The sequence below is a fragment of the Halalkalicoccus subterraneus genome, from assembly GCF_003697815.1.
Classification (GTDB): domain Archaea; phylum Halobacteriota; class Halobacteria; order Halobacteriales; family Halalkalicoccaceae; genus Halalkalicoccus; species Halalkalicoccus subterraneus.
Genome location: NZ_RDQG01000009.1, coordinates 1 through 56140, shown reverse-complemented (window position 1 = coordinate 56140; position 56140 = coordinate 1). Strand labels below are relative to the sequence as shown.

Annotated in this window: 54 protein-coding genes, 2 tRNA genes and 1 pseudogene (1 of these 57 cut by a window edge); 17 read left to right on the top strand and 40 right to left on the bottom strand. The window is 64.1% G+C overall.

All coding sequences use genetic code 11. The features are described from left to right. Positions 1-1039, top strand: the 3' portion of a protein-coding gene (locus tag EAO80_RS02810; protein WP_122088418.1) for a hypothetical protein. 107 nt of this gene lie to the left of the window's left edge; 1039 of the gene's 1146 nt are visible here — the last part of the coding sequence; its start codon lies beyond the left edge, outside the window; the stop codon is at positions 1037-1039. A gap of 328 nt (positions 1040-1367) precedes the next feature. On the opposite strand, the gene EAO80_RS02805 is transcribed toward EAO80_RS02810, so the two are convergent. The 5 genes from EAO80_RS02805 to EAO80_RS02785 form a co-directional block, all read right to left on the bottom strand. Beyond that, the gene (locus tag EAO80_RS02805) at positions 1368-1853 is read right to left on the bottom strand and encodes a DUF2062 domain-containing protein (RefSeq protein WP_122088417.1); all 486 of its coding nucleotides are present in this window, start codon (positions 1851-1853) and stop codon (positions 1368-1370) included. Positions 1854-1925: 72 nt separating this feature from the next. Further along, on the bottom strand, positions 1926-2135 hold the full coding sequence (locus EAO80_RS02800; RefSeq protein ID WP_122088416.1) for a hypothetical protein: 210 nt from the start codon (positions 2133-2135) through the stop codon (positions 1926-1928). Positions 2136-2295: 160 nt separating this feature from the next. Then, positions 2296-2497 (bottom strand) — tRNA-Trp (locus EAO80_RS19380). Positions 2498-2537: 40 nt separating this feature from the next. Then, positions 2538-2765, bottom strand: a complete 228-nt coding sequence (locus EAO80_RS02790; protein ID WP_122088415.1) for a DUF5795 family protein — start codon at positions 2763-2765, stop codon at positions 2538-2540. 36 nt (positions 2766-2801) lie between these two features. Further along, a complete protein-coding gene (locus EAO80_RS02785; RefSeq protein WP_122088414.1) occupies positions 2802-3641 on the bottom strand; it encodes a DUF5794 domain-containing protein in 840 nt (279 codons plus the stop codon). Between the two features lie 402 nt (positions 3642-4043). Here EAO80_RS02785 and guaB point away from each other — a divergent pair, with 402 nt between their 5' ends. Then, a complete protein-coding gene (gene guaB, locus EAO80_RS02780; protein ID WP_122088413.1) occupies positions 4044-5525 on the top strand; it encodes an IMP dehydrogenase in 1482 nt (493 codons plus the stop codon). A gap of 64 nt (positions 5526-5589) precedes the next feature. Beyond that, positions 5590-5796 (top strand): DUF7534 family protein, encoded by a 207-nt coding sequence (locus tag EAO80_RS02775; RefSeq protein ID WP_122088412.1) that lies wholly within the window; start codon positions 5590-5592, stop codon positions 5794-5796. A 129-nt stretch (positions 5797-5925) separates the two neighbouring features. Here EAO80_RS02775 and EAO80_RS02770 read toward each other — a convergent pair whose 3' ends face one another. Continuing rightward, complete coding sequence (locus tag EAO80_RS02770; RefSeq protein ID WP_245998413.1) at positions 5926-7077, bottom strand: hypothetical protein; 1152 nt, start codon at positions 7075-7077, stop codon at positions 5926-5928. Positions 7078-7218: 141 nt separating this feature from the next. Beyond that, positions 7219-7292, bottom strand: a tRNA-Lys gene (locus EAO80_RS02765). Positions 7293-7539: 247 nt separating this feature from the next. On the opposite strand from EAO80_RS02765, the gene EAO80_RS02760 reads away from it, so the two are divergent. Then, a complete protein-coding gene (locus EAO80_RS02760; RefSeq protein ID WP_122088411.1) occupies positions 7540-9015 on the top strand; it encodes a DHH family phosphoesterase in 1476 nt (491 codons plus the stop codon). 12 nt (positions 9016-9027) lie between these two features. Here the strand turns inward: EAO80_RS02760 and EAO80_RS02755 are convergent, their stop codons facing one another. From EAO80_RS02755 to EAO80_RS02725, 7 genes are all read right to left on the bottom strand, one after another. Continuing rightward, the gene (locus EAO80_RS02755; RefSeq protein ID WP_122088410.1) at positions 9028-9327 is read right to left on the bottom strand and encodes a PRC-barrel domain-containing protein; all 300 of its coding nucleotides are present in this window, start codon (positions 9325-9327) and stop codon (positions 9028-9030) included. A 321-nt stretch (positions 9328-9648) separates the two neighbouring features. Beyond that, a complete protein-coding gene (locus EAO80_RS02750; RefSeq protein ID WP_122088409.1) occupies positions 9649-10584 on the bottom strand; it encodes a DUF7544 domain-containing protein in 936 nt (311 codons plus the stop codon). Between the two features lie 53 nt (positions 10585-10637). Continuing rightward, entirely contained in the window at positions 10638-11612 is a 975-nt protein-coding gene (locus EAO80_RS02745; protein WP_122088408.1) for a metal ABC transporter permease, read from the bottom strand. Beyond that, positions 11612-12364, bottom strand: a complete 753-nt coding sequence (locus EAO80_RS02740) for a metal ABC transporter ATP-binding protein (protein WP_122088407.1) — start codon at positions 12362-12364, stop codon at positions 11612-11614. The genes EAO80_RS02745 and EAO80_RS02740 overlap by 1 nt, the downstream gene beginning before the upstream one ends. Continuing rightward, complete coding sequence (locus EAO80_RS02735; RefSeq protein WP_122088406.1) at positions 12365-13405, bottom strand: metal ABC transporter substrate-binding protein; 1041 nt, start codon at positions 13403-13405, stop codon at positions 12365-12367. Between the two features lie 86 nt (positions 13406-13491). Then, the gene (locus EAO80_RS02730) at positions 13492-13962 is read right to left on the bottom strand and encodes a YbaK/EbsC family protein (protein ID WP_122088405.1); all 471 of its coding nucleotides are present in this window, start codon (positions 13960-13962) and stop codon (positions 13492-13494) included. Positions 13963-13996: 34 nt separating this feature from the next. Then, positions 13997-14962 (bottom strand): carbohydrate kinase family protein, encoded by a 966-nt coding sequence (locus tag EAO80_RS02725; protein ID WP_122088404.1) that lies wholly within the window; start codon positions 14960-14962, stop codon positions 13997-13999. 198 nt (positions 14963-15160) lie between these two features. On the opposite strand from EAO80_RS02725, the gene dpsA reads away from it, so the two are divergent. Continuing rightward, positions 15161-15709: a DNA starvation/stationary phase protection protein DpsA gene (dpsA, locus tag EAO80_RS02720; protein ID WP_122088403.1), complete on the top strand. Its 549-nt coding sequence runs from the start codon at positions 15161-15163 to the stop codon at positions 15707-15709. A gap of 79 nt (positions 15710-15788) precedes the next feature. Here dpsA and EAO80_RS19375 read toward each other — a convergent pair whose 3' ends face one another. Both EAO80_RS19375 and EAO80_RS02715 read right to left on the bottom strand, forming a co-directional pair. After that, positions 15789-15962, bottom strand: a complete 174-nt coding sequence (locus tag EAO80_RS19375) for a hypothetical protein (protein WP_162993841.1) — start codon at positions 15960-15962, stop codon at positions 15789-15791. 54 nt (positions 15963-16016) lie between these two features. Further along, positions 16017-16847 carry a Nif3-like dinuclear metal center hexameric protein gene (locus tag EAO80_RS02715; RefSeq protein WP_122088402.1) on the bottom strand — a complete coding sequence of 277 codons (831 nt, stop codon included), beginning with the start codon at positions 16845-16847 and terminating at the stop codon, positions 16017-16019. Between the two features lie 113 nt (positions 16848-16960). Here EAO80_RS02715 and EAO80_RS02710 point away from each other — a divergent pair, with 113 nt between their 5' ends. Continuing rightward, positions 16961-18049, top strand: coding sequence for an NADH:flavin oxidoreductase/NADH oxidase (locus EAO80_RS02710; protein WP_122088401.1), 1089 nt, complete (start codon positions 16961-16963; stop codon positions 18047-18049). Between the two features lie 37 nt (positions 18050-18086). After that, complete coding sequence (locus EAO80_RS02705) at positions 18087-18713, top strand: DUF7547 family protein (protein WP_122088400.1); 627 nt, start codon at positions 18087-18089, stop codon at positions 18711-18713. 52 nt (positions 18714-18765) lie between these two features. Here EAO80_RS02705 and EAO80_RS02700 read toward each other — a convergent pair whose 3' ends face one another. From EAO80_RS02700 to EAO80_RS02650, 11 genes and pseudogenes are all read right to left on the bottom strand, one after another. Beyond that, positions 18766-19128 (bottom strand): PhlB family protein, encoded by a 363-nt coding sequence (locus EAO80_RS02700; protein ID WP_122088399.1) that lies wholly within the window; start codon positions 19126-19128, stop codon positions 18766-18768. Further along, a complete protein-coding gene (locus EAO80_RS02695; RefSeq protein WP_122088398.1) occupies positions 19125-20279 on the bottom strand; it encodes a thiolase family protein in 1155 nt (384 codons plus the stop codon). Before EAO80_RS02695 ends, EAO80_RS02700 begins: the two co-directional genes overlap by 4 nt. Positions 20280-20361: 82 nt before the next feature. Further along, positions 20362-20931, bottom strand: coding sequence for a DoxX family membrane protein (locus tag EAO80_RS02690; RefSeq protein ID WP_245998411.1), 570 nt, complete (start codon positions 20929-20931; stop codon positions 20362-20364). 111 nt (positions 20932-21042) lie between these two features. After that, positions 21043-21786 (bottom strand): beta-ketoacyl-ACP reductase, encoded by a 744-nt coding sequence (locus EAO80_RS02685; protein ID WP_122088397.1) that lies wholly within the window; start codon positions 21784-21786, stop codon positions 21043-21045. A 106-nt stretch (positions 21787-21892) separates the two neighbouring features. Then, positions 21893-23326 (bottom strand): class III poly(R)-hydroxyalkanoic acid synthase subunit PhaC, encoded by a 1434-nt coding sequence (gene phaC, locus EAO80_RS02680; RefSeq protein WP_122088396.1) that lies wholly within the window; start codon positions 23324-23326, stop codon positions 21893-21895. Next, positions 23323-23877: a poly(R)-hydroxyalkanoic acid synthase subunit PhaE gene (locus tag EAO80_RS02675; protein WP_122088395.1), complete on the bottom strand. Its 555-nt coding sequence runs from the start codon at positions 23875-23877 to the stop codon at positions 23323-23325. The genes phaC and EAO80_RS02675 overlap by 4 nt, the downstream gene beginning before the upstream one ends. 57 nt (positions 23878-23934) lie before the next feature. Then, a complete protein-coding gene (locus EAO80_RS02670; protein WP_122088394.1) occupies positions 23935-24399 on the bottom strand; it encodes a hypothetical protein in 465 nt (154 codons plus the stop codon). Continuing rightward, positions 24392-24721: an AbrB/MazE/SpoVT family DNA-binding domain-containing protein gene (locus tag EAO80_RS02665; protein ID WP_122088393.1), complete on the bottom strand. Its 330-nt coding sequence runs from the start codon at positions 24719-24721 to the stop codon at positions 24392-24394. Before EAO80_RS02665 ends, EAO80_RS02670 begins: the two co-directional genes overlap by 8 nt. 180 nt (positions 24722-24901) lie before the next feature. Next, positions 24902-25174 (bottom strand): hypothetical protein, encoded by a 273-nt coding sequence (locus tag EAO80_RS02660; protein ID WP_122088392.1) that lies wholly within the window; start codon positions 25172-25174, stop codon positions 24902-24904. Positions 25175-25200: 26 nt separating this feature from the next. Beyond that, positions 25201-25308, bottom strand: a pseudogene (locus EAO80_RS20720) (2Fe-2S iron-sulfur cluster-binding protein); the annotation flags it as partial. 54 nt (positions 25309-25362) lie between these two features. Further along, positions 25363-26406, bottom strand: coding sequence for an ABC transporter ATP-binding protein (locus EAO80_RS02650; RefSeq protein WP_122088391.1), 1044 nt, complete (start codon positions 26404-26406; stop codon positions 25363-25365). A 139-nt stretch (positions 26407-26545) separates the two neighbouring features. Here EAO80_RS02650 and EAO80_RS02645 point away from each other — a divergent pair, with 139 nt between their 5' ends. Both EAO80_RS02645 and EAO80_RS02640 read left to right on the top strand, forming a co-directional pair. Next, entirely contained in the window at positions 26546-27598 is a 1053-nt protein-coding gene (locus EAO80_RS02645) for a zinc-dependent alcohol dehydrogenase family protein (RefSeq protein ID WP_122088390.1), read from the top strand. 118 nt (positions 27599-27716) lie between these two features. Then, complete coding sequence (locus tag EAO80_RS02640) at positions 27717-28130, top strand: helix-turn-helix domain-containing protein (RefSeq protein WP_122088430.1); 414 nt, start codon at positions 27717-27719, stop codon at positions 28128-28130. A gap of 15 nt (positions 28131-28145) precedes the next feature. Here EAO80_RS02640 and EAO80_RS02635 read toward each other — a convergent pair whose 3' ends face one another. The 6 genes from EAO80_RS02635 to EAO80_RS02610 all read right to left on the bottom strand — a co-directional run bounded on the left by EAO80_RS02635 (position 28146) and on the right by EAO80_RS02610 (position 34506). Next, a complete protein-coding gene (locus EAO80_RS02635) occupies positions 28146-30020 on the bottom strand; it encodes an archaea-specific SMC-related protein (protein WP_122088389.1) in 1875 nt (624 codons plus the stop codon). A gap of 75 nt (positions 30021-30095) precedes the next feature. Then, entirely contained in the window at positions 30096-30713 is a 618-nt protein-coding gene (gene rdfA, locus EAO80_RS02630) for a rod-determining factor RdfA (RefSeq protein ID WP_122088429.1), read from the bottom strand. A gap of 75 nt (positions 30714-30788) precedes the next feature. After that, positions 30789-31943, bottom strand: a complete 1155-nt coding sequence (gene dgoD / locus EAO80_RS02625) for a galactonate dehydratase (RefSeq protein WP_122088388.1) — start codon at positions 31941-31943, stop codon at positions 30789-30791. A 125-nt stretch (positions 31944-32068) separates the two neighbouring features. Further along, on the bottom strand, positions 32069-32485 hold the full coding sequence (locus EAO80_RS02620) for a VOC family protein (RefSeq protein ID WP_122088387.1): 417 nt from the start codon (positions 32483-32485) through the stop codon (positions 32069-32071). A 356-nt stretch (positions 32486-32841) separates the two neighbouring features. Beyond that, entirely contained in the window at positions 32842-33972 is a 1131-nt protein-coding gene (gene solA, locus EAO80_RS02615; RefSeq protein WP_122088386.1) for an N-methyl-L-tryptophan oxidase, read from the bottom strand. 87 nt (positions 33973-34059) lie between these two features. Then, the gene (locus EAO80_RS02610) at positions 34060-34506 is read right to left on the bottom strand and encodes a universal stress protein (RefSeq protein ID WP_122088385.1); all 447 of its coding nucleotides are present in this window, start codon (positions 34504-34506) and stop codon (positions 34060-34062) included. A 388-nt stretch (positions 34507-34894) separates the two neighbouring features. Here EAO80_RS02610 and EAO80_RS02605 point away from each other — a divergent pair, with 388 nt between their 5' ends. Beyond that, complete coding sequence (locus tag EAO80_RS02605; RefSeq protein ID WP_245998409.1) at positions 34895-36589, top strand: BCCT family transporter; 1695 nt, start codon at positions 34895-34897, stop codon at positions 36587-36589. Between the two features lie 125 nt (positions 36590-36714). Here EAO80_RS02605 and ilvA read toward each other — a convergent pair whose 3' ends face one another. Genes ilvA through EAO80_RS02590 form a run of 3 tightly spaced genes read right to left on the bottom strand, consistent with a single transcriptional unit; the run spans position 36715 to position 41307 of the window. Further along, entirely contained in the window at positions 36715-37941 is a 1227-nt protein-coding gene (gene ilvA / locus EAO80_RS02600) for a threonine ammonia-lyase (RefSeq protein ID WP_122088384.1), read from the bottom strand. After that, entirely contained in the window at positions 37941-40442 is a 2502-nt protein-coding gene (locus EAO80_RS02595) for a GcvT family protein (protein WP_122088383.1), read from the bottom strand. The genes ilvA and EAO80_RS02595 overlap by 1 nt, the downstream gene beginning before the upstream one ends. Before the next feature lie 49 nt (positions 40443-40491). Then, entirely contained in the window at positions 40492-41307 is an 816-nt protein-coding gene (locus EAO80_RS02590; RefSeq protein WP_122088382.1) for an IclR family transcriptional regulator, read from the bottom strand. A 392-nt stretch (positions 41308-41699) separates the two neighbouring features. On the opposite strand from EAO80_RS02590, the gene EAO80_RS02585 reads away from it, so the two are divergent. The 4 genes from EAO80_RS02585 to EAO80_RS02570 all read left to right on the top strand — a co-directional run bounded on the left by EAO80_RS02585 (position 41700) and on the right by EAO80_RS02570 (position 45580). After that, a complete protein-coding gene (locus EAO80_RS02585) occupies positions 41700-42836 on the top strand; it encodes an aromatic ring-hydroxylating oxygenase subunit alpha (RefSeq protein WP_122088381.1) in 1137 nt (378 codons plus the stop codon). Between the two features lie 13 nt (positions 42837-42849). Further along, positions 42850-43206: a DUF7542 family protein gene (locus EAO80_RS02580; protein WP_122088380.1), complete on the top strand. Its 357-nt coding sequence runs from the start codon at positions 42850-42852 to the stop codon at positions 43204-43206. A 956-nt stretch (positions 43207-44162) separates the two neighbouring features. After that, on the top strand, positions 44163-44549 hold the full coding sequence (locus EAO80_RS02575) for a DUF5805 domain-containing protein (RefSeq protein WP_122088379.1): 387 nt from the start codon (positions 44163-44165) through the stop codon (positions 44547-44549). Continuing rightward, positions 44546-45580 (top strand): tyrosine-type recombinase/integrase, encoded by a 1035-nt coding sequence (locus EAO80_RS02570; protein WP_122088378.1) that lies wholly within the window; start codon positions 44546-44548, stop codon positions 45578-45580. The genes EAO80_RS02575 and EAO80_RS02570 overlap by 4 nt, the downstream gene beginning before the upstream one ends. A gap of 98 nt (positions 45581-45678) precedes the next feature. Here EAO80_RS02570 and EAO80_RS02565 read toward each other — a convergent pair whose 3' ends face one another. Further along, complete coding sequence (locus EAO80_RS02565; protein WP_122088377.1) at positions 45679-46440, bottom strand: IclR family transcriptional regulator; 762 nt, start codon at positions 46438-46440, stop codon at positions 45679-45681. Between the two features lie 435 nt (positions 46441-46875). Between EAO80_RS02565 and EAO80_RS02560 the strand changes: the two genes are divergently transcribed. Then, complete coding sequence (locus EAO80_RS02560) at positions 46876-47787, top strand: HpcH/HpaI aldolase/citrate lyase family protein (RefSeq protein ID WP_122088376.1); 912 nt, start codon at positions 46876-46878, stop codon at positions 47785-47787. A gap of 36 nt (positions 47788-47823) precedes the next feature. Here EAO80_RS02560 and EAO80_RS02555 read toward each other — a convergent pair whose 3' ends face one another. Next, positions 47824-48192 carry a VOC family protein gene (locus tag EAO80_RS02555; protein WP_122088375.1) on the bottom strand — a complete coding sequence of 123 codons (369 nt, stop codon included), beginning with the start codon at positions 48190-48192 and terminating at the stop codon, positions 47824-47826. A 105-nt stretch (positions 48193-48297) separates the two neighbouring features. On the opposite strand from EAO80_RS02555, the gene EAO80_RS02550 reads away from it, so the two are divergent. Together EAO80_RS02550 and EAO80_RS02545 are read left to right on the top strand one after the other, a co-directional pair. Then, positions 48298-51309 carry an FAD-binding and (Fe-S)-binding domain-containing protein gene (locus EAO80_RS02550; RefSeq protein ID WP_122088374.1) on the top strand — a complete coding sequence of 1004 codons (3012 nt, stop codon included), beginning with the start codon at positions 48298-48300 and terminating at the stop codon, positions 51307-51309. 138 nt (positions 51310-51447) lie between these two features. Beyond that, entirely contained in the window at positions 51448-53181 is a 1734-nt protein-coding gene (locus EAO80_RS02545; RefSeq protein ID WP_122088373.1) for an L-lactate permease, read from the top strand. Positions 53182-53203: 22 nt separating this feature from the next. On the opposite strand, the gene EAO80_RS02540 is transcribed toward EAO80_RS02545, so the two are convergent. Together EAO80_RS02540 and EAO80_RS02535 are read right to left on the bottom strand one after the other, a co-directional pair. After that, on the bottom strand, positions 53204-55405 hold the full coding sequence (locus tag EAO80_RS02540; RefSeq protein ID WP_122088372.1) for an LUD domain-containing protein: 2202 nt from the start codon (positions 55403-55405) through the stop codon (positions 53204-53206). Continuing rightward, a complete protein-coding gene (locus tag EAO80_RS02535) occupies positions 55402-55902 on the bottom strand; it encodes an LUD domain-containing protein (RefSeq protein WP_122088371.1) in 501 nt (166 codons plus the stop codon). Before EAO80_RS02535 ends, EAO80_RS02540 begins: the two co-directional genes overlap by 4 nt. Positions 55903-56140 lie beyond the last annotated feature (238 nt).

Below are 56140 nucleotides of genomic sequence, written 5' to 3'. Positions count from 1 at the left end.
CGGCTCGGGCGAGTGGAGCGCTCGGATCTGGATGCGTTCGCGTCCCGGGATCGCCTGTGCGAGCGTCGCGCCCGACTGGCGCGAGGCGCTTCGCTCCTCGGCACGGAAGGCGAAACGGATCGAACGCGAACGTGAGACCGAGTACGGACTGTTCGTCTTCGTCACCAACCAGGACGTGACCGGCCTCCAGGAGTTCGACATGGAGGACGAGATCGCCCGCGAGTACGGCTGGCGGCTCCGGCTCTATCACCGTCAGGACCTCATCGGCGAGCTCTACAACACCGCGCCGGGGCTGGCGAAACACCACCTGGACATCAACCTCGGGTTCGACACGGACCACCTCGTGGTTCTCGAAGAGTTGCGCGACGAGCGTCTCGACGCGATCGCAAACAGGCGAGAGGAGGCCGCAGACCTCCCCGAAGGACCGATCGTCGCGCTCCACGTCGTTCCGAACGGGATCTTCGCGACCGAGCGCCGTCGGGCTTCGAGCGACCTCCCTGATCCGGTCACCCTTTCGGGGGGCGGGGCCACCGCGGTCGACGCGCGGACCGACCTGAAGATCGCCTACGAGCGCCGAATGGAGGACGAGTACACCGGTTACGGGCTGTTGCGTACCGACGGGCTCTACGAGGCGGTCACGACCGCGCTGTTCGAGCGTATCGGGGAAACGCTGACCATGCGGGCCGTCGGGAACGGGGACGAACCTGGTTCCGACGCCGCCGTCGTCGCCGCGACCCGCGAGGCGCTGGCGCACGTCTCGACGATGGGGTTTTCGGCGACCGCGTCGGTCTGGGTGTCGCTGCTCGACGCCGCTGACGCCCGGCTGGATGCCGGTGACGGGATCGAGGACGCCCCGGCGCTCGGGTTTGATCGGTATTCGACACGGGTCGGGACGCTCTCGATCACCGACCGCGAGCGCTCGGCAGTGCTCGACGGGATCGAACCGGTGCTCTCGGAACTGTGGCGGGCGTTCGGCCACCCGGATGGAACGCCCCGAATCGAGGACGACGACTGGGTCGGTGAGAGTCCCCCTCCGTAATCGTCCCCGTATGACACTTGGCCTCTCGCCACCCCAGAGTGGAACCGTCCCGCAGAAGACTTATTACAAGCCATGTCATAGCATAGCATGCGCACCAGCCCCGACCGGGATATGGCGGGGTCGACCCTGTGGCATCGACCGACGAACGCATCGCTGCCAGCACACGATATCGAACACGGACTCGAAACAGGCCGACCCATCGCATCGCTCGCCAACCACGTACCGGCACGAAACCACTGCACACTCGCGATCAGTCCTCCTACGACCCGACGTCGGCGGCCCGCTCCGCCGGCATCGGCAACTCCGTCGGCTTCGTTCCCCTCCCGAGTCACTCCGAGAGTTCCTCAGGGAGGAGTTCGGCCGCCTCGATATCGCGTCGTCGGCACGCACGGACGAACCGGAGCGCGAGAAGGTAGCCGACGACCGTGAACACCACCGCGAGGATCGCGTTGCCGAGCAACAGCCGGGTCGCGATCTCCGGGCCGGCCGAAAACGACACGTCCGAGCGGCGAGCCCCCGGAGCCGGACCGAGCAGGAGGGTCCCGAGCCAGAAACTCGCGGCGTAGACGCCCCACTTCGCGACCGGGTTGAGCACGAGTACGGACGCGAAGAGTGCGAGTTTGCTCACCCGCTCGAAGACGGCGGCGATGAGGACGAAAAGCAGCAGGCCAGCCCCGAGCGTCGGCAGCGCCGTGATGAACACGCCGACGGCGAAGCTCGCGGCGATGTCGTGGGGCGGGTGCCCCTCCGCCGATATCGCCTCGAACTCGGCTTCGATCCCGGCGCGGTACGACGAGAGCCTCTCACGGAGCACTACCCGGTCTAACGGCGGTAGACGGGATCAAGGCTTCGCAGTCGCGTCGTCGCGAGGTTCATTGGATCGCCGTCACAAGCCACTCCCCTCGATGGCCTCGGCGAGTCGGTAGGCCGCTTCGGTCGCACTCCGAACGGCGTCGATTCCTTCGGGGAGATAGAGTGCGAGAACGACGACGAGCGCGCCGATGGCGATGGCGACTCCCGCAAGCGCGATGGCGATGGCGATCGCACCGCGGTTCGTGTCGGTCGTGGCGTTTCTCGGTCGTGGACTGTTCACCATCCGAGTAGCACCCCTGCGGTGATGACGTCACCGAGCGTCGACCCTATCGGCGTTCGGCTGTAGCTGTCGTGAAGACTGATTCCGGGAACCATAGGTCGCTGACGGGTATTCATTCTCATCTGTATCGATAGTTAATACTGGGTAACAGTTACTATGTGAATGGGGTCGGAGGGATTTGAACCCCCGATCGACTGATATCTCCGGTCGCGTCTCGGTACTCCAGAGGGTCGTCAACGCGGCGCGATGATCAGTCGGCCGCTCTGTATATCAGTCTGGAGTCTCGTCACCGAACGCGTACACCACGGCGTACCGCAGTGTATACCTCTGGAGTCAGTCGCCATTCCGGGCTTGGCCACGACCCCGCGTCCCACGCTATGTCGAACCGCCCTAAAGGGGTTTCGATTACTCGCGGTCCGTTTCGCTCCACGAGCACTCTTGGCATTTGTAGCCCGTAACGAACTCGCTGACGCTCGGCATGTATCCCACCTGAATGACGTCCCCGCCACAGTCGGGGCATTCGCGGTCGGCGTCCTCGATCTCGGTGGCCTCCATCGGGCGCTCGCCCTCGATAAGCTCCGCGAGGCGGTCGGCGTTGACCATGCGGCCCTCGACGACGCGGTTCTGGCTCATGGATCGAGAACGACCGCGCGACACAAAAACGCCGCGTTACAGCCAGGGTTCGCGCTCCCGGTCGGGCGCGTAGGGCCGCTCGCGGGAGTTCGCTTCGGCGGTCTCGTTGTCGCCCTCTTCCTCCGAGTGGATCTCCGCACCGGGATCGAACGCGAGCACGCCCGCGACGACCAGTACCGCGAGCGGGGCCTGCTCGAAGACGACCCCGAGCAACGCCAGCGGAAGCACCCCGAGGGCGACCGCGCTCCCGAACCGGAACGAGTCGATATCGAGGTTCCGACGCAGCCACGGGCTTCCGAGGGCGATCGAGAGCGCGAAGGCGACGCCGACGCCGGCAGCCGCGACCGCCCTGAGGATCAGCCCCGGATCCGGAAGCAGGACGATTTCGAAGCCGGCCGGGTTGACGCTCGCGACGAACCCCAATCCGACGATGACGCCGGGCGAGGGGAGGTACTCGCCGATCCGGGCGCTCGCGGTCTTGGCGGCGATGGCGGCGATGACCAGTGCGGCGAAGCGCTCGAAGATCGCGAGATCGATCACGCTCGCGATGGTCGGCGCGAGGGCGGCCTCCAAGGCCGCAAGCGGCAACAACCCCGCGGCGACGAGCAGGACGATCTTCGCCTGTTCTGTCGGGGAGCCGTCCATCTCCGCGAGGATGACCGCGAGCACCGCGCTGCCACCGAAGACGAGCAGGCCGACCTGCAGGATGCCCGCAATCGAGTCGATCCCGCCTGCCAGGATCAGTGCGGGGAAGATCCCGTCGATCAGCGGGAGGAACATCACGATCGCGAGCAGCTTCGTCGGCCCGGAGACGGCCCCCCGAAGCCCGAGCGCCCGTTCGAGCCGGAGTGCGACGGGGTGCTGGGAGCTACTCATGACGATCGCGTAACGAACCGCCAGATCTCCGGCTCACGCGCCCCGACTGCGAGCAGGATCGTTTGGACTCCATCAGAGTGGTGAACCCGGTGAACGTGCTGTCGAACTCGCTTCGCTGTCGACTCACGTTCCACCGGGTTGCGCTGATAGCGTCCATACTAAGTACAACAATGATGTATATTCATAAGCGTTGTGTGGGTGGTGTCGCCACTCTGCAGTACGCACGTCCGGTCATCGGTGTACATTCCCGTGCGAACGTCCACGAGTTTCTCCGTTGGTGTGGTATCCCGTGGTTCGAAACCGGCCGTGACGGTGGCGGTCGGGACGGTTTTCGGGTGGGCCCATCACCCAAACGGTCGCTTGTCTCGCAACCCTTTTGGGCCGGCGTTGCAGACGGTTTATATGGCGAGTAACGCTTTCCTCGACAAACTCGACGTACCGGAAGCGCTGACGTTCGACGACGTGCTGCTCAGACCCAAAGAGAGCCGCGTCGAACCCGACGACGCGAACCTTTCCACACGTGTCTCGACGAACGTCGAGCTCAACGTCCCCGTCCTCTCGGCGGCGATGGACACCGTCACCGAGAGCGATCTGGCGATCGAAATGGCCCGGCAGGGTGGGCTGGGCGTCCTTCATCGGAACATGGACGTGCCCGCGATGGTCGAAGCGATCGAGCGCGTCAAACGTGCCGATGAACTCATCATTCGGGACGTGGTCACCGCGAACCCCGAGCAAACAGTACGGGACGTCGACGCGATGATGGAACACGAGGGGGTCTCGGGGGCCCCCGTCATCAACGACGAGGGGGAGGTCCTCGGGATCATCTCGGGGACCGACATCCGGCCGTACCTCGAGGTCGGCGAGCGCGACGCCGTGCGCGAGGCGATGACCGACGAGGTCATCACCGCCCCCGAGGACGTCTCGGCGCGCGAGGCGCTCGAACTCATGTACGAGCACAAGATCGAGCGCGTCCCCATCGTCGACGGCGACAACCGCCTGCAGGGGCTCGTCACCATGCAGGGGATCCTCCAGCGCCGCGAGTACGGCGACGCGATCCACGACGAAAACGACCGGCTGCGGGTCGGCGTCGCGGTCGGTCCCTTCGACGACGAACGCGCGGTCGCCGCCGACGAGGCCGGCGCGGACGTCCTCTTCATCGACTGTGCGCACGCCCACAACCTGAACGTCATCGACAGCGCGCGCGCGATCACCGAGAACGTTGAGGCCGACGTCGTCGTCGGCAACGTCGGGACCCGCGAGGCCGCGGAAGCGATCGTCGGGTTCGCAGACGGCCTCAAGGTCGGGATCGGCCCCGGCTCGATCTGTACGACCCGAATCGTCTCGGGCTCGGGAATGCCCCAGATCACCGCCGTCGCGCAGGTCGCGGACGTCGCCGCCGACCGTGGCGTGCCCGTGATCGCCGACGGCGGTATCCGCTACTCGGGCGACGCGATCAAGTCGATCGCCGCCGGCGCCGACGCCGTGATGCTCGGCTCCTACTTCGCCGGCACCGACGAAGCTCCGGGCCGGGTCATCACGATGAACGGCAAGCGCTACAAACAGTACAGGGGCATGGGCTCGGTGGGCGCCATGCGCTCGGGCGGCGGCGACCGCTACCTGAAGGACGACCCCGAGGAGGAAGAGGAGTACGTCCCCGAAGGGGTCGAGGCCGCAACGCCCTACAAGGGCAGTCTCGAAAGCGAGCTTCACCAACTGACCGGCGGGATGAAAAGCGGGATGGGCTACGTCGGCGCGGGGACCGTCCCCGAGTTCAAGGAGCGCGCGGAGTTCGTACGCGTCTCCTCTGCGGGCCAGGCCGAGGGTCATGCCCATGACGTCGTCATCACCGACGAGGCTCCGAACTACAGCCCGACACAGGAGTAGGCTCGCCTCGCCTCCCGTCGGGCTCGGCCGGATGGTTTATTTACATTTGTATTATTTGTAATATATGAACCAAGCCCACTGGACTCGATTTCTCGTGACGAACGTCGTGTTAGTCAGTATTGGGTTCGCTATTGGTACGCTGCTACTCCCTCCCGATCCGTTGACTCAGCTCCCAGTCACCGTCGCGGTGGTGATCCTCGCGATTCCGCTCTCGTACTGGCTCATCTATGCGGACGGGCTGGCGCGTCTCCGAGTCCGAGTCGGGAACTGATCTCGAACACGGTCTATCGTCGCCGATTTCGTGCGGACCGCGAGCGTCGTTGGCGCTCGCGGCTTTTTGGAGGAGATCTTTCGAGGAGTGGTTCGCGCGAAGCGCGAACCCAACGATGAAAAAGATCCGTTAGAAGGTATATCCGTACTCCTCTTGAAGGCGATATGCACCCGTCCCCCAGATGTAGTCCTCACCGGGCCACCACGTCCGGGCGTTGTTCAGCCCGCAGACGAGCACCTGCTCGTCGGGGTTCTCGGGGTCCGGGGCGAAGGAGACCGACCCGCTGTCGCCGTCCGTGAAATCCGCTTCGTGGCCCCACTTCAGCTGACCACGCTTGCAGGGGTCACCGTAGACGCAGGTCACGCCGTCGATCGCCTGGATCTCGCCCGTGGTGTGCCCGCTCATCGCGCCGATCTTGTGGATCTCGGCATCGCGGGCCGCGAGATCCGCGAGCCCCAGACGGGTGAACTGACCCACGACTCGGTTTGGTGCGCCGCCGGCGAGCGCGTTATCGGGTGCGAACTCGCCCATGGGAGCGATCAACGCGAGGTCCTCGTCTCGATACCGGTGGGCCATCCGGCCGATACCGACGCGCTTGCCGGCCGAGACGAGCGTCAATTCGGTGCTGTCGGTGTCGGCGTAGAGGTGTCCCGCGGTCGCGAAGAACCGCTGACCGTCGGCGGAGTCATAGATCGCCGGCGCGAGCGTCGCGAGTCCCTCCGTTTCCCCACAGGCGACCCCGCCGGGAACCGAAACGCCGCTGTCGAGGTCGAACTCCCTGACTGGTTCGAGGTCGACACCCCCCTCGTTCGCCGTCACCTCGGCGACCGACCCGTCGACCGGAACCCCGTCGAGCAGGGCGCGTAGTCGGTCGCCGACTTCCTCGTCCGTCACGCCGACGGCGACCGAACTTCCTTCGTCACCGTCGCCGGGGACGAGAGCCGCCTCGAGCACGCCGCTGATCTCGGATAAGTCGATCGCGTCGTAGTTCGACAGCGCCGCCTGTAGCTCGTTGTACCACTCGGCGTCGACGGTCTTGGTCCGCGGGGCCAACGACATCGGGTCCTCGGGATCGGTCCGGGCGTACGCGTAGACGATCTCGACCGACCCGCCGCTCGCTACCTCGAACTCCCGCCCCGAGAGCCGACTGGCGCTCGCGAGTCCGAGTCCCGATACGCCGAGTGCCTTGACGAACCGCCGACGGCCGATACTCGATCCTGACCTGTCGGTCGATTCCGCCGGTGGCCTCCCCTCTCCTACCGACCGCGACTCCCCATCCACTGTGAGTCCATACACCGTCCTGATACTTCAGTCATCCCCATTGCGAGACGATATCACGCACGATATAGTTGTTCGGGACTCATCGATTACGAATCGTTCGGGTTCGTCACCCATCGCTTGCGGATACGTATACAAGACCAACGGGCCGGGCGCGATTCGAACACGCGACCGTCTGGTTAAAAGCCAGACGCTCTGCCGGACTGAGCTACCGGCCCTCACCCGTAGTTCCACAGAGCGGATAAAGAGGCTTTCCCTTCTCGCGGCGACCGCATCCCCGTTGGAGCTGGTCCGTCACCGCCGATGACCGGGATCGCTTGACGGACGGGCAGGATGGGATACCGGTCACGAAGCCCTTTCTGAGGAGTGGATAGATCGACGTACGGGGGATGTTTCCGGGATTCGGCGCGTCCCGTGTGTCGAAAAGCAGGGGATTAAGTACGGTCCGCAGCTAGGAAGTGGACGATGAGTACCGGCGTCACGATCTCCTCGATGTCTCGATATGCGATTCTCGGCTGTGGTAGCGTCGGCCACGCGGTCGCCGACGAACTGCTCGATCAGGGCAAGGAGGTGCTGATCGTCGACCGCGACGAGGACCGCGTCGAGACCCTGCGGGATCGGGACATGAACGCACAGGCGGGAGATATCCGCGAGCAAGCGGTCGCAGAAAGCGTCGCCGACCGAGACGTAGTCCTGATCCTCTCCTCGGACGTCGAGGCGAACAAGGCCGCCGTCTCGAACGTCCGCGGACTCGGGGACGACCAGTTCATCATCGCTCGCGCGAGCGATCCCGTCTCGGGCGACGAGCTCGCCGACCTCGGTGCCAACAGCGTCATCAACCCCTCGGCGGTCATCGCCGAGTCCGCTCTCCGGCTGCTCGAATCGGGCGAGCTCGAACACCGCGCCCAGCACCTCTCGGAGATCATCACCGCCACCGAACAGAAACTCGCGATCGTTACCCACGAGAACCCCGACCCGGACGCGATCGCGAGCGCGGTCGCGCTGCGGGCGATCGCAGAGTACCTCGACGTCGAGGCGGAGATCTTCTACTTTGGGGACATGGGTCATCAGGAGAACCGCGCGTTCGTCAACTTACTCGACGTCGAGATGACGTCGCTTGCGCGCGAGGACGTCGACGCGTTCGACGGGTTCGATACGGTCGCGCTGGTCGATCACGCGATGCTGACCGATGCGAACGTCGAGTTCGACGAGCCGGTCGACGTCCTCATCGACCACCACGACATCGATATCGATCGAGACCTGCCCGACGGCCTCCCCTTCATCGACATCCGCCCGCAGATGAACTCCACGTCGACGATCCTCACGAAGTACATCCAGGAGTTCGACCTCAGCCTGGGCGAGTCGGTCGCGACCGCGCTGCTCTACGGGATCCGCGCCGAGACGCTCGACTTCAAGCGCGATACGACCCCGGCGGATCTGACGGCGGCAGCCTACCTCTACCCGTTCGCGAACCACGACACCTTAGAGCAGGTCGAATCACCCTCGATGAGCCCCGAGACGCTCGACGTGCTCGCCGAGGCCATCACGAACCGCGAGGTCCAGGGGAGTCACCTCGTCTCGAATGCGGGATTCATCCGGGACCGCGAGGCGCTCGAACAGGCCGCCCAGCACCTCCTCAATCTGGAAGGGATCACCACGACCGCCGTCTTCGGGATCGCGGACAACACCATCTACCTCGCAGCGCGCTCGAAGGACATCCGGCTCAACATCGGGCGCGTGCTGCTCGACGCCTTCGAGGAGATCGGCGAGACGATGGGCCACTCCACGCAGGCACGCGTCGAGATCCCGCTTGGCATCTTCACGGGCATCGAGACCAACGAGGACAACCGCGAGACGCTGTTGCACCTCACCGAGGAGGCGGTTCGGAAGAAACTGTTCGCCGCGATGGGCGTCGAAAGCGAGGGCTCGAACGGGTCGTAGCTCGTAGGCTGCTCAGGCGACGACTTCTTCGCCTTCCTCTTCGGGCGTAACGAGGCGTTCGACCACGTCGTTCACCAGAACGACGTCCCCGACCGCCCGCACCCAGCGATACGGAACGAGGACGCCGCGCGTCCCGCGGATCTGTGCGCCGAACAGTTCCTCGTTGGGTTCGCGCAGCGCGAGCCCGGTGACGATCTCCGTTCCAAGATCGAGCTTGATGTCCTCGATTTCGCCGACGAACACGCCGTTGCTCGAGTAGACCTCTCGACCAACGAGCGACGTGATCTCCTGGGAGGGACGCTCCTGATCCATACCCGCACGTCGAACGGTAGGGTTATTATACCCTCGGATACGGCGGCTCGTCCTGCGGTTCGTCTACTGCCCACGGTGCGCTCCGAGCCGGACGGATCGCTGCCGCCCGCGCTCGCATATATAAAACAGAGAAATCCATATATGGGAGGAGACACGGCCGGATCGTTACTCCAGTCGATGGGATAAAGACGGTCGATCGGATAACAAAGATCGCCGGGTACCTCTGACAGACCGGCACGAGCGGCCGTCCATGCCCGGGACCGGCCGCCACCCTTTTCGGGTGTACTCGCCATACAGTAGTGCCGACGGGACCTCTTGCAGTCATTGCCCGGGTCGTCCGGTCCCCGTTCCGCGTCGAATCGACGCCCGAAGCCGCGGGATCGGGTCGTGGCGCTCGTCGACGTCGCCGAGGACGAACAGTGCGACGTACCGCAGGTACGTGACGAGCGGGACGTGAACGAGCGAGACCGCCGCCAGGAGCGCGAGAACGTAGGGGATCGAGAGGGTTGTGAGGACCGTTCGACCCACGAGCGCCCCCGAAAGTCCCTGCGCCGAGAGCGCGGCGTCGATCGTTACCCCGAGGATTCCAAAGGGAACGAGCAGCGCGACCGCCACCAGCCCGCCGAGCAAGCCGCCGACGAGGGCGATCGCGACCCAGAGGGTCGCCGCGACCAGTAGATACGCCGCGTATTCGTGCCAAGCCGCACGGAGCGTTCGCGCGAACGCCCGCCACGCCTCGCGGAGCGAACAGGCCTCGACCAATGCGATTGGAACGACGAACGCGACCGTCAACCGATCGAGGGCGAGCGCGCTGATCACGACCGCGAGCGGGAGGAGTAAGGCGAGCCATCCCTCGATTACGATCGGTGCGACCAGCGCGAGTCCGACGGGGACGGCCAGCGCGACCCGAAGCGCGAACAGTTCTAGACCCGACCGGAGGTGGCGCCGGCTTTCCGAGCGGAGTCGTATCTGCCGGCCACGAAGCGCATCGAGGAAGACGAACTCGAAGACGGCCCCCACGAAGAGCGCGAGCGCCGCAACGAGCGCCGCCGTGAGAAGTCCCGGCGCCGTGGCGCTTGCGACGAGCGCCACCGGGGACGGCCCCCGATTAAAATCGGTGAGAAAGGGCGTCACGAGCGTGCCGACGAACGGCACGAGAACTGCGAGGCGGCCCCACGCCGCGAGCGAGGCGCTCGCGAGCAGGACCCGCGTCGCCCGCACGGACTCGCCGGCCGCCCGCAGCGCGTACCACGCCATACGCCCGCTACCGGCGTCGAGCACTTAGGGGTGCGGATCGTGGTGCTCCCCGGTCAGCCGGCGTTCGTGCGGTTCGTTCGGTCGGCGAGCGCGATCGAGAGCAGGTAGATCCCGATGGCGACGACGACGATCGTCGCGCCCGGCGCCAGCGAGTAGCGCCACGAAAGCAGCAGGCCCGACACGGCCGAGAGTTCGCCGACGACCACCGAGGCGTACAGCGAGTCCCGGAAACTATTGGTGACCTGCGAGCCGGCGGCGACCGGGACGACCAGCATCGCCGCCACGAGGATGACCCCGAGGATCTGCATCGAGCCGACGACGACCATCGCAGTCAGGACGATCAGCAGCGTGTTGTACGCCGAGACGTTGAACCGCGCGACCCGGGCGGCCTCCTCGTCGAACGTGATGTACAACAGCGGTTTGTACGTCAGCGCGACAGTCCCGACGACGGCGATGCTCAGGACCGCCATCAACAGGACGTTCTCGCCGTCGACGGTCGCGATCGACCCGAAGAGGATGCTGTTGATGTCGACGGTCGCGAACCCGCCCCCGAGACTGATTACGAGGGTGCCGACCGCGAAGCTCCCCGTGAGCATGATCGCGATCGGGACGTCGCCGTACGAGCCGGTCCGCTCGGCGAGGAACTGGACCGCGAGCGCCCCGACGATCCCCGCGACGAGCGCCGAGAGCAGTAGTGGAGTTCCCCAGCCCGAGCCCGCAAAGAGCAGGGTACCGATGGCGACGCCCGCGAAGGCGGCGTGGGCGAGCGTCTCGCCGATCAGTGCCATCTCGCGGTGGACCAGATAGGTGCCGATGACGGGCCCGACGATCCCGATGAACACCGCCGTCGTGAGCGCGTTCCAGATGAAGCCGTAACAGGCGATCGAGGTTCCGAACGATCGGCCGAGGCTACAGGAGGACTCGAAAAAGACCCGCGGCATGAGCCCGAAGGCGATCGGGACGAACAGCCCGAGGACCGCGAGCCCGAAGGCGACGAGGACGAACCGCTGGAGCGTGTTCGACCCCATCAGTGGCCGTGTTCGATCATTCGGCTGCTGGTCCCGTAGGCCCGTGCGAGCGCGTCACTTTCGACGAAGGTCTCGGTGTCGCCGTGGTGGTAGAGCTCCCGGTTGATGCAGGCGATCCGGTCGGCGTGGTCGGTGACGACGCCGATGTCGTGTTCGATCAGGATGACCGTGATCCCCTGGCCGTTGAGTTCGTCGAGCAGGTCGTAAAACCGATCCCGGGAGTCGGCGTCGACCCCGACGGTCGGCTCGTCGAGCGCGAGCAGGTCCGCCTCGCCCGCGAGCGTGCGCGCGATGAACGCGCGCTGTTTCTGCCCGCCCGAGAGCTCGTTGATCCGCCGGTCGGCCAGCTCCGCGATCCCGACCCGGGAAAGCGCCTCCTCGACCATCTCGCGGTCGTGGCTCCGCAGCCACCCGAACCGGGTGTGGGGATAGCGCCCCATCGTGACGACTTCCCGCACCGTCACCGGCATCGTCCGTTCCTTGCCCGTCGAGTGCTGGGAGACGTAGCCGATGCGCTCGCCCGCGTCGAACGATTCGACGGGCCGGTCGAACAGCCTGACGCTCCCGGAGTCGGGCGAGAGCAGCCCCAGCATGAGCTTCAGAAGTGTCGTCTTGCCCGACCCGTTCGGCCCGACGAGCCCGAGGAACTCGCCGGACTCGACCGTCAGCGAGACGTCCTCGACCGCCGGCCGCCCGCCGTAGGAGTAGGTGACGTCCTCGACGGCGATGACTGGTGACTCGGTTCCGTTCACTTACGATGCCCCCAGGGCGTCTCGGAGCGACGGGAGGTTAATCCCTTCCATCTGGCCGACGTAGCCGAGCCCCTCCGACTCCCATTCCCCGGTGGTGCTCTCGGTTGGCGAGAGCATCGCGACGTCGGTCGCGGTGTCTGCCTCCTCGACGATCGTTTGGGCGAGGGTGTCGCCATCGAAGTAGTCATAGAGGATCACCTCGATCCCCTCCCGCTCGACGAGTTCGACCGTGTCGGCGATCTCGTTCGGGTTCGCCTCGTCGTCGGGCGAGACGCCCTGGGGCGTGTGGATCCCGAAGTCGTAGCGCTCGGCGAGGTACTGATACGAGTCGTGCCCGGCGACAACGACGGTGTCGTGGTCGCGGTCCGCGAGCTCCGTCTCGAAGCGTTCGTGTAGCTCCTCGAGGTCGGCGACGTACGACGCGGCGTTCTCCTCGTAGGACTCGGCGTTGCCGTCGTCGGCCTTGATCAGACCGTCACGGATGGTCTCGACGGACTGCTGGGACCGCACCGGGTCCATCCAGAAGTGGGGATCGTAGTCGCCGTTCCCGTGGTCGTGCTCGCCGGAGCCCTCGTGACTGTGGTTCTCGTCGTGGTCAGTGCCATGTCCGTCCTCGTGGCGCTGATCGCCGTACTCCGAGAGATCGACCCCTTCGGTAACGGCGATCAGTGCCACGTCGTCGTGGTTCGCCTCGATCTCGCCGGCGACGTCGTCGGCCCACCGTTGGAACCCCTCGATCCCGAGGTGGACGAACGCGTCGCCCTCGACGATCTCGACCGTTACGTCCGACTGGGGCTCCCAGCCGTGGCCGTGCTGGCCCGTCGGGACCGCGTTCTCGACCGCGAGGGCGTCGCCGCCGACGTTGCGCGCGAAATCCGCGAGCGTGAAAAACGCCGCCGTCGCCGTGGCGGCGCCCTCCCCATCCGTCTCGGTCCCGACGCTCGGTGCCCCGCCACCCAGCGAGTCGGTGCACCCGGCGAGGCTCGCCGACGCGATCGCTCCCGCTCCCCCCTTCAACAACCGGCGTCGTGTCTCGTCCATATCTATCGGTACGCTGGGAGCCGTAAAAGTGTTATTATTATCTATATCGATGTTAATAACCCGAGCCATCGATCGGGATCGCGTTACTAGACGGCGACCGCGTACTCCTCGGCGTCCGCGAGGTGTTTCAGCCGCTCGGGATCGATCGGAAAGACCGTCTGCGGGGTACCGGCCGCGGCCCAGACCGTCCCGTACTCCGTCAACGTGGTGTCGAACAGCACCGGAACGTCGGTGTCGTGACAGATGGGCGGGACGCCGCCGATCGACCAGCCGAGCGTCTCCTTGATCAGCGACGCGTCAGCCATCTCGACCGCGTCGGCGTCGAGCGCCGCCGCGACGCCCTCCTCGTCGACGCGATTCGCGCCGCTCGTGACGACCACGAGCGGCTCGCCGTCGGCGGTAAAGACCAGACTGCTCGCGATCTGGGCGACGTCACAGCCGACGGCGTCGGCGGCCTCGGCGGCGGTTTTGGTCCCCTCGGGGAACTCCTCGATCTCGACGTCTAGGTCGTATTCGTCGGCCGCGCGCTCGCGGAACTCGGCCGCGCGTGGGTGCATACGCGGCGTTACGCGGCGGTTCACAAAAGCGTGCTCACTCGTCGTCCGGCGTCCCTCCCCGAACGCGCTCGACGCGCTCGCGGTCGGGGAGCGCCGTCATCGCGCCCTCGGCGGTCGTGGTGGTCGCCGCAACGGCGTTCGCGAAGGCGAGCGCTTCCGCGAGACCATCCCCCCCGGCGAGGGCCGCGATCGCGCCGGCGGTGAAGGCATCACCCGCTCCCGTCGTGTCGACCGGCTCGACCCGGTAGCCCGAATGGGTCGCCTTGCCCTCCCAGGGCGCCTCCTCGGTTGCGACCGCGAGCGCACCCTCACCACCCAGCGTCAGCAACGTCGTGTGCGGGCCCCGCTTGCAGGCCGCGCGCGCGAGGTCGGCCCCGTCGCCGTCGATCCCCGCCTCGGCGAGGTCATCGGGGGTCGCCTTCAGGACGTCGACGTGCCCGAGGGCCTCGCCGACCAGCCGCTCGAACTCAGCTCGGTCGTCCCAGAGTTCGGGTCGGGCGTTGGGATCGAACGAAACGGTACAGTCGCGCTCGCTTGCGCGCGCCGCGAGGTCCAGCGTCGCTGCCCGCGAGGGCTCGCTCGCGAGGGTCACGCCGCCGAGATGGACCCACGAGACGCGCTCCAAGAGTGCGTCGTCGATCGTACCCGGTTCCATGCGGGTGTCGGCCGTGCCGTCGCGATAGAACGAGAACTCCCGATCGGCGTGCTCGTCGTGGGAGACGAAGGCGAGGGTCGTTTTCGTCTCCGGATCGCGCTCGACGAACTCGTCAGGAAGGCCGTGGCCCACGAGCGTCTCGACGAGGTCGTCGCCGAAGGGATCGTCTCCCACGCGCGTCCAGAACCACGGCGTCTCGGCGAGCGTGGCGAGGCCGACGGCGACGTTCGCTGGCGCGCCACCCGGCCGCCGCGTGAAGGTCTCGACCTCGCGCAACGAGCCGGGTCGATTCGGCAGGAAATCGATCAGCGTCTCGCCCGCGACGAGGATGTCCGGCTCCGACATACCCCACCTCCAAACGACACGACCAAAGGCATAGCGGATCGCCGTGACGGTTCGCGTTCGCGCCCGCAATAGGATGTGCATGTGTTTCCCAACGCCACGTCTCCCGATGACAAACAGAGAATAATATTTTAGGTAAGGCGAAAACTGTTTTTCATAAACCTAATCCTTAAGTGGGAGGCGGTTGTAGGAGGGAGTGAGATGAGCACTCAGAAATCCGTCCGTCAGCAGGCCGACCAGGTAGAGGAGAACCCGATTCGGCTGGACACGGAGAAGGCAGAACAGGTCATCGACGCGCTGAACACCGACCTCGCGAACCTCTACGTCATCTACCACCAGCTCAAGAAGCACCACTGGAACGTCGAGGGCGCGGAGTTCCGCGACCTGCACCTGTTCCTCGAGGAGGCCTACGAGCACGCAGAGGAGCGCGCGGACATCATCGCCGAGCGCGCCCAGGCCATCGGCGGCGTCCCCGTTTCGGGCCCGTCGAACCTCGAAGAGCGCGCGACCGTCGACTTCGAGGGCGAGGACGTCTACGACGTCCGCACTTCGCTGTCGAACGATCTGGAGATCTACGCCGAAACCGTCGAGCGGATGCGCGAGCACGTCCAGCTCGCGGGCGATCTGGGCGACTACGGCAGCGAGGAGATCCTCCGCGAGTCGCTCGTGATCGTCGAGGACGACGCCCACCACTTCCATCACTACCTCGAGGACGACACCCTCGTCGTCGAGGAAGCGATCCACGAGTAATACACCGGAGCTTCGATCAGTTGTTTTTTGAGTGGAGAAAGGACTACGCTAGCCGGAGGTGCGGCAGAGTCCAACCGATCTAGCGGGAGAGCTCGACGGTGTGATCGGTCGCGATCCAGCCCTCGGAGTTTCCGTCTTCGGTGAAGACGGTTCGATCAGGGGAGGTACGGAGGGCCGAGACGATGGCGGCGGGCTCTTCCTGGTCGTCGTTTTCGTCGGTCGGATCGACGTCGTGCGCGTCCGTGACAGCCATGTATCGACTTAGGTGGGCCTAAACGCATATAGGTTTTGGTCGGCCAAAAGCCATCTACCTTCGGCCGATCGAACAGCCCGAGATCGTCGTACACTCGACGCCCCGTTCCTCGAGGGCGTCGATCAGGGCGTTCAGCCCGATCGCATCGCTCGCGATGTGACCCGTCACGACGAGGGTGTTCCCTTCGAACTCCTCGCGCAGTTCGCGGGCGTCGCCCGCACCGACGTGGATGTAGAGGACCGTATCGACCCCGTTCTCGAAGTACGCCCATGCGACGTCCGCACCGCCGTTGGTACCCGCAGCGTGGTGAACGGCGACCTCGCCCAGGTCGTTTTCTTCACCGCCGACTCGAACTTCCACATCGGTTGCGGCCTCATCGAGTTCGGGGATTTTCTCCAACTCGTCGACGAACTCCCCGACGGAGCTCCCCTCATCCATCCCTTCGGCGACCTCGACGAACCGCCGGCGGCCGATCTCGTCGGGTGCGAGGTGGATGTTCACGTAGGGCTGGTCGAGCAGTTCGGCCACGCTAGGGTCGTGGCGGTAGTTCGAACTGTGCGCACCGAACTCGACGTTCTCTCGGAGGTCCGAGACGGCCGCCTCCGCTTCGCTCTCCGGAACGCCGTGGGCAGTCATGAACTCGATCTGGCGGGAGAGAACGGCCGAAAAATCGAGGCGTGCGCTCTCGCCGACGGGGTGATGGGCGAGCGCCAGGTCGTAGCCCTCGCGCTCGGCGAGTTGGATCTCGGGACTCTCGAGATCGATTCCCACGAGAGCGCTCTCGATGTCCTCGCCCGGGACGTACACCTGACTGTCGGCGGGGACCTTCTTCCACCCGACCAGGTCGAGGCTGAGCTGCATGATCTCCTCGGTACTGAGTGCCATGCCCTCCGTTTTTCGCGCTCCCTTTGGTATCCCTCGATCCCGGCAAGGTCGTCGAGGCGGCAACCCCCTCCGATGCCGCGGAGCCTTTTCCCCTCGCCACCTTAGGGTGGTCGATGACAGACCTCTTCGATTCCCTTGCGCTCCGCGAGACGGAGCTCCCGAACCGCGTGATGGTCTCGCCGATGTGTCAGTACTCCTGTGAGGATCGCGACGGACTGGCCACCGAGTGGCACCGCGTCCATCTGGGCTCACGGGCGGTCGGCGGCGCGGGCGTCGTCATGACCGAGGCGACCGCGGTCTCGCCCGAGGGCCGGATCACCCCCGAAGACCTGGGGATCTGGAGCGACGAGCACAAGGAGCGCCTTGCGCCGATCGCGGAGTTCATCAGCGATCAGGGGAGCGTTCCGGCGATTCAGCTCGCCCACGCGGGCCGCAAGGCGAGCAAGAGCCGTCCGTGGGAGGGCAACGAGCCGCTCCAGCCCGACGAGGGCGGCTGGGAGGTGCTGGCCCCGAACGAGGACCCCTGGCCGTACGAGGGCGAGACGCCCGAGCAGAATGCGATGACGCAGGCCGACATCGAGGGCGTCATCGAGGACTACCGTGCGGCCGCCGAACGCGCACTCGACGCTGGCTTCGAGATCGCGGAGGTCCACGCCGCCCACGGCTACCTGCTCCACGAGTTCCTCTCGCCGGTGACCAACGACCGCACCGACGAGTACGGGGGGAGCTTCGAGAACCGAACCCGACTGGTCCGACAGGTCACTGAGGCGGTTCGGGAGGTCTGGCCCGACGAAAAGCCCGTCTTCGTGCGGATCTCGGGAACGGACTGGCTGCCCGAGCGCGAGTCGTGGACCATCGAGGGGTCCGTCGAGCTCGCGGACGAGCTGTACGGCCTCGGCGCGGACCTGCTCGACGTCTCCAGCGGGATGCTCCACCCCGACCAGCAGCTCCCCGACGAGGGCTCCGCGAGCCAGCTCCCGCTCGCGGCGCAGGTCAGCGAGGAGCGCGACACCGACATCGCGGTCGGCGCGGTCGGCGGGATCACCGAGGTCGAGCAGGCCGACGAGCTGATCCGCGAGGGCGACGCGAATCTGACGATCATCGGCCGCGAGCACCTGCGCGATCCCTACTTCACGCTGCACGCCGCTCAAGAGTTGGGCGAAGACGTCGAGCCGCCGGTCCAGTACGATCGGGCGTTCTGAGTCGACCCTTTTTCCGCTCGCCCGTCCAAGGACGGGTATGACACGCGAGGACGACCTGGAGGAGCGCGTCGACGAACTCCAGCGCACCTTGGAGGAACTGCGCCGGGAGATCGAACCGCGACCGCCCCGCGGTCCCGGCGGACTGCCCCGTCCGCCGACGCCCGGCGAGCTGATCCGGTTTGCCGACCAGCAGGCCATTCCCACGGCCATCGCGGTGCTCGAGGCGAACGTCCGTGCGCTCGAACTCCTGCAGGGGGCACTGCGGCTCGCGGACTCGGGGCGCGCCGCCGGCGAGGAGGCCGAACGCACCCGCCGACGCGCCGCGGACGCGAGCCGCCGGAGTCTCGACCGACTCGACCGGGTTCTTGAAGACCTCCAGGAGGCGACGCGCGGGGACACCCTTCCGGAAAACGGCGACGCACGCGACGTCCTGCAGGAGGCCCGCGACCTGCGCGAGGAGATCGCAGATCGCATCGGCGAGGTCGAGCGCGACCGCCAGCGCGCTCGCGACGTCGAGCGCGAGAGCGGCCCGCAGGCGGGTTCGACTGCCGACGGCGGCGTCGAAATAGACGTCGAGGACGAACTCGACTCGATCCGTGCGGAACTCGATGAGAACAAGGACGAGGAAACGGACGACTTGGACGACGCGGACGACGAGGAGTAGCTGTTCGACCGAAATCACTTGGCCGGCTCTCCTCGTCGGTTCGAACGGGAGTTTACTGGGTCGGCTCGAACCGATAGCCGTCCCAGTCCTGGCTCTCGGGCTCGCGCATCCCCGCACCCGGCTCGCGCAGTTCCTCGACGTAGGTCGGCCGGACCTCGTCGCCGATCTCGACCTCGCCGGTCGTGAGTTGGCCGAGGACTCTGACCACCTGTCCGTCGATCTCGAACTCGACGATCGCGAGGTGGTTGGGCTGGCGCACGCCCGGCGGGGTGGCCGTCGAGGTCGTCCACGTCACGATCTGCGCTACTCGCTCCGTGAGGTCGATCTCCTCGACCGGTTCGCCGCCCTCCAACCCTCGCGGGTGGGCGGGATAGCTGATCGTGCCGTCGTCGTACTTGATCGCGTTCATGCTCATCGTGCTGCCTCCAGGATGGTGGTGATCACGCAGTTGCCGAACCCGCCGACGTTACAGGCGATGCCCGTTTCGGCGTCGACCTGACGCGGTCCCGCCTCGCCGCGGACCTGCTGGTAGAGTTCGTAGATCTGTGCGACGCCGCTGGCTCCCAGCGGATGGCCCTTCGATTTCAGCCCGCCCGACGTGTTCACTGGGAGGTCGCCGTCCTTTTCCGTGACACCCTCCTCGACGGCCTTCCAGCCCTCGCCCTTCTCGAAGAAGCCCAGATCCTCACTCTGGAGGAACTCCAAGATGGTGAACATGTCGTGGAGTTCGGCCACGTCGATGTCTTCGGGGCCCAGATCGGCCATCTCGTAGGCGATCTTCCCGCTTTCGACCACGCCGCCCATCACGGTCGGGTCCTCGCGCTCGTGAACGACGTGGGTGTCGGTCGCGCCGCCCACGCCCGCGATCACGGCGTAGTCGTCGGTGTACTCCTCGGCCTTCGACTCGGGACACAGAAGCAGTGCCCCCGACCCGTCGGTAATGGGACAGAAGTCATAGAGCCGGAGGGGGTCGGCGACGATCGGCGATTCGAGGACTTCCTCTAAACTCACCTCCTTCTGGAACTGGGCGTGGGGATTGTCGACGCCGTTCTTGTGGTTCTTCACCGCGACCTTGCCCAAACTCTCGCGGGGCGCGTCGTATTTGTCGAGGTAGTGTCGGGCGGTCAATCCCGCAAAGGAGGGGAGCGTGACCCCCTGTTTGTACTCGTAGGGATGCGTGATCGAGGCGATCACGTCGGTCGCCTCGGCCGTCGAGCGATGCGTCATCTTCTCGCCGCCGACGAGCATGGTCAGATCGCTCGCACCGCTCGCGACCGACTGCCACGCCGCGTAGGTGCCTGCCCCGCCCGAGGAACTGGTCTGGTCGACTCGCTGTGTGTACGCGGGCACTGCCCCGATGTCGTGGGCGAGCATGTTCGGGGCCCCAGTTTGGCCCTCGAACTCGCCGCTGGCCATGTTCGAGACGTACAGATGTTCGATCTCGCCCGCCTCGATTTCCCCGTCGTCGAGACAATCGAGTGCGGCCTCCACGAGGAGGTCTCGAAGCCAGCCCTCCCGCTGGCCGAACTGGGTCATCGATGCGCCGATGATCGCTACGCGGTCCATACCGATTGCTCACACGGGGGGACTATATCTGCTATGTTATGACACCGAATTCCTAGGAGGAGGCCGACCCGAACGTCCCCACTCAACCGAGCAGGTATCGCAGCCGAGGGTAGCGCTCGGCTACCGGCACCTCCTCCCGCTCGTAGCGGGCGATGATCGCGTCGAGTCCCCAGTAGCGCCCCGCGGCGAGCGCGCCGATCGCAACGAGGACCGCCAGGTAGACGAGCTCCGAGGTGACGAACCCGGTGAGGACCTCGTATGCGCCCGCGAGCTCCCAGTTGCCGAAGTAGAACGCCGCCATCTGGAGCGCCCCGAAGAACGCGGCCACCCTCACTAGTCCCCCGACCAGCAGGCCCAGCCCGATCAGGACCTGCCCCCACGGAACGGCGACGTTGATCAGGTCCATCAGCATCGGGTTCGCGGCCATCGCCCCGTAGAGCCCCGCCGTGGGGCTGGTCGGATCGACGTTCGCGAGGTAGCCCGCGGCGTCGAACGGCTCGCCGGTCAGCTTCCCGATGCCGGCCGTCAGGAAGATCCAGCCCATCAGGAGGCGGAGGCCGACGGCGACACCGGCGATCCGCGAGCGGATGCCCTCAGTCGGCACGTTTTCGAACTCCGTCGTGGTTCCGGTTGTGGTTTCCATCGTGCTCATCTCACATGTGATCGTTGGACGAGACGCCGAATACATCCCGGCGACAGTTCCCAGTTGGTGGGAACTATCCCTAGTATCCACGAGGATCGACACGAACGGAACGAGGGCGACTTACAGGTCCATGCCGCCGTTGACGTCGAGCACCTCGCCGGTGATGTAGGAGGCCTTGGGACTCGCGACGAACGCAACGGTGCAAGCGATCTCCTCGATGGTCGCGAAGCGGCCGAGCGGGATCTCCGATTTGATCTTCTCGCGTACTTGTTGTGGGATCCCCTCGATCATCTCGGTCTCGGTGAACCCGGGGGCGACACAGTTGGCCGTCGATCCGCTGTCGGCGAGTTCGAGCGCAAGCGTTCGTGTGAGCCCGAACATCCCGCTCTTGGCGGCGGCGTAGTTCGCCTGTCCGAGGTTCCCTTGTTTGCCAACGATCGAGGAGATGTTGATCAGTCGTCCCTCCTCGGCGGCGGCGATGTCGTCGAAGAACTCCTTGGTGCAGACGAATGCGCCCGTGAGGTCCACGTCGATGACGCGATCCCACTCGGCGCGCGTCATCTCCGAGAAGAGGGTGTCGACGTTGATCCCGGCGTTGTTGACGAGGATGTCCACGGGACCGAACGCGTCGGTGATCTCCTCGTGCATCGCCGCGACCTCCGCCTCCTCGGTGACGTCGGCTTGGGTCGCCATCGCCGACCCACCCGTCGTGTTGATTCCGTCGACGACCTCCTCCGCCGCGGCCGATGAGGCCCGATAGTTGATGGCGACGTTCGCGCCCTCGTTTGCGAGTTCCCCTGCGATTCCGCGACCGATACCCCGTGACGAGCCTGTGACCAGGCAGGTGCGACCTTCGAGTTCCATAGTGAATCCGGAGTCGGATGCCCCGCTCCGAAATGAGATATGCTACCGTGCCACCCTAAGTGTTGTCCCGAGAGATCGATATCGTGGGCGCGACCCTGGATGCGACTCAGTTTTCGACGCTATCGCTCGCCTCGGCCACCCAGTCCTCGACCAGGTTGGTCGAGGTGACATCGAGTTCGTCGGCGAGTTCGCCGGGATCCGACCCGGCGAGAGCCTCGACGTTCGGAACGCCGGCGTCTTCGAGACGCCCGGCGAACGTGGGACCGATGCCGGAGATCGTCTGGAGGTCGGTCCCCTCCATTGGTTCTCTCCCGGAGCTTTCCCGGTCGACAGTGGCGTCTTCCTCGGTGCCCGTCTCGTCGCCCGCGACGTCTTCCGCGAGCGCGGCGTCGGACTCTTCGGGCTCGGTGATCGGCTCGGCCTCCGCTCCCTCGTCTGGCTCGTCGTCCTCGGCCGTCGAGCGCTCGGCGTACCACTCACAGACGCTCGGCCAGAGCTCGGCGTGGGACCGCGAGGAGACGGAGAGGCCGATGTGACCCGTCGGGAACTCCATCGTGGTCGTGTCCTCGCTCGCGACCAGATCGTTGAACGGTTTGCTCGCCTCCGGCGGGATCAGATGGTCGTACTCGCCCATGATCTGAAGCAGGGGCATGTCGATCTCCGAGAGGTCGATGTGCTTCTCGCCCAGATACAGCTCGTTTTCGGCGAGCTTGTTCTCCTGGTAGATGTCGGTGAGGAACTGCTCGTAGGCAGCGCCCGCGACGTCGATACCGTCGCCGATCCACTGCTCCATGCGCGCGAAGTTCTCGACGAACTCCTCGTCCTCGATGTTGTCGTAGAGCTGGACGTACTTCGTGAGGAAGTTCTGGACGGGGTCCATGGTCGCGAAGCCGATGTCGAGGAAGTCCGCGGGGACGTTCCCGAAGGCGTCGGTGACGGCCTCGGGCGAGTAGTACTCCTCGTCGCCCCACTGTTCGAGGACGCCGCCGGTCCCCGTAAAGCAGAGGCCCGCGGCCATCAGTCCGAGGTTCCGGACCTTCTCGGGGTGGAGCGCGGCGTACATCACGCTCATCGTTCCGCCCATGCAGTACCCCAGGAGATTGATCGAGTCCTGCCCCGAGCGCTCGCGCACCACGTCGACGCAGTTGTCGGTGTAGCGCTCGACGTAGTCCTCAAGCGTGAGGGAGGCGTCCATCGTCGATGGCTCGTTCCAGTCGATCATGTAGACGTCGAACCCGTTCTCGAGCAGAGTTCGAATGACGCTGCGATCGGGCTGGAGGTCGAGGATGTACGGCTTGTTGATCAGCGCGTAGACGATGAGGATTGGGACGTCGTGCTGCTCGTCGGTCTGGGACTCGTAATGCAGCAGTTCGAGTTTGTTCTCCTCGTAGACGACCTCGCTTGGGGTCTGGCCGACGTCGACCTCGGCCATCCGTTCGAGCTGTTCGGGCGCGTCGACGCTCTTTTCGAGCGTTTCGGTCGCCTGCTCCCAGCTTTGGCGATAGAGGTCGAACCCCATGGTAAACGGGTTCGAGGTCATTCCTCGTCCTCGCCTTCGAGGTGCTCGATGACCGTATCGAGTTTGTTCTCGACGGCGTGCTGGCGGCGCTCGAGTTCGATCAGGCGCTCGCCGACCTCCTGAACGTCGTTCTTAGTGGCAAATCCGAGGTTATGCAGTGTCTCGTCGGCCATCTCGTCGACCTCCTGGCGGTAGTCGAGGGCTTCCTCGACGGTCTTACCGGTCACGGCAGCAAAAGCCGTCGTGTCGGTGATGTCCTTGAACGCCTCGTTGGCGGCGCTGAGCCAGATGTCGCGGAACTCCTCGGGGCGGACCTCTTCGCCCGATGCGAGGTCCATCGAGCGCTCGTAGGCCTGTTGGGAGGCCTCCATCCACGTCGTGTACGCGTTCGCGTATCCCTCGGCACCGTCCTCGAACTGCTTGGGGTCGGTCGCCTCCTCGACGGCGTCGACCCACGATTCGACGAACGACGCCTGGGCCTCGACGTTCTGTTCGAGCGCCTGGGCGAACTGCTGGTTCATCGTCTGCATGAATTCGTTCCACTGTTCGGGGTCGGCCATCGGTGAGGTCATCTCTGGCATGGGTTATAGTATCGGGGGTCGCTCTCAAAAAGCTGTGTTCGTGTTCGCTTACTGCTCGACCGCGTCCTCGGTGGACTCGATCGCGATCTCGCTCTGTTCTTCGGCCTGCTCGCTGGCTTCGACGGCCATCTCCGTCGAATCGTCGGCGATCGTCTCGAGTTGCTCGACGAGCTGCTCGTAGGCCGCCGCGTTCTCCTCGGAGAGCTGCTCGACGGTGTCCCACGACTGCTCGTGGAGGTCGAGGAGGACGTCGAACTGCTCGTCGACGGCCTCGTGGACCTCCTGAACGCCCGCCTCGCCGCCGGCGTCCTCGATCGCCTCAAAGTAGGCATCGACCGCGCGCTGGGTCGCCTCGACCCCGCGGCGCTGGGTCGACTCCTGGGTGTCGAAGGTGCCCCGGAACGCCTCGAAGGCGTCGTGCTGGAGCTTCAGGTTCTGTTTGAACAGCTCGTTGCTCTGGTTGATCATCGTGCGCTGTGCGTCGAACATCGGGGTCATAAGTGTGTCAGTCATCGTTGGTCTCCGTATTGGTATTGAGGGGGATGACGATCGTTTGAACGATGTCGCCCTCGTCGATTCCGAGCGCCTCTCGTTCCGCGTCGGGAATACTGATCCGGCCACCGCTCTGGACACGGGTCTTGAACGTCGCCGCCCCCATGCTCATCGCCGAGAGCTGGGACAGCCCGCCCATCCCCGACGAACCGGTCGGATTCATTCCCGACATCCACTGTGTGAACAGCTCCTGTTGCCGTTCGACAGCCTCTTCGCCGGCTTCCTGCATCTGATTCGCGAACATCGCAGGCGGCCACAACGTCTCATCGGCGTCGTTCGTCATCTACTCGGGAGAAAGGCGGCCACCGACATAAGGGTTGCCCTTGAAAACCACTCAGAACCATCAGATGGTTCCAATACCCAAATATCTAGAGAAACGACTGTTTTTTAGGAGTACCTAAAAAATCACCGCCGCCTTGTGGCCGTTTCGTTTTAGTGGCCGTCAGCCGGAAATTTCATATTTTTAGGTTAGCCTAATACAGAGACGGTACGATAGGTAGACGACGACATCGTCGGAACACCTCTCCAGAGGAGGTGGTGCGACCGGCTTTATAGGTTCGCTCCGGAGGACGACTAGACGAGAGTCGCCGGTCAGGTAATCGACCATCTGTCCCCCGGGCCGACGGTCCGGTACCTGATCGAACTCGAAAACGACGACGTCGGCGAGGCAATGCACACCCACGCCGAGCAGGTATCGCTCGATACGCCCGCTACCGTCGATTCCGCCGCCACCCACGCGCTATCGTGGTGTCCGCTTGAGGTCTACGTATCGACCTTTTGTCCCCAGAACCCGCCGTGTTTTTCCACCTCAGCGTCACCTTCGACGCGCGTCTGACAGGCGAGTCCGAGCCCCGAGTCGAAATCGTGGGGCCACTTGATCACTGGAATGAATGATAGTATCGCTCGCACGGACAAAACGGTTTCTCAGCGCGTTTCGATGGCGTGGACGTCCTCAGGATCGAATCCGACCGTCAGCGTCTCCGAGTGGGGGACGTCCGAGGTACGAACGACGAGTTCCCGTCCGAGCCAGCGACAGTGGACCCGCACCGACTCGCCGAGGAACTCCCAGCTCTCGACGGCGACGTCGAGCCGGTTTTCGCCCCCGTCCATCGAGAACGCCTCCGGGCGAACACAGCACAGTACGCTCTCAGCGGCGGTTTCGAGCGGGGGACCGGTGATAGATTCGCCCTCGATTTCGAGGCGAGTGGATTCAGCCCCGCTTTCGCGCACGCGCGCATCGAAAACGTTGTTCTCGCCGATGAAGCTGGCGACGAACGGGGTAGTCGGATTCCGGTAGATCCCCCGGGGAGTGTCGATCTGTTCGACGCGACCGTCGCGCAACACCGCGATCCGGTCGCTGATCGCGAGTGCCTCGGCCTGATCGTGGGTGACGTACACCGTCGTGACGCCGAGGTCGGACTGGATTCGCCTGATCTGCGCCCTGAGATCGGTTCGCAACCGCGCGTCGAGTGCGCTCAGTGGCTCGTCGAGCAGGAGGAGGCGCGGACCCGGAGCCAGCGCACGCGCGAGCGCGACGCGCTGCTGTTGGCCGCCCGAGAGCTGTTCGGGATCCCGCCCGCCCATCCCGCCGAGATCGACGAGGTCGAGCAGCTCTTCGACCCGCTGTTCCGAGCCGCCGCCGGGCGGATCACGAAACCGGAGTCCGTAGGCGACGTTTTCGGCCACGCTCATATGGGGGAACAGCGCGTAGTTCTGGAAGACGATCCCGATATCGCGCTCTTCGGGCGGTACGCCGTCCATCGTTTCCCGGCCGAACGAAACCGTTCCCTCGGTCGGTGCTTCGAACCCCGCGATCGTACGTAGGATCGTCGTCTTCCCACAGCCCGACGGTCCCAGCAGGGTGAAGAACTCGCCGTCCTCGATGTCGAGCGAGAGATCCGACACCGCGTCGACACCGCCGTCACCCCCGTAGCGCTTCGAGAGGCCGTCGAGCCGGATCCCGCCCACGCTATCGATCCCCCCGTTCCGTCCGTGTCGACTGGCGCTCGCGGTTCACACATCGACCTACCGCCCGTCGGGTCAAATCACCGTCGGGTTCGCCCGGGAAACCCGAGGGACCTTGTCGATCCGTCGCGTGGGTGAACCCATGCGAGCAGTCGTCCTCGAATCACACGGTGCACCGCTCGAACTCACCGAGGTCCCCGAACCCGACTGCCCCGACGACGGTGTGATCGTCGCGGTCGAGGCCTGCGGGATCTGTCGGTCGGACTGGCACGCCTGGAAGGGCCACGGCGAGTGGGTCGACGACGTTCCCCCTGAGGGCCAGATCCTCGGACACGAACCCGCCGGTCGGGTGATCGAGGCGGGCGAGCGCGTCGAAACCCTGAGCGAGGGGGATCGGGTAGCGGTCCCCTTCAGCCTCGGCGACGGCACCTGTCGGCGGTGTCGAAACGGCCACGGCAACGTTTGTGAGGACGGTATTGCCCTGGGGTTCGAACCGGCCGGCCAGGGCGCGTTCGCCGACCGGGTCGCGGTGCCCGCCGCCGACTACAACCTCACCGAACTCCCCGACGACCTCGAGGCGACCGCCGCGGCCGCACTCGGCTGTCGGTACATGACGGCCTATCACGGCCTGGCCCACCGCGCGGAGCTCACGCCCGGCGACTGGGTCGCGGTCCACGGCTGTGGCGGCGTCGGGCTCTCGGCCGTGCAGATCGCGGGCGCGCTCGGCGCACGCGTGATCGCCGTCGACATCCGGGAGGAAGCTTTGGAGAAAGCGCTCGAACTCGGCGCCCACGAAACCGTCGCGGGCGACGGGAACGTCCCCGCGAGGATCCGTGAGCGAACCGACGGTGGCGCGGCGGTCTCGGTCGACGCACTGGGGATCGCAGAAACCTGCCGGAACTCGGTGGACTGTCTCGGCGGTCTGGGCCAGCACCTCCAAATGGGACTCTCCACGGCCGCGGAACGCGGGGAGGTTTCCCTCCCCACAGACTCGATGGTCGGCCGCGAGATAGACTTCCTCGGGTCGAGGGGGATGCCGCCGACGCGCTACGACGAACTCCTCTCGTTCGTCGCGAGCGGAGCGATCGACCCCGCGCAACTCGTCACGCGAACCGTCGCTTTGGAGGCGGTACCCGAGCGTATCGAAGCGATGGACGAGTTTACGACCACCGGAATCGAGGTCTGTGAACTGTAGGCGTTCTCCGGAACTTAATATATCAGCATAGACTTTATTTAGTATGTGTTTAATCACCACATCATTTGTCCGTGAACGATCCGTCAAACATAACTAATTGTACAACCGACTCGAGCCGATGGCGAAACTCGAATCGATCACGGGGGACGAACTCCGCACCGCGCTGGCCGCGACGACGGACCACAAAGCAGTTCAACGGCTGATGATCGCGCTCGCTTACACTGATGGTCGGTCCGTCGGGCATCTGAGCCGCCTGTACGGCGTTCCGCAGTCGACGATCTACTACTGGCTCGACCGCTTCGATGAGAGGGGGCTTGAGGAAGCCCTGGAGGACGAACCGCGTTCCGGCCGGCCGCGAAAACTCGGCGACGAGGAGCGCGATGCACTCGCCGAAACGTTCGAAGCGCCGCCGGAGGAGGCCGGTTACGAGTCGTCATCGTGGTCGACCGAGCTAGTCAGGGAGCACATTCGACACGAGTACGGTGTCGAGTATTCCTTGGGGCATGTCCGTCGGCTCCTTCGGGAGCTGTAATTACAATTATTTCTACTAGATCTCGGTGATCCGCGGGTAGTCCTCGTCGAGTGCGCTCGCGTCCTCGGGCAGGAGCGCGACGACGATATACGAGGCGTACTGCTCCAAGTACTCGACGAGCGCGGCGATGCGCTCGGAGTCGAGCGCTTCGAGCGAATCGAGCAACATGAAGGGGACCTGTTCGTGGACGTCGTGGACGAGATAGCCCGCGAGCGCGACGATGAGACCCGTCACCTCGCGTTCGCTCTCGCTGAGGTGGGCAATCGAGTCCTCGTAGGTCGTACCCGAATCGGTGCTTCGGGTGACGTGTAGATCGAAGGTCGCCTCGTCGCCGGTTGCGAGGCGCTCGATCCAGATCCGTTCGAGGTTGGCGTACTCGAGGAGGTCGAGAACGGTCTCCATCTGCTCGTTGAACGCCCCGATCGCCTCGCGTTCGAGACGCTCGATCCGGGTTCGCTGGTTCTCGAGCTCCGCGTTGATCTCCTCGCGGCGCTCCTCGCGCTCCGATTTCTCCTCCAGTCGATCGTCGATTTCCTCGATGTCCTCTTCGATGGCCGCGAGTTCGCGCTCGAGGCGATCGCGTTCGAGCTCGTGTTTCGTGACGGCTTTCTGGGCGTCGAGGGTCTCGTCCTCGTCGGCTTCGATCTCGGATTCGAGCTCCTCAACCGTCTCCAGTAGCGACTCGCGTTCGGTCTCGAGTTCAGTGATCCGGTCGCGGCGCTCATCGAGTTCGGTTTCGAGATCGGAAAGCCTCCGGTCGAGTCGGTCGCGCTCCTCGCGGCGCTGCCGGTACCGGTCGCGTTCGTCTGTCAGCTCTTCGAGTTGTGAGGCGACCTCGTTACGTCGTTCGACCTTCTCGCGGCGCAGGTCACGTAGGCTCGACAGCGTCTCCTCGATGCGGTCGGTCTCGACCGTGCTGCCGCAGGTCCAGCAGGTCACCTCGCGGTCGGTGAGCAGCTGGTCGGTGAGGTCGTCCTCGCCGCCGAGCAGCTCGGGATACTCCGCATCGACCATGTCCTCGTTGAACTGGACCACCGTCTGGAGTTGGGAGACGGTCTCGTCGAGCTCGCGCTTTCGCCCCCTGAGGCGCTCGATCTCGCTTGCGAGATCGTCGGCGTCGTCCGCGTCCAGTTCGATCCCCGAGCGCTCCTCGCGAAGCTCCCCGCGCTCGTCCTCAAGCGACTCAACGCTCGCACGCTCGGTGTCGAGGTCGTAGGTCACGTCCTCGAGAGTCGATTGGGTCTCCCGAAGCCGGTCGAACTGTTCGGAGCCCGATTCCACGGGGCCCTCCTCGGAGAGCGCCTCGCGAGCCTCCGCTAACTGTTCTTCGACCGATTCGAGGTCGTGTTCGAGGCGCGCGCGCTCCTCGACGAGCTCCCCCCGTTCGCGCTCGGCCGCCGAGAGCGCCGAGAGCTCCTCGTCCATCTCGCGTTTTTCGGCCTGTAGGCGTTCGATGGTCGCCTCGATCTCGTCGACGTCGATCGGACGGAGGATGAGTTCGCGTAGATCGTCGTCGCGGACGACCGCCCGTCGGGCATCGTTCGATTCGAGCAGGAAGGCGAACAGATCCGCGATCTGGGGCCGGTCGAGATACGGCTCGCCACCGAAGGCCACCGTCCCGTTGTTCCTGACGAGGGTCCGCGTGTAGGTCCGGTCGCCGACGTACATCTCGACGCGGCCGCGTTCCGCATCCCCCTTCAACGAGGCGCGCTCGCTCCCGAGAGCTGCCATGATCGCCTGGAGAAACGAGGTCCTGTTCGTCGCGTTGCGCCCCGCGAGCGCAGTCACGCCGGGGCCGAACTCGACGCTCGTCGCGTCGATCCCGCCGATCTTCTCGGCCCGTATGGTGACCGACTCGTCCGACTGATCCGAATCGTCTGCCAAAGCCATGGTAACGTAACCCGTTCCCACCGCATAAGCCTTCAGATGTCCGCATCGAGGTCTGACAGCAGTATTCGTGTAATCTCACTCCCGGCAGGAACAGCCCCCCTCCTCCAGGAGCGTCGTCGCCGCACTCGTCCGCCCGCATTCGGCACAGGTCACCTGCACGTCGACGAAGACGTCCGATATCCCCGTCGAGAGCGCCTCGGTTGACGCGAGGCGCTTGAAGGAGTCCTCGGTAACGACGGTCGTGCGCGTGATCAGCGCCCCGATCTTATCGAGCTCGCGCTGACGGCGCTCCTCGGGCGTCGGCTCGACGCTCGAAGGGTGAGTCGCCTCGCGGTGTTGGGTCAAGTAGGTATAGATCGACTGGTGGGAGACGAAGTCCGATTCGACCTCCTCGATGGGCACCCCGGCGCGGTCGAGTTCGCGCCGGGTCTGCTCGCGCATTCCCGCGCTGACGTCGTCGTCCGTGAGCAGTCGGTACCGGTTTTCGACCTCGCCGTCCAGTGATCGCACCCCGGCCTCCGAGAGGGCGGCCTCGAGCACACGACGGTTGAACAGGTCCGCGAGCGCCCGCAGACTCGACTGCTCGCCGCGCTCGCCCGTCCAGCGCGCCTCAAGCTCCTCGCCGAATCCCTCAAGGCCGTACTCCTCGATCACCCGACCGACCTTACCCTGAGAACGTCCTTCGCTGGCCATCATGCACCGATTATCACCCCACGCCAATAAACGCACGGCTCGACCCACCAACGGCACGGATCGTCACCGGTCCGATCACCACTCCGCGACGCTGCCGTCATCGTGGCGCCAGACGGGGTTGTGCCAGTCGACGGTCGTCTCGGCTTGCTCCTCGACGTACTCCTCGTTGATGTCGATCCCCAACCCGGGCCCGGAGGGAACCTCGACGTAGCCTTGCTCGTACTCGAAGACGTCCGGATCCGCGAGGTAGTCGAGCACGTCGCCGCCCTTATTGTAGTGGATGTCGAGGCTCTGCTCCTGGATCAGCGCGTTCGGCGAGCAGGCGTCGACCTGGATACAGGAGGCCAGCGCGATCGGTCCCAGCGGGCAGTGGGGCGCGAGCGCGACGTCGTAGGCCTCGGCCATGTCCGCGATCTTCTTCACCTCGGTGATCCCGCCCGCGTGCGAGAGGTCCGGTTGGATGACGTCCACACTACCGGATTCGAAGACCTCCTTGAAATCCCAGCGCGAGAACATTCGTTCCCCTGTCGCGATCGGGATCGAGGTGTGGGCGGCAATAGCTGGAAGGGAATCGTTGTGCTCGGGGAGGACGGGCTCCTCGATGAACATCGGTTCGTAAGGTTCGAGCGCCTCGGCCAGTCGCTTGACCATCGGCTTGGTGACCCGCCCGTGGAAGTCCACGCCGATGTCGACCTCGGGGCCGACCGCCTCGCGGACCTCCGCGAGGCGGTCTTCGGCCTCGCGGACCGCGGCGGGCGTATCGACGCGCCGGAGTTCGCTGGTCGCGTTCATCTTCAGGCCGGTAAAGCCCTCGCTCACCTTCTCGGCGGCGGCCTCGCCGACCTCGCTCGGCCGGTCACCGCCGATCCACTGATAGACCCTGATGCGGTCGCGGGCGCGGCCGCCGAGCAGCTCGTACACCGGCGCGCCGAAGCGCTTGCCCTTGATGTCCCACAGCGCCTGATCGACGCCGGCGATGGCGCTCATTAGGACCGGCCCGCCCCGATAGAAGCCGCCCCGATACATCGCCTGCCAGTGGTCTTCGATCCGACTCGGGTCCTCGCCGAGGAGGTAGGTATCGAGCAGTTCCTCGACGGCCGCTCGGACCGTCTTCGCCCGCCCCTCGACGACGGGTTCGCCCCAGCCGACCAGCCCGTCGCTCGTTTCGAGGCGCAGAAACAGCCAGCGCGGCGGTACTTCGTACAGCTCGTAGTCCACGAGTTCCGTCATCGGAGCAGTGTTCTCGATTGGAGCGAATGAGTGCTTCGGTTGGTCCGGGAACCACCTCGGAGTACCGACGAGAAGCCGACTTTCCCGACGAATCCGGGGATCGACGCCGTCTAGCTCGCCCCCGGCTACGCCTCGAGGAGTTCGACGAGGGCCCCTTCAGGATCGCGGACGAACAGGATCCGGGTGCCGCTCTCGGTCGTCCGTGGCTCGCTCAGGCTCTCGACCTCCTCGGAGAGCGACTCGTAGAACTCGTCGAGATCCGGGACGGCGAGACCAACGTGTGTCGCACCGGGTTGGTTCACGTTCGAAGCGGCACGCTCCTCGCCCTCGGGTTCGTACTCGATCAGCTCGATCCGGGCCCCGTCGGCGTCGAGATGGACGAAGTTCCCGGTCGCCCCTTCGACGCCGACGGCCGCCCCGAACGCCTCGCCCGAGACGGTAAACCGGTCGACGACCTCGAGTCCGAGGACGTCCCGGTAGAACTCGACGGCCCGTTCGAGGTCTGCGACCGTCACGCCGACGTGGTGTGCAGACGGGGTCATCACCTCACCGTACGACCGGTCGGTACGACAGTTTTACGGTATCGTACTGGAGGGTTTGTCCCTTTGATAGCGAGTACCATCCGCGAAACGATCGAGGGACCCGGATCGGAAGGTGGAAGCCGGCGAAGTGAGTAGAGGCTACCCGTGTGGGAATCCATCCGTTCGGAGGGACAAGTACCGCCGGCAATCACAAAGCAACAACTACGCGGTACGATACGTAGTGATTCGGTAAATAGGTACTGACCGTATCGATCGGTCGCACGGGAACGATCGCGGCCTCCCTCCGAGCGGATCAATGTCGAGCGCTCAATAGATGGTCGTTTGGATGCCGAAGAACGGGCGAACAGGGAGCTCGATCAGTCGAAGCGGGCGAGCGAGAGGAAGTCGATCGGGTGGTCGGTCCGCCCGTCGCTGGCTAGATCAGCCAGCACCTCGCCGATGACGCTCGCGAACTTGTAACCGTGCCCCGAAAATCCGGCGCCGAAGACCACCTGTGGGTGCTCGGGATGCCGGTCGATGACGAAGTGCTCGTCCGGAGTGTTCGTGAACATGCAGGTCGCCAGCTGCATCGTCGGGCCCGTCCCCTGTGGGAAGTGGTTCTCCGCGAACTCCCGAAGGAGCCGCTCGTCCTCTGGCTCGGGCTGGCGGTTCATCTCGTCGGGATCGACGTCCTGCTCGCGGTGCATATACCGGCCGAACTTGAACCCGGGCACCTTGACGGTCGGTAGCCCGTAGAATCGACCCTCCTCGACCTGGAGGTTCCAGACCGGGAAGTTCTCCGGCATGAACTGCTTGGGTTTCTGGGGTTGGAGCCAGGCGAGCACCTGTCGCTGGGGGATCGCGAGCCCGTCGAGGGCCTCGACGTGTTTGGCGGCCCACGCGCCCGAGGCGATCACGAGGTTGTCGGCGGTGTACTCGCCACGGTCGGTCGTGACGCGTACCCCGTCGCCCTCCGGCCTCCAGTCGGTGGCGCGCTCGCGGGCCTGGATCCGCGCACCCTCATTTTGAGCCGCCATGACGTGAGCGACGATCGCTCTCTCAGAAAGGACGTAGCCGCCGTTCGGCTGGTAGACCGCCATGTGCTCGTCGGGGATGTCGTAGCCCGGATAGCGCTCGTTGACCTCCGCTCCGGTGAGTACCTCGTGGTCGATGTCGTACTCCTCGCAGGAACGAAGCGATCCCTCGAACAGGGGATCGTCCTCGGGAGCGGCGTCGATCGAACCGGTCTCGAACAGCAGCTGCTCGCCGTGGCGCGTCTGGATCTCGTCCCAGAGCTCGTAGGCCCGCCGGATCAGCGGGACGTACGAGGGGTGTTCGTAGTACGCCAGCCGGATAATCCTCGAAACGCCGTGTGAGGACCCCATCGCGTGGGGAATGTCGTAGCGTTCGAGTCCGAGGACGTCCCGCCCCCGCTTCGCGAGCTGGTAGCTGGTCGCACTGCCCATGCCGCCGACGCCGATGACGATGTCGTCGTAGTGATCGGTCATTCTGCTTCGTGTTCGTTCCGATAGAGCGTGAGCCGGACGATAACGTTTTGGTGGCATTCACCGGGCTACAGCCGAATGGGCCCGTATTTACGATCGTTTGACCTGTCCCGTTCGGAACGACGTGACCGGAACGGTCGCCCCACGAACGACCCGTTCGGTGATCGTTCCCAGAATCCCGCCGAACCGGCCGCGGTACCCCGACACCATGACGATCAGGTCCACCCCTTCCCTCTCGGCGTAGTTGATGATCCCCTCGTGTATCGATCCCTGCCTGATCGCGGTGACACACTCGACATCGGCCGCTGCGGCCATCTCGTGGACTTCTCCGGTGACATCCTCCCCGTATTCCCTGTACTCCTGTTTCATCTCGTCCTCGTCCCCGTAGATGTAGGGCGTCCGGGGGGCCCCCGGAAAGTCCATGACGTACAGCGCGTGGACTGTCGCGTCGAGTGCGGCCGCGAGTTCGATAGCGTGCTCGGCTGCTCGCTTGGATTTCCGTCCTCCGTCGGTTGGAACCAAAATCTCGTCGTACATCAGTACTGTTCCTAGTACGTATTATCGTTTCGTGCTCAGTAATAAGCGTTTCCCTCATCCCGCTCCGGAACTGTGAGAACACCCTCTCAACTGTCGGGTCAATGCCGAACCGTACTCGATTCGGAACGATCGTTCCGCCGTTCTCACGGTCCGAAGTGAGTAAGCTTTATACATGTTAACCGAAACTATCGCACATGGTGTGAGTGAGATATATGATAACACATATAGATCGTACGCAGGTGGGCCTATGGGACGATTCAGGGAATGAGCGTATCGATACGTCGGTCGGCAGGTGAGACGATGGATCCATATATAACACGACAGCGAGGAGACAGCGATTCGCACGGCGGAAAACGGGAGACGCGCCGAACGTGGGGGGTAATCGATCATGGCTGACAGCGATTCTGACTCGCTTCAGCAGGACGTTTTCTACGCCGATACCGACCACGAACCGGGCGACGACAACGTTCAGAAATGGGGATTCGACGTTCATCCGGTCGTCTTCGGCGTCTCCACCGGACTGATCCTTCTGTTCGTCGTGTTGACTCTGTTGTTCCAAGAGCAGGCGGCGTCGGTGTTCACACAGACCCAAGCCAGTATCGCCGAGTACATGGGCTGGTTCTACATCCTCTGTGCGAACGTGTTCATCGCGGTCGTGCTGTATTTCGGTCTCGGAAAGTACGGAAGCATTCGGATCGGCGGCCCCACCCAGGAGCCGGAGTTCAGCGATTTCTCCTGGCTGTCCATGCTCTTCAGCGCGGGCATGGGAATCGGCCTCATGTTCTGGAGCGTCGGCGAACCGGTCTTTCACTACAGCGCACCGCCCTTCGGCGAGGCCGAAACCGCCGCGGCGGCCGAGACGTCGATGGTCGCGACGTATTACCACTGGGGGATCCATCCCTGGGCGATCTACGGGCTGGTCGCGCTCGGACTGGCGTTTTACGCCTACAACCGGGGACTTCCCCTGACCTTCCGGTCGCTCTTTTGGCCCCTGCTCGGCGAGCGCATCTACGATTGGCCGGGACACCTCGTCGATACGCTCGCCGTGTTCGCGACGGTGTTCGGTCTCGCGACGTCGCTGGGGTTGGGAGCCCAACAGATCAACGCCGGCCTCAACATCATCTCGGAGGGATTCCTCCCGATGACCATCCCGGTCGAAACGTCCGTTCAGGTGGTACTCATCGCGGCCATCACGGCCTGTGCGGTCGTGTCGGTCTGGGCGGGTCTGGACAAGGGGGTCCGTCGCCTGAGTCAACTGAACGTCTACCTCATGTTCACTCTACTCGGGGCGATCGTGATCATCGGGCCGACGCTGTTCGTCTTCGATACGTTCGTCCAGACGCTTGGCTCGTATCTCAGCAGGCTCCCCGAACTGGCGTTCTGGACCGCGAGCTACGAAGGTGGCAGCGACGGCTGGCAGGCCGCGTGGACGATCTTCTACTGGGGCTGGTGGATCGCGTGGTCGCCGTTCGTCGGGATGTTCATCGCCCGGATATCGAAGGGACGGACCGTCCGCGAGTTCGTCCTCGCCGTGCTGATCCTGCCGGCGCTGTTCTCGTTCATCTGGATGTCGGCGTTCGGTGGCACGGCGCTGCATTTCGAACTGTTCACCGAGTCGTCGATCATCGCGGCGGTCCAGGAAAGCGAGGCGGTCGCGATGTTCGAACTGTTCGCGTTGTTGCCGCTGACGCTCGTGCTTTCGGTCGTAGCCATCGTCCTCGTCGTCTCCTTTTTCGTTACCTCCTCGGACTCGGGCTCGCTGGTGCTTGGCAGCATCACCGCCGGCGGGCAGGACGACGCCACCCGGAACCTGCGCGTCTCGTGGGCCGTCTTCGAGGGGATTCTGGCCGCCGTGTTGCTCATCGGGGGAGGCCTGAGCGCACTCCAGACCGCCTCGATCGCGACCGGGCTGCCCTTCGCCATCGTGTTGCTGTTCATCTGTTATACCCTCTGGATCGGGCTCAAAAGCGAACACCGGCTCCTCCAGTCCCGGGAGGTCGAACGGCGGATCCGGAGTATGGACGACGACGCGTTACCCGGATCGGAGTCCAACTCCGGGGCGGCTCCGACCGACGACGACTGATCGCGGGTGACCCACGACTCTACCCGTTCTCACCACGCTTCGTCCGACAAAAGACCACGTACTTCGCGCCGAGTCCGTTTCCATGCAATCCCGAAATCGAGACGGAAGCCGATCCGCGAGCCGTCTCAGCTCGCGTTGACGATCTCGACGGTGTAACCGCGGTTCTCGATGGCCTCGGTGATCGCCCGTGAGTGGCTCGACCCGCTGGTGACGAGCCGGAAGACGAGGTAGGCGTCGCCGACGTTGAGGTCCTCGACCGCCCGCTCGTGGCGCACGTCCCGGATGTTCGCGTCGTGGTCGGCGATCACTCGGGAGAGTTCGGCCATCCGACCGGGCTGGTCGTCGATGTGAACCCGGAGGTTCAACAGCTGCTGGCGGTCCGTCATCGCGTGGACGAGCACCGTCTGAAGCATCGGCATGTCGAGGTTCCCGCCACACAAAAGCGGCATGACGGTCTCGCCGCGCACGTCGAGCTCGTCGCTCAACAGCGCCGCGACCCCGGCCGCACCGGCACCCTCGACGAGCTGTTTCGCGCGTTCGAGCAACAACAGGATCGCTTGTGCGATCTCGTCGTCCGAGACTGTGAGGACCTCGTCGACGTGCTCCTCGATGAGCCCGAGGGTGAGCTCCGAAACCCCACCCGTCGCGATCCCGTCGGCGATGGTGTCGACCGAATCGAGCGTCTGTGGGATCCCCTTATCGAGGCTCTTCGGTACCGTTGCGGCCGCCTCGGCCTGGACGCCGACGATCCGGACGTCAGGCGCGAGTTCCGAAAACGCCAGCGAGATCCCCGAGATCAGTCCGCCCCCGCCGATGGGAACGATGACGGTGTCGACGTCGGGACAGTCCCCGACCATCTCCACTCCCAGCGTGCCCTGCCCGGCGACGATGTCGGGGTCGTCGTAGGCATGGACGAACGTCGAGTCGCCACCGGAGGCGAGTTCCTTCGCGTGAGCCATCGCCTCCCGGAAGTCCTTGCCGTGGAGTTCGACCGTCGCACCGTAACCGCGGGTGGCGTCGATCTTCGTCTGCGGGGCCGTCTTCGGCATGACGATGGTCGAGTCGATTCCTAGGGTCGTCGCCGCCAGCGCAACCCCCTGGGCATGGTTGCCCGCGCTCGCGGCGACCGCGTGTTCGACGTTGCCTGCGGCGACCGCCTGTGAGAGCTTGTTGTACGCACCGCGGGTCTTGAACGAGCCCGTCCACTGGAGGTGCTCCATCTTCAGATAGACCTCGGCGTCGACCATCCCTCCCAAGGAGGTGCTCCGCTCGACGGGCGTGCGTTTGACGACACTCTCGTCGTCGAGTCGATCCCCGGCGGCCTCGATGTCCGCGAAGCTGACACCCACCATCAGCGGATGATCTTCTCCCGGTCGGGGTCGAACAGCGGCTCCTCGGCGACCGTCGCCGGGTAGCGCTCGCCCTCGAACTCGATGTCGAGTGTGGTGCCGGTCTCCGCATACTCGGGCGGCAGGTAGCCGTAGACGATGCCCGCGTCGATGCTGTAGCCGTAGTCGGCGGCCTTCACGTGGCCAAGGACCTCCTCCCCGTCAAGGATCGGTTTGCCCCCGTCGACGACTTCGCCCGAGTCATCGAGCGTCATCGGGACGATCTCCCTCTCGAGATCCGACTCCTTCGCCTCGACGAGCGCCTCGCGGCCGATGAACTCCTCTTTGTCGGTATCGACCGCGAAGCCGATCCCCGCCTCGTAGGGGTCGTGCTCGGGTGTGAGGTCGGTCCCCCACAGGCGATAGCCCTTTTCTAACCGAAGGGAGCCGAGGAACGCGCCGTTTCCGAGCGCGATCATGTCGTGTTCTTGGCCCTGCTCCCAGATGAGGTCCCAGAGCCGACCGCCGTACTCCGTGGGTGCGTAGAGCTCCCAGCCGAGCTCGCCGACGTACGAGACCCGCAGCGCGAGCACTGGAATCGAATCGATGTAGAACTCCTTGGCGCGGAAGTACCCAAAGGAATCGTTCGAGAGGTCCTCGTCGGTGAGCGGCTGGAGCACCTCCCTCGCTTTGGGCCCCCAGACGCCCAGCCCGCACTGATCCGAGACGTGGGCGTCGATATCGACCCCCTCGTCGGGTGCGTGCTCGCGGATCCAGCGGGTGTGCTCGGTCGCCGAGGCGCCGCCGCCGGTCGTGGCGACGAAGCGGTCCTCGCCCAGCCGGGTAACCGCCATGTCCGCTAATACCCCACCGTCCTCATTGAGCATCGGGGTGTAGCGGACCTGGCCAACGTCGCTGTCGAGGTCGTTTGCGAACAACCGCTGGACGAACTCCAATGCGTTTTCGCCGGTGATCTCGATGCCCGTGTAGCGCGAGAGGTCGTAGATTCCGACGTTCTCCCGCACGGCTTGGTGCTCGGCCCCCTGGATCGGCGACCAGCCTTCCGCCAGCCAGCCCGACCGTTCGGGCACCTCGTACTCCGAGAGGAGGGATTCGTTGGCCTCGTACCACTGAGGTACCTCCCAGCCGCCCGATTCGTAGAACTCCGCGCCCAATTCCTTCTGGCGCTCGTAAAACGGACTGCGTCTGAGCTCGCGCTGGTTCTGGGGCTGTTCGTTCGGGTGGATCAACTGATACACTTCCTGGTACTGCTGTCCCCCGCGGGCGTAGGAGAACGCCCGACTGCCCGAGTGGGGCTGGAACCGTTCGAGGTGCGCGCCGCTGATGTCGACGTTCTCCCCGTCAAGGCGGGGAACGCCCTCGTCCATCCACGAGGCGACGACGCTGCCGACGCCGCCCGACTGGGTGACCCAGACCGCGAGCGCCCACCACAGCCCGTCGATTTCCTCGGTCTCACCGAGGATTGGCATTCCGTCGGGGGTAAATGAGAACATCCCGTTAAAGGCGCGCTCGAACCCGCAATCTTCGAAGGCGGGCACGAGTTCGCGGGCGGCATCGTAGGCGGACTTGTCGATATCGGGATGGGTCGGTTCGTAGAAGTGCTCCTCGGTAAATTCCCGGATCGAGGGCATCTCCTCGGCCTCCTCGGGCGCGCGGATGTCCTCGGGATCCACGAGCAGTGATTCGTGATCATACGAACCGATACCGTAGGACTCGCCGTGCTGGCGGAAGTACATCGAGTAGTCCTGATGGCGCAGAATCGGCTGTTCGAGTTCCTGGCTCGCGTCCGCGAGTTCCTCCATGGGTTCGCTCACGAGGTACTGGTGGGCACAGGGAACCAGCGGAACGTCGACGTCGACCATCCCGCCGAACAACGGCCCCCAGATGTTCGTCGCCACGAGCACCTCCTCACACTCGATCCGGCCGTTGTCCGTGACCACGGCTTCGACTTCCCCACCGTTGGTTTCGATGTCCGTAACGGTAGTGTGGCCGTAGAAGTCGGCTGCGCCCCGGTCCTCGGCTGCGTGGGCCATCGTCTCGGAGGCGTTGACCGCGTGGGCCTTGCCGTCACTGGGGACGTGGTAGCCGCCGTGGATCACTGAGGGATCGATCTGCGGGATCCGATCCGCGACTTCGTCGGCCGAGAGCAGTTCGCCGCCCTCGATCCCCCACGAGCGGCCGTACTCGCGCTTTCGTTTCAGGTAGTCCCAGCGCTCGTCGGTGTAAGCGACCTCGATACCGCCGCAGTCCGCAAAACTGTCGAACTCACCGTAGAGGTCGACGGTGTACTGGGCGAGCCGACTCATCAGTTCGTTCTCGGCGGTCTGGAAGACCAGCCCCGGGGCGTGGGAAGTCGATCCGCCCGTCTCGAACAGCGGGCCCTGATCGACGACGACGATGTCCTCGCGTCCCTGCTCGGCGAGGTGGTAGGCGGCGCTACAGCCGACGCAGCCGGCCCCGACGATGACGGTCCCCGCGTTCTGCGGGAGTGTCTCGGCGGTCATATGTACTGGCCTCGTCGGACCAGCACATTAAGTGTCACGGTCACATACGTCACGAGATCGGGTCGGTCTTCTCACCTTCCCGGAGAGCGTCCTCGAGATCGCTCGCGGCTTCGACGACGACCGCCGCCGCCTCCGTTTCGAGGCCTTCGCTCTCGCGCCGGTAGGTCGGGACCGACATCCCGAGCGCCCCCAGCGGCGATCCGTCCGGGTTCGTGACGGCGACGCCGACCGCACACAGCCCGTCAACGTACTCCTCGTCGGCCACGGCGTACCCGCGATCGCGCGTACGCGAGAGATCATCTCGAAGGGTTTCGCGGTCAGTGATCGTGTTCCCCGTGCGCGCGGGTAGCCCCCAGCGATCGACGACGGCGTCGACCCGCTTGTCGGGAAGTTCCGCAAGTAGGGCCTTCCCCGCCGCCGTAGAGTGCATGTGGTAGTACGTTCCCGAGTGTGAGAGGTCGCTGGCGGTGGCAAACAGGTCGTCACGGTAGCTGTTTTGAGGGTGGTACGACTCGTAGACGGTGATCGTGCGCCCGTCGTTCTCGACGACGAAGTCCGCCTCCTCGTCCGTCCGTTCGGCCAGATCCCGAACCGTCCGTCCGGCCAATCGGTAGCCCCGCTTCCTGAGACGGGCGTATTCGCCGTGGTGGTGGAACTTCAGGCCGACGTGATACTGTTCGCCCTCCTTTTCGAGGTAGCCGTGGGATGCGAGGGTCGAGAGATGTTTGTAGACGGTGCTTTTCGCGAGATCGAACTCCGAGACGAGTTCCGCGAGGGTCGCGCCGTCCCGGCGCTGGATCGCCGCGACGAGCTCGAACGAGCGTTCGGTCGTCTTGACTCCATTCCGAGTGCTATCAGTTGTCATACGAACGTCTCCACACCACGACCATAAAACAGTTCGGGCATACCGAATCGAACTGGTGCCGACGCTTGGTGGACGACGTCAACCGGATCGGATCCAGACCGGTCCTATCTGACTCCCGTGGATTAGTTCGTCATATCCGAACGATTCGGATCTCCACAGTCGCGTATCCCTGTTTCGCGGACCCGAATCAGAGTACCGTTACACGAATACTGCTGTAATTCGATGTGTTCTCACGAGCTGGCGTTCGATAGCTACCGTCCACGAGGGGCGAATTAGTTCGGAATATCGAAACCGATTGGCGTACGACCGTGTTCATGACCGCGGGGTTCTGACGGCTGTGGATCGGTATCGTGGCACCAAGATTTTTGTATCTCGGTGCTGTATACGGGCATATGACGCAGTGGAACGACGGGACAGAGGTGACTGCGGCGGTTAGTCCCGATATAACCGACGAAACGAACGCACTGCCGGCGAAATACTTCACCGACCCGGCGGTCCATGAGATGGAAAAAGAGACAATTTTCTCCCGGTACTGGGTGTACGCAGGCCACGCGAACGCGATCGAGGAGCCCGGCGAGTACTTCACCCGGACGGTCGGCGATAAGGGAATCGTCATCACCCGGGACAAGGACCGCGAGGTTCGGGCGTTCTACAACGTCTGTGCCCACCGGGGATCGAAGATGGTCGATGACACCCCGATGACCGATCCGGGCAACGCCAACGGGATCCGGTGTCCGTACCACCTCTGGACCTACGAGCTGGACGGCAAACTCCGCAGCACACCCCAGAGCTTCGAGAAAGCGGGGATGAACCCCGACCTCGAGGACGAGGACGTTCCTGAACTCGATCCCGAAAAGAACGGCCTCATGGAGGTTCATCTCGACAGCATCGGTCCGCTGCTGTTCGTCAACTTCGCGGAGGATCCGGCCCCCCTCGCCGAGCAGGCCGGCACACTCAAAGAGGAACTCGAATCGTTTCCCTTGGAGGACTACCAGCTCGCCCGGCGGTACGTCTCGGAGGTCGAGTGCAACTGGAAGACCTTCAGCGGGAACTACTCCGAGTGCGATCACTGTCAGGCCAACCACCAGGACTGGATCAAGGGAATCTCGCTTTCCGAGTCCGAACTCGAGGTCGACGACCACTACTGGGTACTGCATTACACCCACGACGAAGGCGTTGAGGCCGCCGAATCGCTCATCGAAGGCGAGGCACGGTTCTACTACTTCTGGCCGAACTTCACACTCAACATGTATGGCAACGCCGACGGCTATGGCACCTACATTATCGATCCGATCGACGAGGGGTGTTTCCAGCTCATCGCCGATTACTACTTCAAGGACTCCGAGTTGACCGAGGAGGAACGGGAATTCGTCCAGTTGAGCCGCAAGCTCCAGGAAGAGGACTTCGAGCTCGTCGAGCGCCAGTACGAGGGACTCAAATCCGGCGCACTTGCTCAGGCCCAGCTCGGGCCGAACGAACACACCGTCCACCGCCTCCATCGACTCACCCAGGAGGCTTACGACGCGTGATGACTGGCACGCCATGAACCGGTCCGACGGAGTGCGGCTCATTGTCGCCTGTCCGGACTGTGCGGTCAAAAAGTCGATCGACGACGTCAACGAGGCAGTCGCCTTCTACCGTCGCCATCACGCGATCACCGGTCATGACGTCGAATGGAGGCACGCGGAACTCGACGAAGGCGCAATATCGGGCGCGGATCTTCGATCCGTTATCGCAGCACTGGAGACCCGAGTCGAGGGCAACGTCCCGCTCGGCCTCGTGACCGTTGTGATGAGTGAGCGGGACATGACGATCGGCGAGACGCTCGAGGCGGTGCGTGAACTGCGGATGAACGGTGAGCTCTACGAACCCCGGGATGACCACCTCCGAGTGACGTAAATACCACGGCTCGAGAATTGCACTATCAACATAGTTGATCCTTTACGGATCGTTTAGAGCGTCAGGAACTATCTTTTGCACGAGGCTGTCGTAGATTCATACCGAGAGGGTAAATCAACTCGTTAGATCAGGATAGTCATACAAACGTATTAACGAGATGGTGGTTTGTAGATATCCAAACAGTCAGAGTCTGGAACTCAAGAGAAGGATAGTTTGTATATCAATATGAGATTTATGACCTTTGGCCCAAAAGAAAACCGTTGTTCCCCAGTTCGAATACCGGTTGTCGGATCGATGGACAGGGAGCGCCGTTCCAGAGAGTAGTATAGAAGCCACGCGAGTTGGCTCATCGTGATGGTCGCGAAGTCGGGAAGTGGTTCGTCCGCTACCTCCTATCCGATCCTATCCGAACGGGACAGTCGTTTTCTGGGGCACGGCTGCCCCATGCATCGAGTTAACAACTGATCGGATTACAACCGACCGTAGGCCACTTTGGAAAGCTATCCTCCGGGCCATCCCCTCTGGACCTCACTACGAGGGTCAGTCTTATCGCTCTTCGCGCTGCTAGATGACTGACGGGCCGGGATACAACCCTTATCAGAGGCCCCGATGGTTCCTCTACCTCAGTACGCGTCACTTCGATTGCTTCGAACTCCATGGAGCAGGGGATGGGAAACCAGTTTCTCCGGAAGGGTGTCTTCCGGGTGCTACCCCAGGGCAAGGCGGAAGACACGAGGTTGCGCCCACTGTCGGAAGGTCGCCCCTGTACTAATGATATCCATCCGACTGTGCCAATCGGAATTTATATTCTCAATTAGCCCCTTAGATGGCGAAGGGTAGTACTACAGAATAATATATGAATAGAAAATAGGGCTAAGTTAGGAACCAATTTGGATAATAAACACTCTTATTTCCTATTCTGGTACATTAAAGGAGGAGGGGATCAAACGGCCAATATGGCAGCCGAACGCGACACCGAACGGACAGTCGTAAAGACACACGTCCCAGCGTACCAAAAACGGATCTGGGTCGACCACGCCGAGGATCTCAACATGAGCCAGAGCGAGTTCCTTCGAACGATGGTTCAGGCGGGTCGTAAGGGATTCGAGCCAACGGAGGGGCCGGCGAACGAGCGGAACGTGGCGGATGACGGCACCGATCTCGAATCGCGCGTGAAGTCGGTCCTCGCCGGTTCCGGGCCGCTCTCGTGGGACGAACTCGTCGCGGTGTTGACCGACGATTTCGAGGACCGGCTGGACGAGGCGCTCCAATCCCTTCAAGAGGAAAATCGTCTCCGGTACAGCGGCCGGGATGGCGGTTATACGCTGAACGACCGCTCATGAGCGGGACCGAACCGGGTAGCGCGGAAGACCCGATCGCGTACTTCCTTCAAGACATCGAGTATCAGGGTAAAACCGAACGCACTCGGTCGGCTTACGAGCGCGTATTGCGGGATTTCGAGGCGTTCATCGAGATCAAGTACCCACGTGCGAACTCCCTTTCTGGGGTCTCACACCGGGGGTGTATGGCCTGGATCCACGGTCAGCGCGACGAAGTCGCGGAAAGCACGCTCGCGACCTACGCGTCGTATCTCCACCGTTTTTACGCCTATATGGCGCAAATCGGCGAGTTCGAGGAGAACCCGATGGCACTAGTCGTCGAACAGATGGACGAATCGATCGATGTCGACCCGACCCGTCGTGAGATCAGCGTCAAGGAGATGCGCGAGTTCGTTCGAAGAATCGAGCATCCGCTCTCACGGGCGATGATCCTCTCCCTGTTGAAAACGGGGATGCGTGCCGGCGAACTGTGCAACCTCGATCTTCGCGATCTCTCCCTCTCGACGGATGCGATCGAACTCAACGTCGAACCACGACCACAGCTCCACGGAAAACCGGATTCGATCTATGTCTCCCCCGAGCCCGCCCGCGGTCGGACCGTCAATGGCGAGGAACGCATCGATTCGAACAAGCGACGCCGTCCGACCGTCGTCCCCATCGATGGCGACCTCCGTCGGGCGCTAATTCGTTGGCTCGCGGTCAGACCCGACGCTCGCTCGCCGGCCGAACCGCTCTTCTGTAACACGACACGCCAGTGGGGCGATCGGGTTTCGGCCCAGACCGTCCACCACACCGTCGAACGATACGCGCGCGAGCGAGGGTGGTACCGAACCGGCGGCGGCGCGAGCGAGAACGTCACTCCCCACTACTTCCGTCACTTCTTCACGACGTACCTGCGGGGCCAAACGGGCGAACGTGGGATCGTCAAATACCTTCGGGGCGACGTCGCCGATGACGTGATCGATACCTACACCCACAACTGGGGCGATCGCGTGCGCGATATCTACGAATCGAATATATACCGGCTCGAATAACGTTCTCATTTCGAGGTCATAAATCGAATTTCACTATACAAAATTGGCCACAGTCACGAACATACGATTACACGAGTACGATTGTAACGATATGGATGTCATGCGTACGTACTGTTGATCTCGACGACGTTCGCCGCGCTCATCGTGAGCGCAGGGAGTTCGTCGGTGTACCACTCGCCTGTCATGCGACTCTTCGGTCCAGAGACGCTCACCGCACCGAGAACAGTCCCATCGACGACGACCGGGGCGGCGATACAGCGCAGGCCTTCGAGACGTTCCTCGTCGTCATAGGCGTACCCCCGCTCGCGCACCTCGGTCAGTTCCTCCGCGAGGCGATCGCGGTCAGTGATCGTGTTCGGCGTCACCGTCGGGAGGCCATGGCGGTCGAGGATTGCCTCGACGCGCTCATCAGACAGATGTGCGAGGATCGCCTTCCCGAACCCGGTGGTGTGAAGATAGACGCGTTTTCCAGCGTGTGTGTCCATGTGGACCGCGTCAGCCCCCTTCGCCCGATAGAGGAACACCCCGCGGCCGTGTTCCTCGACCAGCAGATTCGCCATCTCGCGGGTCTCCTCGGCGAGTTTGTCGATCTCCGGTGGGGCGATGGTCGCGATTCCCCGCCTGTCGCGCGCGTACTCACCCAACTGAAGGAATCGCAGACCGACGTCGTACTCGGAACCGTGTTTGGTGACGTACTCGTTTCGACGGAGGGTCTGGAGGTGATTGTGAACCGTACTCTTCGGAAATTCGAGATGGGTCGCCAGTTCAGTTACACCCGCGCCGTCAAGCGCCCGAAGCGCATCAAGGATCCGGAAACTCGTCTCGGTCGCCCGCACTGTCGTTGGTTCGTCAGCAGCCATGGAGGTCCCTATCACGCCGAAGGTAATAGTTCTACAGGTCGAAGTAGACGTTCCGATAGACTGAACGGATCTACCCAATGAACGAACACGCGATCAGTGTCGTTTGTACAACGGCTATCAACCGGCTTTCCGGGCGGTTCGTTCACCGCGGCAATAGTTATTTCCCATCTGTGAACGTAATCGTTCATACTGGCAGAACGCAGAACGAGTACATCACTCGCCTCGAATCCGCCAGTAACCATATGTACATACAGTAGTATCTATATTATTCAATCAAATGAACACTTTTAACTCGAATAGCTGTCTTTTCTTCTCTGTTGATAGCGTTCGATAGCCATGAATACGGTGCGACCGGGACGAAAGCGTGAGACCGTTTAGGTCCAGGGATATCTTTATCACCCGTCCTCATACAGTACCGAACGGAGTGAATCAGTCATGAGTGACGTGACCCTACGACGGACACAGCTAGCGACGCCCGCAAGCGACGAGCAGTTCATGGAAAGCGCCTCGAACAGCGCCGCCGACGAGGTCTTCCTCGATCTGGAAGACAGCGTCGCGCCGAACGCGAAACCCGATGCCCGGGAACCGCTGATCAACGCCGCCCAGAGCCACGACTGGAGCGGCAAGGTGCTCTCCTATCGGATGAACGGTATCGACACCAAATGGTGGTATGACGACGTCATCGACGTCGTGAGCGCCGCCGGCGAACACATCGACGACATCATCGTCCCGAAGGTCAAGGGCGCAAGCGACATCCACACCGTCGAGAACCTGCTTGCACAGGTCGAGGAGAACGCCGGCCTCGAGTCCGGCGCGATCGGCCTCGAACCGCAGATCGAGGACGGCGAGGGGATGCACAACGTCCACGAGATCGCCCACGCGAGCGATCGTCTTTCCAGCATCATCTTCGGGCCCGGCGACTACTCGGCGGCCATGGGGACTCCGGGACTGGACATCGGACAGTTCCCCGACTACCCCGGCCACTACTGGCACCACGCGCTCTCGGAGTGTAACGCCGCCGCCAAAAGTGCCGGTCTCCCCTGTTTGGACGGCCCCTACGCCGATATCGAGGACGAACAGGGCTTCCGCGACTCGTGTAACAACGCGAATATGATCGGCTGTGACGGCAAGTGGGCGATCCACCCCAGCCAGATCGAGATCGCAAACGAGATCTTCGCACCCGATCCCGACGTGGCCGAACGCGCAGAGCGGATCGTCGAGGCCTACGCCGAAGCAATGGAGGAGGGCAAGGGTGCAGTGAAGGTCGACGGCCAGATGGTCGACGAGGCCACCAACAAGATGGCTCAGGAGATCGTCGTCAACGCCGAAGCCGCCGACATCCTCTAAAACGCGGCGTCCAGTTTTCGATTCTTTTTCGGTCTCCTAGTCCAGCGATTCGACGAGTTCGACCCGCCGACCGTCGGGATCGCGCACGAACGCGGTTCGCGCGCCCGCTTCGGGTTGGTCGCCGGGTTCCTTGTCGACGCCGTAGTGGTCGATCCCCTCGAAGACCTCGTCGACGCTGTCGACCCCGATCGCGAGGTGGTCCCACGCGCTGCCGGCTTCGAACTCCTCCTCGCCGTTGGTATCAGAGAGCTGGAGTTCGGTCCCGTTCTCGTCGGCGATGTATCGGTTGTGGGTCTCGCCATCGGCCGTCTCGAACTCCCAGGATTCCTCGAACCCGAACTGCTCGTAGAAGTCGATGGTCTCCTCGGCGTCCGCGACGTTGATGTTGACATGGATCAGTTCCATGCTATCCCCTCGTGGCGAGGGACGTATTAAAACCGTGGGTCCGCGCCCCGTGGGAGGGTTCATCGAACACAGTATTTATCACCATCAACCCCTGACCGGAAGCTAATGGCCGTCGAAAAGCCCCACGGGGACATGAGCAACTTCGAAGTGTATAGCGACGCGCTCGGGCACGACCACCCGGACGCGGCCGAGTATGCCGAACTCGCGTCCGATCTGCGGGCGGTCGTCGACGGCGAGGTCCGGTTCGACGAGTACGCACAGGTACTGTACGCGACCGACGGCAGCATCTACAAGGCCAAACCGGCGGGCGTAGTCCACCCACGCGATCGGAACGACGTGCGCTATGCGGTGAAGATCGCCACGGAACACGACGTGCCGGTCATGGCCCGCGGTGCCGGTTCCTCGCTGGGTGGGCAGACCGTCGGCCCTGGTTGTGTCGTCCTCGATATGACGACCTATATGGACGAGATATGCGAGATCGACCCCGAGAACCGGCGCGCTCGCGTCCAGCCCGGCGTCGTCCAGGATCACTTCGACGAGGTCGCACAGGAGTACGGCCTGAAGTTCGCGCCCGACCCGGCCTCCTCGAACCGCGCGACGATCGGCGGGGGGATCGGTAACAACTCGACGGGCGCGCACTCCGTTCGATACGGCATCACCGACGCCTACACCGAGGAACTCGACGTGATCCTTTCCGATGGGACCGAGATCCATACGAGAGAAGTCGTCCTCGATTCGCCCGAGTACGAGGGGATCGTCTCGAAAGGGGATCGAGAGGCCGAGATCTACGAGACGGTCCGGGGGATCGTCGAGGACAACGAGGCCGAAATCGAGGACCGATACCCGAACCTCAAACGAGTCGTGTCGGGCTACAACCTCAACCGAGTGATCTACGAGAACGAGGCCGGCGAGGAAGTCATCAACCTCTCGAAGCTGCTCGTGGGCGCCGAGTCCACACTGGGAATCGTCGTCGAGGCCGAGATCTCGCTGGTGAGCGTCCCCGAGGAGACGGCACTGGCGCTGTACTTCTTCGACGACCTCGTCGACTCGATGAAGGCGGTCCCTCAAGCTCTCGAATACGACGTCAGCGCCGTCGAACTGATGGACGACGAGGTGTTCCGGATGGCCGCCGAATCCGACGGCTACTCGCAGTACGTCGAGCCGATCCCCGAGGAGGCGAAAGCCGCGATCATGCTCGAATACGACTCGGAGATGGTCGAGGACTTCGAGGGAGCGATCAGTGAAACCAACGAACGCTTCGTCGAAGAGGGCGACGCCTTCGACGTACTGGAAGCATATACTGAAGAAGATCAGGGAAAGATCTGGAAACTCCGCAAGGCGGCGATTCCCCTGCTGATGAGTCTGGAGGGCGACCCGAAGCCGTATCCCTTCATCGAGGACGCGACGGTTCCCCCCGAGGAACTGGCCGAGTACGTCCAGTCGTTCAAGGAGGTCCTCGAAAACCACGGCACGTCGGCGGCGTACTTCGCGCACGCGGGCTCGGGGACGCTACACATCCGTCCGATCCTCAACCTCAAGGAGGACGAGGGCATCGAGACGATGCACTCGATCACCGACGAGATCACCGACCTCGTCGTCGAGCACCACGGTGCCTTCTCGGGCGAGCACGGCGACGGCATGGCCCGCACTGAGTTCAACCCGAAGATGTTCGGCGACGACCTGTGGGGTGGATTCAAGGAGCTGAAGACGGCGTTCGACCCCGAGTGGCTGATGCACCCCGGTAACGTCGTCTACCGCGACGGTCCGGAAGACCCCGGGCCCGAGAACGAGCGCGGCGTCGGCGCGGACAACCGTGAGAACCTCCGCTACGGTGCGGGCTATCAGTCGATCGAGCCCCAGACGAAGCTGGACTTCACCGACGAGGGCGGGTTCTCGCACCTCGTCGAACTCTGTAACGGCTGTGGGACCTGCCGACAGACCGACGACGTGATGTGTCCCACCTATCGGGGGATGAAGGACGAGATCGCGACCACCCGCGGGCGCGCGAACATGCTCCGGGCGGCGATCTCGGGCGACCTCCCTGAGGAGGAGATGTACACCGAGCAGTTCCAAGAGGAGGTGCTCGACCTCTGTGTGGGCTGTAAGGGCTGTAAATCGGACTGCCCCACGGGGGTCGACCTCGCGAAGCTCAAAGCCGAGACGAAACACCAGTACCACGAGCGCGAGGGGATCGGGCTCCGTGAGCGCGTCTTCGGCAACATCGACACGCTCTCGAAGCTCGGTAGCGCGCTCGCGCCGGTCTCGAACCTCGGGACGAAGGTCCCCGGCGCGCGCAAGGTGATGGAGAAGGTCGCCGGGATCGCCCCGGACCGGGAGCTCCCGCCGTTCCGCCGGGAGTCCCTGGAGGACTGGTACGACGCACGCGGCCCGCGCGTGAGCGAGGCCGAAGCCGACCGCAAGGTCGTGCTCTTTCCGGATACCTACACCAACTACAGCTATCCCGAGCCCGGGAAAGCCGCCATTCGGGTGCTGGAGGCGGCGAACACCCATGTGAAGATTCCCGACGATCTCGGCCCCAGCGGCCGGGCGGCCTACTCGAAATCGATGCTCGAAAAAGCCGAGAAACGCGCCCGACACAACGTCGAGCGCTTCGAGGAGTACATCGACGACGGCTACGAGGTCGTCGTCGTCGAGCCCTCGGACGCCGTGGTCTTCCAGGACGAGTATCTCGACCTGCTCTCGACGCCGGAAGCCGAGCGCGTCGCGGCCCACTCGTATGGTATCTGTGAGTACCTCGATGTCCACCGGCTGGTCGAGGGGATCGACGTGAACGAGACCGGTGAGCCCCTGACGTACCACGGCCACTGCCACCAGAAGGCGACCAACAAGGACCACCACGCGGTCGGCGTCCTCAGGCGCGCAGGCTACGCGGTCGACCCGCTGGACTCGACGTGCTGTGGAATGGCCGGCTCCTTCGGCTACGAGACCGAACACTACGACCTCTCGAAGTCGATCGCGAACCAGCTGTTCGACCAGATCGACGAGAGCGGCGGGACGCCCGTCGCGCCCGGCGGTTCCTGCCGGAGTCAGATCGGCGAGGAGTACGACGGGAACCCGCCCCACCCGATCGAGAAGGTCGCGGCGACGATCCAGTAGGCGCGCGGATTCGATTCCGAGCCGGTATTCGGCCGACGTGGAGGCGACCATATCCCTCATATTTATTAGCGACCGTTGAACACGTAGGCGTGAGTCGTTCACAATGATCACGAGAGTGCTGGAAAACGGTGATCGAGCATGGTAGTAGAGATCGTTCTCGCGGCGTTGCCGCTGTTGGTCGTGGCGGTGTTGTTGGTCGGCCTGCTGTGGCCGGCGACCCGTGCGATGCCGATCGCGTGGATCACCGCGCTGGGCGTCGGTTTTTTCGCCTGGAACATGCCACCGGACTGGCTCGCAGCGGCGTCGATCGTCGGGGTGATGACCGCCCTGGAGATCCTCTGGATCGTCTTCGGGGCGCTCGTTCTGCTCTATACGTTGATGCAGGCGGGCGCGTTCGACCGGATCAACCGGGGATTTGCCACCATCAGCGACGATCGCAGAGTACAGATCGTCCTGCTTGGCTTTTTCCTCGCGACGTTCATCGAGGGCGCGGCGGGCTTCGGGACGCCACCCGCGGTCGTCGCTCCGCTCCTGTTGGGGCTCGGGTTTCCGGCCTTGGCGGCGGTGATCGCCGCACTGATCGGCCACATCATCGCCGTCACGTACGGCGCGGTCGGCACGCCGATCATCGTCGGCATTCAGGATCCGCTGGCCTCGACGGGCTTCGAGGGGGCCATCTCGGAGGGGGGCTACACGGTCGCTGAGTTCTCGACGGAGGTCGCCGCCTGGGCGGCGACCTATCACGCGCTCGTCGGCTTCGCGATGCCGCTGTTCGCGGTCGCGATGGTGGTGTACTTCTTCGGCGAGGAGGACTCGCTGTCGCCGGCCTGGGAGGTCGCGCCGCTGTGTCTGTTCTCCGGGGTGGCCTTCGCGGTTCCCTACTGGCTATCGGCGTGGTTCTTCACCGCGGAGTTCCCCTCGCTCATCGGTTCGATGGTCGGCGGCGCGATCGTCGTCAGCGTACTGAAGGCCGGCTACCTGCTTCCCGATTCCCACTGGGACTTCCCGCCGCGCGAGGAGTGGCCGAGCCACTGGGTCGGGACCATCGAACCCGGCGAGAACGGTTCGAATACGGGTAGAGCAACCGATACGGCGGTTCCCGATGGCGGCGTGGTCCGCGGCTCGGAGATGTCGCTGCTCCGGGCGTGGTCGCCGTACGTCCTGCTGGTCGTGTTGCTCGTGATCACGCGTGCGATCGGACCGATCTCCGAGTTCATTCAGCAGTCGGTCTTCGTCATCGAGTGGCAGGAAATCCTCGGAACGGGACTCACCAACAGCATCGCGTGGGTGAACGTCCCCGGGTTCTGGCTGATCGCCAGCGCGCTGCTGGCGATCCCGATCTTCGGCATGAGTGGTGGGCAGGTCTCCGCGGCATGGCGCGAGGCCGCAGAGAAGATCGTCTCGCCGTTCATCGCGCTGGTCTTCGTCGTCGCGATGGTGCAGGTGATGATCAACTCCGCTGCCCATCCCGGCGCACCGGAAGCCGGCAGCATGATCATCGTGCTGGCACAGGCGACCGCGAACCTGTTCGGTCCGGTTTACCCGGCCGTCGCGGCGCTGATCGGCGCGCTCGGCGCGGCGATGGCCGGATCGAACACCGTCAGCAACATCACCTTCGGCGGCTTCCAGTTCGAGGCCGCCCAACAGCTCGGCCTGCCGACGCAGATCATCGTCGGCGCGCAGGCCGTCGGCGGCGCAATGGGCAACCTCGTCGCCATCCACAACGTCGTCGCGGCGCTGGCGACGGTCGGACTGGTCGGCCAGGAGGGTCGCGTCATGCGCCTGAACCTGATCCCGCTGGTCTACTACGCGGTCTTCGTCGGGTTCTGGGCGTTGCTGTTCTCGTACGTCCTGTTCCCGGGACTCTTCTGAGCCGCCGGTGCCGATTCGTGTTCTATTCGGTATCGGGCGCGATCAACTCGACCGGGTGGCGCGGTTTCCGTTCCAGTAGCGAATCCAGCTGATCCGTACACGACGTTCCGCTCGCGAGCACGGTCCGGTCGCGCTCGCCGGCCCGTTCGAACTCGTCTTCGAGTTCGTACCCCACGTCCATCGAGAGCTCGTAGTACTGGGACTTGTAGCCGAACGAACCGGCCATCCCGCAACACTCGACCGTCGAGGTGAGGACGTCGTACCCCAGTTCCTCCAGCAGCGCTTCGGTGTACTCCCCGAGGCCCATCGTGCGCTGTTGGCAGTGACTGTGATACGCCACCCGTCCGGGGCCGCCCGAGAGGACGTCGGTCTTCTCGGAGTCGTTCGCGACCAGTCCGTAGACGTATTCGAGGACCTCGTAGCTCGCGTCCGAGAGCCGGTCGAACGAGGCTTCGGGCAGGAACTTCTCGTACTCGCCTCGGAACATCGCCAGATCACTCGGTTCGACGACGATCACGTCACGGCTGGCGTCGAGTTGCTCCGCGAGGCCGGCGTAGGTTTCATGAGCCTGCTGGCGTGCCGTCGAGAGCATCCCCTGGCTGAGCGGCGCGCGCCCGCTTTCGGGTAGGTCCGGAAGCACCACTCGAACGTCGAGCGCTTCGAGCGTGCGGACCGCGGCCTTCCCCCGTTCCGGACTGATGTAGTTCGTGTAGGTGTCGGGATACAGCACCACCTCCCGGTCGGCATCGGCGGGTGCAAGCCCCTCACGGACGAGGAACCATTCCTGCAGGGTTTCGTCAGCAAACGTCGGAAGCTCACGACGGCTGTCGATCCGTAGTACCTTCTCCATCGCCCAGCGACTCGGCGGCAGTTCGGCGAACCAGTTCGAGACGGGCGCGGTCGCGCTGCCGAGCTTCGCGACGGTACCGAAGTTGCCGAAGAAGCGTTTCTGCAGACTCACACCACCGGGTTCGGCGTCCGGCGTCAGCCCCTCAACGAGGAAGTCGAACTCGCTGGAGGTCTCGCCGCGGTTGATCCGATCCCGCACGACCTCGTTGATCCACGGGATGTCTATCTTTACCGGACACTGGTTGACACAGCGTGAACACCCAGTGCAAAGGTCGTTGAACTCTTCAGCACTTTCCTGGCCGTGGACGCCGGCCTCCCAGCCGGTGGCGATCCCGCCCGAGTAGGTCTCGCCGCCGAAGGCGTGCCCGCCGACGTGCTGGAAGTTCGCACAGACGTTCGCGCACGCCCCACACCGAATGCAGTAGAGCGTTTCCTTCAATTCGGAGTCCTCGCGCATCGCCATCCGGCCGTTGTCGATCAGGACGAGGTGGAACTCCCGGTCGCCGTCGGCCTCGGAAAGGGGCTCGTCGCTCTCGAAATCGAGCGTCGGGGTCGATACGGGCGGTGTGAGAAGTGTGAGATACGAGGTGAGGTCCTGACCCGTCCCCGAGCGCGCGATGAGTTCGATGAATGGCTGAAGGTCCTCGAAGTTCGGGAGTATCTTCTCGACGCCCGACACGGCAATGTGGGTATCGGGTGCGACGGCGGATTTCCGGGCGTTGCCCTCGCTCGTGACGAGCAGCAGCGTCCCGTTCTCGGCGACAAGGAAGTTCGCGCCGGTCATCCCGATGTCCGCCTCCTTCACCCGCTCGCCGAGGTACTCGCGGGCGAACATGGTCAGCTCTTCTGCGGTCTCTAAGGGCTCGTCGGGCTCGAACTCGCTGTTGAACAGGTCGGCGATCTCCCGTCGGGACTTGTGGATCGCCGGGCCGACGATGTGCGAGGGCGATTCGTCGGCGACCTGGAGAACGAACTCCCCGAGGTCGGTCTCGTAGACCTCGACGCCCGCCGCCTCGAGCGCCTCGTTGACGTCGATCTCCTCGCTGGTCATCGACTTGCTTTTCACGAGCGTCTCGGCGTTCTCTTTTTCGGCCACCTCGGAGATATAGCGGTTCGCGTCCGCCGCGTCGCTCGCCAGATAGACGTGCCCGCCGTTTTCCTCGACGGTCTCGGTGAGTTCGTCGATCAGCTCGGGCAGGCGGGAAATGGCGTCCTCTTTGATATCACGGGCACGATCTTTGAGCCCCTCGTAGTCCTCTAAGTCCTCGACGGCAGCGTAGCGACCCTGGTTGAACACCCGGGTGTTCTCCTGGACGCTGTCGCCCTCGGTGTCGAGCAGCCGCCGAATGTGGGCCGCCTTCTCATCCGTGCTCATGACTCGATCACCAGCGCGTGGACCGTTTTGGGACCGTGTGCGCCCCGCACGAGTGCACCCATATCGGCCGTGGCGCTCGGTCCGGTGGCGATGACGGCACTCTCGCGGTCGTCGGCGAGGGTCGTCGCCATCGTTCCGACCGCGGTCGGCATGTCGGGGACGATATCGTCGCCGTCGATCACGACGACGTGGTGATCACAGAAGAGACTCACCGCCTCGTCGCCCGCCGGAGTCGAGGGCAGGATTACGGACCCGTACTCCGCGATGCCGAGGGTCGCACCCGTGACCCCGGTGATGGCCGTATCGATCTCCGCAGGGGACGGATCGGTGAGAACAGCGGTGTCTTCGAGCGAGACCGACTCGACAGGGAGTGAAGTCCCGACGGCGGGTACGGTGACGACCTCCGCGATCGTCTCCTCGAACGTCTCGGGCGCGAGTCGGGTGGTTTCGACGGCCAGCCCGTCGAGGGCGTCCTCGAACGTGTCAACGGTGGGCATACCTACTCCTTCGGGCACGGCCCCAATGGGTGTTTTCATCAAACGGATTCGTCAATCGTCGAATGTAGGAACTTCCCCTGTCGATACCTTTTTGTCGATATCGCAAGAGGGTCCAGTATGTCACTGGAGGACGACTCCCTCGACTACCACGAATCGGACCCGCCGGGCAAGATCGAGATCGCCACGACCAAACCCACGAACACACAGCGCGACCTCTCGTTGGCGTATTCGCCGGGCG

Coding starts and splice junctions, on each gene's coding strand:
- EAO80_RS02800 (WP_122088416.1), bottom strand. CDS start 2,135: ATGGTGAACAGTCCACGACCGAGAAACGCCACGACCGACACGAACCGC.
- EAO80_RS02790 (WP_122088415.1), bottom strand. CDS start 2,765: ATGAGCCAGAACCGCGTCGTCGAGGGCCGCATGGTCAACGCCGACCGC.
- EAO80_RS02785 (WP_122088414.1), bottom strand. CDS start 3,641: ATGAGTAGCTCCCAGCACCCCGTCGCACTCCGGCTCGAACGGGCGCTC.
- guaB (WP_122088413.1), top strand. CDS start 4,044: ATGGCGAGTAACGCTTTCCTCGACAAACTCGACGTACCGGAAGCGCTG.
- EAO80_RS02775 (WP_122088412.1), top strand. CDS start 5,590: ATGAACCAAGCCCACTGGACTCGATTTCTCGTGACGAACGTCGTGTTA.
- EAO80_RS02760 (WP_122088411.1), top strand. CDS start 7,540: ATGAGTACCGGCGTCACGATCTCCTCGATGTCTCGATATGCGATTCTC.
- EAO80_RS02755 (WP_122088410.1), bottom strand. CDS start 9,327: ATGGATCAGGAGCGTCCCTCCCAGGAGATCACGTCGCTCGTTGGTCGA.
- EAO80_RS02750 (WP_122088409.1), bottom strand. CDS start 10,584: ATGGCGTGGTACGCGCTGCGGGCGGCCGGCGAGTCCGTGCGGGCGACG.
- EAO80_RS02745 (WP_122088408.1), bottom strand. CDS start 11,612: ATGGGGTCGAACACGCTCCAGCGGTTCGTCCTCGTCGCCTTCGGGCTC.
- EAO80_RS02735 (WP_122088406.1), bottom strand. CDS start 13,405: ATGGACGAGACACGACGCCGGTTGTTGAAGGGGGGAGCGGGAGCGATC.
- EAO80_RS02730 (WP_122088405.1), bottom strand. CDS start 13,962: ATGCACCCACGCGCGGCCGAGTTCCGCGAGCGCGCGGCCGACGAATAC.
- EAO80_RS02725 (WP_122088404.1), bottom strand. CDS start 14,962: ATGTCGGAGCCGGACATCCTCGTCGCGGGCGAGACGCTGATCGATTTC.
- dpsA (WP_122088403.1), top strand. CDS start 15,161: ATGAGCACTCAGAAATCCGTCCGTCAGCAGGCCGACCAGGTAGAGGAG.
- EAO80_RS19375 (WP_162993841.1), bottom strand. CDS start 15,962: ATGGCTGTCACGGACGCGCACGACGTCGATCCGACCGACGAAAACGAC.
- EAO80_RS02715 (WP_122088402.1), bottom strand. CDS start 16,847: ATGGCACTCAGTACCGAGGAGATCATGCAGCTCAGCCTCGACCTGGTC.
- EAO80_RS02710 (WP_122088401.1), top strand. CDS start 16,961: ATGACAGACCTCTTCGATTCCCTTGCGCTCCGCGAGACGGAGCTCCCG.
- EAO80_RS02705 (WP_122088400.1), top strand. CDS start 18,087: ATGACACGCGAGGACGACCTGGAGGAGCGCGTCGACGAACTCCAGCGC.
- EAO80_RS02700 (WP_122088399.1), bottom strand. CDS start 19,128: ATGAGCATGAACGCGATCAAGTACGACGACGGCACGATCAGCTATCCC.
- EAO80_RS02695 (WP_122088398.1), bottom strand. CDS start 20,279: ATGGACCGCGTAGCGATCATCGGCGCATCGATGACCCAGTTCGGCCAG.
- EAO80_RS02690 (WP_245998411.1), bottom strand. CDS start 20,931: ATGAGCACGATGGAAACCACAACCGGAACCACGACGGAGTTCGAAAAC.
- EAO80_RS02685 (WP_122088397.1), bottom strand. CDS start 21,786: ATGGAACTCGAAGGTCGCACCTGCCTGGTCACAGGCTCGTCACGGGGT.
- phaC (WP_122088396.1), bottom strand. CDS start 23,326: ATGACCTCGAACCCGTTTACCATGGGGTTCGACCTCTATCGCCAAAGC.
- EAO80_RS02675 (WP_122088395.1), bottom strand. CDS start 23,877: ATGACCTCACCGATGGCCGACCCCGAACAGTGGAACGAATTCATGCAG.
- EAO80_RS02670 (WP_122088394.1), bottom strand. CDS start 24,399: ATGACTGACACACTTATGACCCCGATGTTCGACGCACAGCGCACGATG.
- EAO80_RS02665 (WP_122088393.1), bottom strand. CDS start 24,721: ATGACGAACGACGCCGATGAGACGTTGTGGCCGCCTGCGATGTTCGCG.
- EAO80_RS02645 (WP_122088390.1), top strand. CDS start 26,546: ATGCGAGCAGTCGTCCTCGAATCACACGGTGCACCGCTCGAACTCACC.
- EAO80_RS02640 (WP_122088430.1), top strand. CDS start 27,717: ATGGCGAAACTCGAATCGATCACGGGGGACGAACTCCGCACCGCGCTG.
- EAO80_RS02635 (WP_122088389.1), bottom strand. CDS start 30,020: ATGGCTTTGGCAGACGATTCGGATCAGTCGGACGAGTCGGTCACCATA.
- rdfA (WP_122088429.1), bottom strand. CDS start 30,713: ATGGCCAGCGAAGGACGTTCTCAGGGTAAGGTCGGTCGGGTGATCGAG.
- dgoD (WP_122088388.1), bottom strand. CDS start 31,943: ATGACGGAACTCGTGGACTACGAGCTGTACGAAGTACCGCCGCGCTGG.
- EAO80_RS02620 (WP_122088387.1), bottom strand. CDS start 32,485: ATGACCCCGTCTGCACACCACGTCGGCGTGACGGTCGCAGACCTCGAA.
- solA (WP_122088386.1), bottom strand. CDS start 33,972: ATGACCGATCACTACGACGACATCGTCATCGGCGTCGGCGGCATGGGC.
- EAO80_RS02610 (WP_122088385.1), bottom strand. CDS start 34,506: ATGTACGACGAGATTTTGGTTCCAACCGACGGAGGACGGAAATCCAAG.
- EAO80_RS02605 (WP_245998409.1), top strand. CDS start 34,895: ATGGCTGACAGCGATTCTGACTCGCTTCAGCAGGACGTTTTCTACGCC.
- ilvA (WP_122088384.1), bottom strand. CDS start 37,941: ATGGTGGGTGTCAGCTTCGCGGACATCGAGGCCGCCGGGGATCGACTC.
- EAO80_RS02595 (WP_122088383.1), bottom strand. CDS start 40,442: ATGACCGCCGAGACACTCCCGCAGAACGCGGGGACCGTCATCGTCGGG.
- EAO80_RS02590 (WP_122088382.1), bottom strand. CDS start 41,307: ATGACAACTGATAGCACTCGGAATGGAGTCAAGACGACCGAACGCTCG.
- EAO80_RS02585 (WP_122088381.1), top strand. CDS start 41,700: ATGACGCAGTGGAACGACGGGACAGAGGTGACTGCGGCGGTTAGTCCC.
- EAO80_RS02580 (WP_122088380.1), top strand. CDS start 42,850: ATGAACCGGTCCGACGGAGTGCGGCTCATTGTCGCCTGTCCGGACTGT.
- EAO80_RS02575 (WP_122088379.1), top strand. CDS start 44,163: ATGGCAGCCGAACGCGACACCGAACGGACAGTCGTAAAGACACACGTC.
- EAO80_RS02570 (WP_122088378.1), top strand. CDS start 44,546: ATGAGCGGGACCGAACCGGGTAGCGCGGAAGACCCGATCGCGTACTTC.
- EAO80_RS02565 (WP_122088377.1), bottom strand. CDS start 46,440: ATGGCTGCTGACGAACCAACGACAGTGCGGGCGACCGAGACGAGTTTC.
- EAO80_RS02560 (WP_122088376.1), top strand. CDS start 46,876: ATGAGTGACGTGACCCTACGACGGACACAGCTAGCGACGCCCGCAAGC.
- EAO80_RS02555 (WP_122088375.1), bottom strand. CDS start 48,192: ATGGAACTGATCCATGTCAACATCAACGTCGCGGACGCCGAGGAGACC.
- EAO80_RS02550 (WP_122088374.1), top strand. CDS start 48,298: ATGGCCGTCGAAAAGCCCCACGGGGACATGAGCAACTTCGAAGTGTAT.
- EAO80_RS02545 (WP_122088373.1), top strand. CDS start 51,448: ATGGTAGTAGAGATCGTTCTCGCGGCGTTGCCGCTGTTGGTCGTGGCG.
- EAO80_RS02540 (WP_122088372.1), bottom strand. CDS start 55,405: ATGAGCACGGATGAGAAGGCGGCCCACATTCGGCGGCTGCTCGACACC.
- EAO80_RS02535 (WP_122088371.1), bottom strand. CDS start 55,902: ATGCCCACCGTTGACACGTTCGAGGACGCCCTCGACGGGCTGGCCGTC.